The organism is Aquirufa rosea, from assembly GCF_004118285.1.
In the GTDB taxonomy this organism is placed as follows: Bacteria; Bacteroidota; Bacteroidia; order Cytophagales; family Spirosomataceae; genus Aquirufa; species Aquirufa rosea.
Genome location: NZ_SDHY01000009.1, coordinates 1 through 57,671 on the forward strand (window position 1 = coordinate 1; position 57,671 = coordinate 57,671).

A 57,671-nucleotide genomic window follows, 5' to 3' on the forward strand; every position below is an offset into this window, starting at 1 on the left:
GCCATCACGGTCAGTCGCTTTTTCTGTGCTATCCAAAATACCATCGTTATCAGAATCTAAGTCTAAATAGTTTGGAATTCCGTCGCCGTCTGTGTCTATATTCTTTTCTATGCTATCTGGGATACCATCGTTATCTGAATCTGGATCCTGGAAGTTAGGAATACCATCAGAGTCATAGTCTTGGCAGCTTGGACCACCCCAAGCACATTCTACACTATTTAAGATACCATCACCATCACAGTCATTGGATCCAAAAATAGTATAAGCTGAAGTTCCTAAGCTAGGAGGGTTTCCACCAGCACCGCCCACGCAATAATTTAAAGGTTGCGAATCTGATCCATTATTTGTTCCATCGCCATCGCAGTCTGTATTTCTCCATGCTGTAGATGTATTAGCAAAAATCTGGCTCGCTGGCTTGTATGAACAACCATCATTTGGATTAGTACCATCCATGGCCTCTTGTTCATCTGAAACACCATCGCCATCTGAGTCGCTTATCACAATCGTATTTGATGCCGAACTAGTAGGACTCGTTCCTTGGGAATTAGTCGCCGTGACCGTAAAAGTATAATTCGTATTATAAAAAAAGTTCTTATTATCTGGTGGGCCTTGGATCGTGATCGGACTTGAAGTTCCCGTGCCTATTAAGCCCGCTGGAGATGAAGTTACCGTATAGCTCGTAATTGGAGATCCGCCATTGTTTGCAGGTGCTGAAAAAGCTACGTCAATCGAATTAGAATTTAAGGTCGCGATGACGCTGGTGGGGGCAGAGGGAGTAGTAGCTACAATAGTAAAAGATTGACTTTTTGTGCCATTATAATAACCCAATCCTGTGAGGGTAACAGATGCAGTTCCTACATTCGTATTATCGGCATAGGCTACAGAATAATCACTACCAAGCGTCAAAGTTGTTGGTCCGTCCTTGACTACAATCGAAGGCGTCAAAGCTGCTCCTGTGTAATATTGATTTTCAATTGCGTCAATTGTCAGCCTACTAACGGCAGAGCCAGAAGTCATTACTCTATTTCCAACTCCACTTCTAGATACAGCTACAAATATACCATTACCATAAGTAACGCTACTCCAATCATTATCTGTCACGGATGTCCGAGTAGACCAAGTAATCCCATTAGAGCTGGTCATCACTCGATTTCCTGTTCCTGTTGAGGAAACGGCAACAAATAAACCATTACCATAGGTAACACCATACCAAGCATTATCTGCAGGAGAAATGCGAGCAGTCCAAGTAATTCCATCGGGGCTGGTCATTACTCGATTTCCTGTTCCTGTTGAGGAAACGGCAACAAATAACCCATTTTCATAAATTACACTTCTCCATTCATTATCTATTGGTGTTGTTCTAGATGTCCAAGTAACCCCATCGGGGCTAGTCATTACTCGATTTCCAGTACCTGTAATAGCAACCGCAACAAATAAACCATTTCCATACGTAACGCCATACCAAGCATTATCTGCAGGAGAAATGCGAGCAGTCCAAGTAATTCCATCGGGGCTGGTCATTACTCGATTTCCTGTTCCTGTTGAGGAAACGGCAACAAATAACCCATTTCCATACGCTACACTTTGCCAAACATTATTTGAAGCCGGAGTTTGAGAGGTCCAGGTAATTCCATCTGGGCTCGTACTAACTTTGTTTTGTCCAACAGATACGAATACTCCATTTCCATATGTAACACATCTCCCAACATCTAAAGTTCTAGTGGTCCAAGTTATACCATCTGGACTAGTCATAGCTCGATTTGATCCTCCATCAGTAGAAACAGCAACAAATAACGCATTTCCATAAGTTACACTATTCCAATTATTATCTGCTGCTGATGTTTGAGAAGTCCAGTTTATTTGTGCATGACTTTGAAAATAAATTAGAAAAAATAAAAGTAAAAATAGTGTTTTACCTAAAAAAGAAATTAAACGCACTTTCAAGTAAAGGAAGTGTAATAACTGCATGTAAAATATTTTCAGAACTGAATAGTTACCTAAAAATAAAGCCATCAATCTAAATTTCCTAATTAAGAAATAGACCGTAATGCCATAACCATTTCAAAAACATCATGTTACATTGAACTAATAAAAATAGATGCGAAGTATGAGCTAGCTCCAAAAAATTGAATAACTAATTGGGTATTTTTTATGTCAATAAAATCAAATACACATATGAACATAAGATTTACTGTGTGAAAACATTTATAGATGAATATCAAATGACCTAACGCCCTGAATGCAATTGTAGTTAAACTACTTATCTAATTCTTTTGAAAGTTGAACTTATTTTCAAATACGATTCTTAAACAATTTAATGAAATTTCAAATTCATTTTTATTGGAGCAACAAATAAGATAACACAACCTACTGATTTCATCCACATTTAATAGAATCAATATTATGAAATTACTCGTTTTAATTAAACTGGTTAAGTTTTGATTCGATTAAGGCACTTTTAAGTCGGCTCCGTGTTTTCTTTGGGACCTCAATCTTCAAAACCTATTTGTAAGTCAAGAGCTGTTTTCCATCTAGAATATTACTCTTTATGGTTATTTAAAATATAGCATGACTCACCAACTCAAGAAATCAATCAGGCAGTCCTATCATATCATCTAACTGTTGCTAAGATTCAACAATAAGATATATGTAGCTTCCGAAATGCCCTTTCAGAAAATGTCGAATAGCTTCATTAAAAACTCAAAAAATTAGCATAAATCAATTCTGCCCATTTACTGTAAGCCAAGGCCGAGGGATGCAGCCCATCTTGACACACCCAGGCAGGGTTATTTTTGGAAGCTCGACCTAATTCGGTGATATCTACATAAATACATTTACGTTGAAGTGCAATCCTCTTATTGATGGCATTGAACCCATCTATTTCTTGACTTATCTTTCCTGTGTCCAATTGTCGACCTACAGGCGTTAAACTATAATCCGGTATAGAAAGAACCCAAACTCTTCGTTGATCACCACCAGCCAATTCAATAGACCGATTCAAAATCTTGGTGAAATTTTCCCGATAGGTAGCGGTATCCACTCCTTGATATTGATCATTTACCCCGATCAGCAGCGAAATAAAATTATGTCCTTCTAAATTTTGTTCCCCCATCGACCGAATCAAATCGGCACTTGTCCAACCCGTTTTCGCCAAATAAGTCAATCGCCTGGATTGAACAAGTTTGCCTTTTAATAATTCGAGTGCCTGAAAGGGAAATCGATCCTGAGCATTAACTCCTTGTCCGATCGTATACGAGTCTCCCAAGGCCAACCAGGAAATAGCGACTGAATCTTTAGGGGCATCCAAAGGCTTTGACAAACCCATTTCTGCCTCCATGGATTTCCGACATGAGAAGCCTATTCCAAATAAGAAAAGAATAATCCAAAACCTCATGGAGTCAAAACCAATGCCGAGATGAATTGTTTGCAAGCCGGGTTTGATGGGCATTAATCCATTGACAGCGAGCAAGGTGGCTCCGGAGTTATGGAAAATTGAGAGCTAATAATAACTTGGACATAAATAATTTTGTCTACATTTAGTTATCACAAATAAACCTCCATTTCGGAGGACCCATTCGAATTTAACATTTACTACCCTACATCTATCCTATTATGATCAAGTCACTTTCATTTATCCTCTCATGTTGGGCTCTATTTTCTTGTTCCCAATCCTCTGAAAACCTAAGCCATTACTTTACTTATCCCGATAGCCTGGAAGCTGCCGGCGTGAAAATGATACCCATTTCTACTCCAAAAGGCAATTTTAAGGTATGGACAAAACGATTTGGCAATAACCCCAAGATTAAAATTCTCCTCTTGCATGGCGGTCCTGCCATGACACACGAGTATATGGAATGCTTTCAAACATTTTTTCAAAGAGAGGGATTTGAGTTTTACGAGTATGACCAACTAGGCTCCTATTACAGCGATCAACCTAGTGATTCGACACTTTGGAAAACGGAACGTTTTGTGGAGGAGGTAGAGCAAGTACGCAAGGCCATCGGCGCAGATCAATCGAACTTCTATATACTTGGGAATTCCTGGGGTGGCATTCTAGGTATGGAATATGCCTTGAAATACCAAAAAAATCTCAAGGGTCTGTTGATCTCCAATATGGTGGCCAGTGCCCCTGAATATGGAAAATATGCAGAAACTGTTTTAGCCAAACAAATGGATCCGAAGGTGTTGGCTGAAATTAGAGCGCTAGAGGCGAAGAAGGATTTCAATAATCCACGTTACATGGAACTGCTGATACCCAACTTCTATCATGAGCATATTTGTCGCTTAAAAGAATGGCCTGATGCCTTAAATCGCTCATTGAAGCACGCGAATAATTCCATCTATGTCCAAATGCAAGGACCCAGTGAATTTGGAATAAGTGGACTGTTGGCTACTTGGGATATCAAAAATCGTTTAAAAGAGATTTATGTACCGACCTTGATGATTGGTGCGAAATATGATACCATGGATCCTAAAGCTATGGAAGAACAAAGTAAAATGGTTCAAAATGGTTCCTATTTGTATTGTCCTAAGGGTAGCCACCTGGCGATGTGGGACGACCAAAAAATCTATATGAATGGCGTTATTTCATTCATCAAGAAGGTTAACCGAGAATAATGGTTAGGATGTTATTGTGAACCACCTGAAATGGTGGTTCACAATTTTATTACTATGGCTTAATTCAAAGATTGGAACAACTTCACTTCCCTGAATGAATCATGTGAAACCAGATATGAATTTGAGTATGCCTACCTATTGAGTATTATGAATTAGATTCTACAATTTATCTAACCAAATTAAATCGCTGGTTTTATAGCCAATCTTTTCTGCTATTTGCAGGTAATCTTTTTTCACATCCTCTGGAATCGTTTTTTTCCTGGACAAAATCCATAAATACGATAGTTTCTCACCTGCTACCAAAGCATATTGATAATTGGAGTCGAGTGCCACAATATTATACCCACCATAAAATGGGCCAAAAAAAGACACCTTTAACATTCCGACGTTTTCCTTGCCCACAAACTTAGCTTTCCCTATAGACTCTTTCCATATTTTTTTATTGGGCTCATATCCTCTATTCACCACCTTGATCGTCCCATTTTCATTCAGCGAGTAGTTGGCCGTTGTGTTGATAAGATTTCTCTCAAAATAGAAATCCAGCCTTGCCACTTCATACCAGTTGCCTAGGTATTTGGACTTATCAAAATTCTGTATGGCCTTGGCTCCTTCAGGAATGGTAGAAGCAGAACATGCTCCTAAAAACAAGGAAAAGGTCAAGTATATTAGATGGTATCGCTTCATTGTGAATTATATGAATTAAGATTGTACCCGTTAAGTAAACCGGTAAATGCTAATAAAGTTAAAGATGGATTCACAAACTAAATTTCAAGTATGGATATTGACCTCCTTTTCACACTGAACTAAGTTTTATGAGCCTAGTAAATTCACCAATTAAGAATCAAAAAACTTTCTTCCATAGAGGGTAATTTTAATATAATTAGACTTTAATAGCTTAAGTAACTAGGCACTTAATTCAATTGTAGGCATCTATTATATGGCTCCAATTTGGCGATGTTAATTCAATTTTCAATCTAATTTCTCTTATCCTTTATCCTCTGCAATAATTCCGACAATTCTTTCACCACTTCAAGATGCTGATTAGCCACATTATTTTTTTCACTAATGTCCGTTTTAAGGTTGTACAACTGAGGCAATGAACTGTTGCCCAATTCGATATTCACCAGTTTGTTGACGGCTGGTCCAGCATGGGGTTCAATGTATTTCCATTCTCCCTTCACAATCGCCAATGAATTCATCCCTTGTTTTACCAATACTTTTCTACCTTCCGTACTTTTGCCCAATAATGGATTCCACATATCCTCACTGTCTGGAGCCTCATTGCTTGGTAATTTTTTATTAAAAAATTGAGCAAAAGTAGCGAGGAAATCAATCTGAGAAACCATGGCATCAGACACCTGTGCTTTGATTTTTCCTGGCCAACTAATCAGCATGGGTACTCTAGTTCCAGCTTCAAATGTACTATACTTTCCTCCCCGCAATTCCCACCAAGGTCTATGTCCATTCAACTGTGAAACAGCTCCATCCTGATACCCATCATCCAATACTGGACCATTGTCGCTCGAAAATATAATCATCGTATTATCAGCAATCCCCAAATTTTGTAATTGACTCACTATTTCACCCACAGTCCAATCCAACTGCAAAATAGCATCACCCCTTAAACCCAATCCGCTCTTTCCCCTAAACATAGTGGAAGGCATACGTGGCACATGTGGCTCGGTTAAGGCATAAAATAAAAAGAAAGGATGGGCTTTATTACTTTCGATAAACTCCTTGGCCTTAGCTAAAAAAGTAAGTGGCATTTCTTCATCTGTCCAGCGTGCCAATTTCCCTCCACTCATGTAGCCAATTCTGCCAATTCCATTCACAATGGTATTGTTATGTCCATGATTGGGGGATGATTGTAATTTGAGTAATTCAGGATTCTCCAATCCGGTAGGTTCCGTACCAATTTTTGATTGGTAGTTTACCTCAATCGGATCGGTAGAGTCGCGTGCCACCACGTAATTATTTTCCACAAATACTGTTGGTACCCTATCTGCTGTCGCTGGAAATATAAAGGAATAATTAAAACCCACTTCATTGGGCCCCGGTGTGATTTTTTGGTTCCAGTTCTTTTGCACCGCATTGCCCAATCCTAGATGCCATTTGCCGACCAATCCCGTCCGGTATCCTTTTTGTTGAAATAATGCTGGTAGAGTTATCTTATCTGTTGGGATGATTAAAGCTGCATCACCAGGCAAAATACCCGTTCCCGATTTACGCCATGGATACTGCCCCGTCATTAAGGCATACCTTGAGGGTGTACAAGTTGCGGATGTGGCATGAGCATTGGTAAACCGTATTCCACTATTGGCTAGCTTATCCAGATGAGGTGTTTTGATTTTGGTGGCGCCATAGCAACTCAAATCTCCATAGCCTAAATCATCCACATAAATAAAAATGACATTGGGGCGGTCAGCTGTTTTTTGGGCGAGACACGGAATGGCCCACAGCAGGGCAATTAAAAAACAAAAGCTATTTCTAAACCTCATATAAAAACGAGTATAATGTTTGTGATTTAGTGAAACCCTAAAATGAAAAAACATGGAAAAAGTCTTAACAATTTTAGAAAATATATTGAAAAGAAAAATAATCATATTAATGGTGTAATAAAACATCAAAAGAATAATAATCTAAACATGTAATTAATTCAGATAAATAAATCTACTTTGATTTAAAGTATTTTAGGTAAGTAAATGAGTTAATCATTTCATCTAACATTCGCATCTTAAGTCAATCTCTCAAGTAAATTTCATGTCGTATGCTGTTAAACCATGTTTTATGTCAAAATCTGAAATTGAATTAATGTATCAAAAAAATACCAAAATCATTTCAAGCGGAATCGAATGACCCTAAAATAAATTTTCACATGAAAATTACTGAAAAAAGTATAAATTATTCCCAGTTTTTTACTATAATTAGAAATATCTTACAAGATTTATAAACCTCTATCCTCATGAAAAATAAACTCCGATTTGACTCAAGAAGGCGCTTTCTTCTCAAAGCTGCTACTGCAGCTATGGCTGCTCCTGTTTTACTTGGACAACCTTTAAGAGCTGCTTCTCCCAATGGTCGCTTACAACATGCTTGCATAGGCGTGGGTGGAATGGGTTGGGGAGATTTACAGCAATTTAAAAAACACAATTTAGTGGACATCGTTGCGATATGTGATGTGGATGAAAAGAACTTAAAAAAGGCTGCAGATCTATTACCCAACGCAAGAACCTACACAGACTGGAGGGAAATGTTCAAACAAGAAGCTGATAAAATAGATTCTGTCAATGTTTCTGTTCCTGATCATAATCATTTTGTTATAGCCGTAGAAGCCATACGTAGACGAAAACATGTTTATTGTCAAAAGCCTATGTGCCATGATGTAGCCGAGGTAAGAATTTTAACCTTGGAAGCTACCAAAGCAGGTGTGGTCACCCAATTAGGCACACAAGTAGCCTCCACTTCAGGTGACAGAACAGGTGTAGAAATTTTAAAGTCAGGAATCATTGGCAAAGTAAAACACGCTTATTTATGTTCAAATAGACCTGGAGCAGTTGCAAAATACCGACATGTGGGTCCAAGGCCAACGGAAGGAATAGAAAACCCACCAAGTCACCTTCATTGGGACAACTGGATCGGAACGGCACCCATGCGCCCATATGTACCCAATATATATCATCAAGCTATTTGGAGAACGTGGCAGGACTTTGGTACGGGCTGGTCAGGTGATATTGGTTGTCACATCTTTGATGCCGTTTGGAAAGGATTGGACATGAAAAATCCGATTTCTGTGGTGGCAGAAGTACAAAAATCATGGCAGGAATCTCCTGAAAGAAGAGCTGATACCTGGCCGCAAGGAAATCACATCACCTGGACTTTTCCTGGAAATGAAAAAACAGCAACAGATCAACTGACAGTTGAATGGTTTGATGGGGAATTTTACCCTCCCAAAGAAATTAGAGCATTATTCTCTGAGACAGATTATCCAGCAGAGTCGGCTATGATCATAGGAACCGAAGGAGCCCTACTCATACCACATCAAAAAATGCCCGTTTTATTGCCGGAATCCAAATTCAAAAATTATACTCCACCAATCAAACCCGATAGAAATCATTACCATCATTTTGTTGATGCTTGTCTAGGTGGAGAAAAAACAGAGTCCCATTTCGCTCAATCTGGACCTATGACTGAAGCAGTATTATTGGGAACGGTGGCTATTCGCGTACCTGATCAATTGTTGATATGGGATGCGAAAAAAATGAAATTCCCTAATTACCCATTAGCCAACCAATACATCCAAAGAAAATATAGAAAAGGTTGGTAAAACACAGGAACAAAATCTCTTGAACGCAATTGCATAAACGTAATTGATTTTTTGATATTAAATTATCCATTCTACCTTAGATCAACAGAATTAGTTAAGCAAAGTGTAAAAAATGTTAATATAGATAAAAAAGAATTCACCCTAGTAATTAAAAAGGTTAACATTCATAAAGAGGTGGTAAATGTCTTTTCTCCAGATGTTATGCACCTAAGGAAAGAGCTTATTAGTGAATGCTCAAGTACTAATTACCTTCTTTTTTCAAAAGGATATTTACCTATAAAAAATTAACGAATACAAGAGCTAATTCTGTTCTATGGCACTACTATGTTCAAAAAAATGAATATGCCCTATCATTTTTACTTATTAAAACGTAAGTATTTGGATACTCTAGATGAGTTTCAAAATTCAATTGCAATGAACAACAAAAACATTGCCTATTTAAATGCTAGTTATACAACAATATCTATAACTGAATAACATGATTTAGTTGGAAACTAGGAAAGACAGATAGAAGCTTTAAAATACTTTTTACTCGAAATGACAATAAATAACACAAATCTGAAATTAATTCTGATAAATAGGTCAGATATCCCATTTTAAATCTTCCACAAATCCTTAATCGTCTACAAAAAAAGCCTATTGCTAGATTCTATTTGTTTTTGTCTTTTTTAAAAAAAACATTCGTACGTTAGATACAATTTATATACCATGAAAAAACCACTAATTAATCTAGTCTTACTATTCATTTTTATTCTTTCCTGTAGCAAATCCGAAGACCCAATCAGTACATCGGGAAGTACTTCCAACAGTTCAAGCACTACCACCACAACTCAAGTAGCTGATTGTGGCGGCAAATTAGGTGTTGATAAGTTGATTTGTTTATGTGATAATTTTAAAGCAAGATTAAGCTCCTCGCAACTTGCTTCGTTGCAGATGGCCTACACTTTTTCCAATATAAAAACATGGAGTAACCTTCCTGCTTCCATGTCTCCACGGATTGGAATTCCATTTAGTGCCTTAAACGCAAGCCAACTTGCCGCAGCCAAAGAAATTGTACAACAAATGAGCGGAACTGTCATAAACGAGGGATATAGCGAAGTTCAACAACTTTGGTTAGCAGATGATTACTTAAGTGCCAACGGTGGTGGTAGTGCTTATGGGGTCGGAAATTACTATTTAGCTTTTTTCGGCACACCTGATTCCAAAGGTCAATTCGAAATCATGATGACAGGCCACCACAAAACAGTAGCCAATACCTATAAAGACGGAGTATTAATTGCGGCCACACCCCATTTTGCAGCCACAGAGCCTTTGAGTTGGATTTCAGGTGCTAATACTTATGGACCACTAAATCAAGAACAAGCAGCTTTTGTCGATATTCTTAGCAATTTAACATCTGACCAATTTACCCAGGCCCATGTTAGCACTACATATAGCGACTTACTTTTAGGACCAAACAACAATTGGCAATTTCCTAGTACGTCTTCGGGATTAAAATGTAATTCATTAAATGCCACGCAAAAGCAATTGGTGATAAATGCATTGAAAACCTACGTAAATGATATTGACGACGACAACGCTGCAAAAATTCTAAGCAAATATGTCTCTCAAATAGACAACACCTACCTACTCCATAGCGGCACAAATGCCATGAATACTCGAAACGATTACTTTAGAATTGATGGACCCAATGTGTGGATCGAATTTTCCGTTCAAAACGGAATTGTTTTCAGAAACAACGTTCATTTTCATTCGGTTTGGCGAGATCGTATTGACGACTATGGTACGACCAAAAACTAGTTCCATTTTAGCCATATTCTGTTTTTGGGGGCTGATGATTTCACATTCATCTACTGCGCACCCAATGCCTAATTCGGTGGTTAATCTTTACGTTTACGATCAATCGATTGCAGGAGTTGCCAAAATGCCACTCGATGACTTTGCGACTGCTTTTGGCGTACCTAAAGAAAGTATCAACTTAAATAGCCCAGAATTACGACGCTATTTTTTGAACCATATTCAAATTATTACTGAAGCAAAGCCTTGGCAAACACATATAGAATCGGTTCGTGTCATTAATAGCAATGACCCCATAGTGCGTGAATATCAAGAATTATTGCTGAATTTTATTTGCACACCGGTAAAAAGAACGTCAACTAGAGATTTTACTTTCAAATACGATGCCATTATTCACCAAGTAATTACCCATAAAATTATGGTTAATGTGGTGCAAGACTGGCAGGGTGGTATTTTGGGTTCCCAAGTACAGGTGGGTGAAATTGCCTTGAATATTCCTAAGGGACAATATTTCCCTTTAGTAGTAAAATTACAAAACGGTAGCTGGTGGAAAGGTTTTGGTTCAATGGTTAGCCTAGGTATGTACCACATTGCCGAAGGTGCCGACCATTTGCTTTTTTTATTAGTGCTTTTGCTACCATGTATGTTGGTGCCCAATGGACAAAATTGGGGGGCATTTGCGAGTGCTTCTTTTGGTATAAAGCATATGGTAAAACTTGTCACTGCATTTACCTTGGGTCATTCGATTACTTTGTTTGTAGGTGCTTTCCAGTGGATACGATTGCCACAACAGTGGGTAGAAGTGTGGATTGCCCTTTCCATCATGATATCTTCTATACATGCCTATAGGCCACTTTTTGCTAAAAAAGAAGGCTGGATCGCACTTGGTTTTGGCTTTGTACATGGTATGGCATTTGCCAGTATCCTTATGGACATCCGCCTATCGGCAGGTGCATTGGCATGGAGTATCTTGGGCTTTAATTTGGGAATTGAATGTATGCAAATATTGCTTTTGACAGTCGTATTGCCATTGATTCTTTGGTTATCTAAAAGATCGGAGTATATTCTTTTTAGAAAAGTGGTTTCTGCTATATCGTTTCTTATTGCTTGTTTTTGGATGCTAGAACGTATTTTTTTCTTTAAACAGTTATAAATAACTCTGTTAAAAGGATTTAATGACATAGTGCCATCATTTCAATAGCAGTCTTTTAATTTTTAAAATGGCAACGATTCAAAGATAAAATTGAAATAGCCTTGAATATCCTCAGAAAATTATAGCTGGTTTTAAATTCAAAATTCTAATTAGGAATTTTATTTTTAGGTTTTCAGGATGAAAAATAAAAAGGAGGATGAAACATCCTCCTTTTTTACGTTCACTCAAATCTAACTAGATTAATTTGGATAACCTGGATTTTGAGGTTTCAAATTTGGATTATTGAGCATTTCCTGCTTTCCTAATGGAAGCAGTAAGTGTTTTTCTTGTAATGGCTGGTTTGAGCTTAAATTAACGTGACCAACGAAATTATCAAATTTGCCTGTTTTTTCATTATACACTTTTCTCAAACGAACCATGTCAAACCAAGTAATCTGTTCATAACATAATTCATGCCAACGCTCAACCCAAACTGCTTCTCTGAAACTGGCCGCCGTGTAGCTTCCTAATCCTGGAGTTTGTAAAGTAGCGCGATCACGAATTCGTTTAAAGGCATCATAAGCTGCTTGATTTGGCCCTCCTACTTCATTTTGAGCTTCAGCATAATTCAACAATACTTCAGCGTAACGAATTTGCGGAACATTTAGGTTATCTAATCGAGTACCAGCAACACCTTGGGAACCATTGGCTTTCTGATTGAAATGTTTAAAAACATAAGGAGCACCTAAATCAAATGGAGCACCATTACCATTGGTAAAATAAGTAGTGTAAAAATAACCATCCTGATCCTTAGCTCTTAAATCCCCCTTTTCATAGGAATTATAAAATGCAATAGTAGGAACAGAACTACCTGTTCCTCCAGGTCCTGCATAGGTCACAGGCTTAAAGTTAGGAAAGAAGTTACCCATAAAATTACCTGCTACCAGAGTATTACACTGTATCATAAACAAGTGTTCCAATCTATTTTTCAAACCTTCTGTATGTACATCCTTATAGGTTGGAAACAAATTAATCACTGTTGGATTGGCATTGGCATAGGTAATTACCTCCAAAGATTTATCTGCTGACAATTTATAATATGCCGCACCTTTGTTCAAAGGGAAGCCAGCCATAGTTAAGTAAACTTTACCTAACTGGGCTTTAACTGCCGCCAAACAAACACGTCCACTTACATCCATCCATGGTAAACCTGCTTTCTCTGCCTCCAATAAATCATCTACGATTAACTTATATACACTCTCAGTAGAAGCCCGAGAAGGTAAGAAATCTTCAGATCCTGCAGTTTGAGGTTTCGTAATTAAAGGAATATCTCCCCATAATCTTACAGCCTGAAAATATGCCCATGACCTTAAAAAACGTGCTTCACCTAAGATTTTCTTCTTTTGGTTTTCGTCCATTGGGGTAATTGGTGGCACCTTCTCTAATACTTGATTAGCCTGGGCAATCACTTTATACAGACCATTCCAATAATTCACGACGTGAATAGTATTTGGATCATGAACCAAACCGTACAAATTATTTAAATCAGAGTTCTGCGCGGTTTCAGTAGTAGAAGTTCCTGTTAATGCTTCTAACAATTGCCAGTTAGAGGAGAAAATACCTGCTCCCCCACCCATAAAGCGAGTATCAGCATACACGGATGCTAATGCCGCCTCCGCGTGGTCCGGAATTTGATAGAAAGCATCTGGCGTTAGATTAGATGGTGCTTTTTCCACCAAGAAATCAGAACAACCAAACTGCCCCAATAAAAGTGCTCCTCCTAGAGCTACTTTCTTTATTTTGGAATTTATTATGATTTTCATATTACGTTTCTTATTAAATATATCCTTCATTAAAATGCTACTTGCAATCCTAACATGTAAATAGTAGGCTTAGGGTAGTTGTGCCAAATCATACCTTGTGAGAATGCTGAGTTTCCACCACCTTGGTTAGTTGGAGTTACCTCAGGATCTCCTACAATAGGATCTTTCACTAAAAGGAAGAAGTTTTGTGCAGTTGCATATACTCTTAAACGACTCAAATTCAATTTACTAGCCACGTTATTGGGAACGTTATAACCTAGCATCAAGTTTCTACCACGTAAAAATGAACCATCTTTAATCCACCATGAATCTACGTTTGTTACATAACCTGCACGTGTATCACGGATTTCTGCAATCATAGTATTTTGATTGGTAGGTGTCCAAGCATTTAATACGGAAGTATAACTATTCGCTAAAGCTTGACGGTCCTCACTTGGGTGAAGGTTCATCAACATTACCTCATTTCCGTAGTTAAATTGCATTTCTAAGGTTAAATCAAAGCTCTTATATTTGAAAGAGTTGGATATAGCTCCCCAGAAATCCGGATTTCCATTTCCGATAATTGAACGGTCAGCATCGGTAATAGCACGGTCACCATTGAAGTCCTTGTACTTAATATCTCCTGGTAAGATTTTTAAACCATTACGATATGAAGTCCATTTTGCCGCTTCTTCAGCCTCAGCAGTTCCCCAAATTCCTAAACGAGTTAAACCCCAGAATGATCCCACAGACTCTCCGATACGAATAATATTGGTAGGGTTAGTAAAGTTAGGACCACCTACATTAAAGATATCAGATGGAGTAGCTAATGTTAATACCTTATTTTTGTTAAAGGAAATATTGAATTGTGTATTCCATTGGAAATCTTTCGATTTAATGTTGGTTGAATTGATAGAAAATTCAAAACCACGGTTTTCCATAGATCCCACATTTCTACGAATCGTGGCATATCCTGAGGTTTGTGGTACCGGTGCATCTAATAACATGTCCGTAGTCAAACGATAGTAATAGTCTGCCTCAATGTTCACACGACCACCCCATAATCCTAATTCGATACCGAAGTCAGTCTGTGCCGTTTTCTCCCATTTCAAGTCTGGGTTAGCTAACCTAGATATACCCGTTCCGGATACACGACCATCATTATAAACTGCCGAATAATTGGAACTTAATAATGACAGAGAAGAATAAGCTGGAATTTCTGAGTTACCCGTTAAACCGTAACTAGTTCTAACTTTCAAATTAGAGATAGTAGGATTCCCTTTCAAGAAATCTTCTTCCGAAACTCTCCAAGCTAAGGCTCCTGATGGGAAAATCGCAAACTTGTAGTTCTCGCCAAACTTAGATGAACCATCCGCACGAGCAGTAACGGTTGCTAAGTATTTATTTTTGAAAGTGTAATTAGCACGTCCAAAATAAGAATTAAAGGCAAATCTCGAAGCACCAGAAGCAACTGTTGGGTTAACAGCACCAGCACCTAAGTTATTGAAACCAAAATAATCGGTAGCAAAACCATTCACACTAGCGCCAATATTGAAGAAATCTGTTTGCTGCCAAGAAATACCCAATAAGGCATTCAATGAATGATTTTCATTAAAATCCTTGGTATAGGTTAAGAAGTTCTCCAAAGACCAAAACGTTTCGGTCTGATTAGTGGCAGATGCATTACCTTGGCCACCAATATTCAATGTACGGGTCTGAGACTGATTATTTTCTTGAGTCATAATATTGGCCCCTAAAATCGTCTTCATCTCTAAACCTTTCATTAAAGTAATATTTGAATAAATACTTCCCGTGGTAGTTTGGGTATTTAAAATATACTTACGACCCATTAAACGGTGAACTGAACTCATGGTTCCTTCCGCAAATGGAAAATCACGGTTGTTAGCATAAGTGCCATCCTCGTATTTCACTGGCAAGAAAGGAAAATCCTCCACAATCTGACGAGAAACGGCGTCGTTAACATCTGACAGGTTTTCTGTTTGGTTGTTATATGCTAGGGTACCTCCTACTTTCAACCACTTTTTGATTTGATCATCAATCGTAAATCGACCTGAATAACGCTTTAAATAAGTAGTTTTAATTAAACCCTGATCATCACGATATCCTAAGGAGAAGGAATATTGAGTACGATCATTGCCACCACTAAAACCTAATTGATGATTTTGAGATAGTTTATTTTGGGTAGCTTCCTCAAACCAATCCGTATCAAACTTTGGATTACCATTGGCATCAAAAACGCGAGGATCGGTTCTTCTTAATTTTGGATTTAAATAAGCCCAACGTCCCGCAGCCCAGCCTGCTGGATCATATTTGGCCATATTTGCCCAAGCCAAATCCTCCACTGCCATGTATTGTTTGGCATTTAAAACCTGTGGCTTATTAGGTCCTGCTACGTTAACACTGAAATCAGCATTGTAAGTAACGCTTCCTTCTCCTGATTTACCTTTTTTAGTAGTAACCAAGATAACACCATTAGCTCCTCTAGCACCATAAATCGCTGTGGATGAAGCATCTTTTAATACTTCAACCGACACGATATCATTGGGATTTAGATAATCTATTGCCGAACTAAATTGATTCATGGTTCCTTGAGGCAACATCACACCATCCACTACATACAATGGATTATTCGAAGAGTTGATGGAGCTAAATCCACGAACACGGACAGTGGTACGCCCTCCAGGACGACCTGAGTTCGTGCTTACCTGAACACCCGCCATTCTGCCCGAAAGTGCTTGGTTCAAAGATGTAGCTGGTCTTTCCATCAATTGATCCGTCTTAATGGAACTTACTGAACCTGTTAAATCTGACTTCTTTTGCGTACCATAACCAATCACTACAATCTCATCCAAATATTTATTATCTGGCTTCAAATTAATATTGATTGTCGATTGATTTCCCACCGCAATTTCTTGCTGACTATAACCAATTGCAGAAAAGACCAAAACCGATTTGGAATCAGCCACCACAATCTTAAAATTACCATTGGCGTCTGTCATGACTCCCTTGGTCGTTCCTTTGACCATGACGTTTACTCCAGGCAATCCTGAATTAGTCTCATCAGTTACTTTACCGGTAACAGTAATATCTGCTACCCTAACATTTTTTGTTTCGATTAGCCGACCCGCTCTTTCTGCTGAAGCCCCTTGCGCAGGCAACATACTAAAGCAAGTAAGTGCCATTCCCAAAATGGGGAATGCAGCTTTCTGGCTCATTTGTCGATACGACATGAGTATTTTTTTTTGCATAGTTTGACCATTTGACTGGTTGTTTAGAGATTAAGTAAAGTTCAATTATATAAACTAAATACAATTTTTCCTAAAAATAATTATCAAATGGCCTTACTATTAAATATCGAATTTAAAAATCATTAGTAGAAGAGAAATCTTATTGTTACTCCAACATTCTTAATGATTTATTTAACGGTAATTAGCAGGAAAACGACTTTTTCAATATTGATTAAAAAATGTTCCCTCACTTCCAATTAACAATTGATTTTTCCAAACTATCCATTGAATGGACGGCCAAAAAGTACTACTAGAAGAAAAAATTGACTGACTTATTTAACCGAATTCCATCAATTTATTACCTAAATAACAAACTTGATTGTTGAAATATTGGTCCACTTTACATAAAAAACAAAACCACCCTCTCAGAGGTGGTTTTGCTGATTGTAATAAACAATCTATTTTTCTCCAAAAAATCTGAAATAGCCTATTTAAAGATCATTTGAGCAAATTCCGACAAATAAATACGCCAGTTGGTCCAGGTATGTCCACCCGGACTCTCACGATATACATACCTAAAGGCATGCTTATCCAATGTGCTACGCATAGTCACTACACTCTCTATCAGGAAGTCATCTTTACCACAGGCAATCCAGTACAATTTAGGGTTTGCCTTTTTTAAATCTTCGATTTGTTGGTCTCTTTTCGATACATCCAATTTCACTCCAAATCTACTCATATCCGCAAATCCCATGCTCATTACGCCAATGTAACTGAACAAATTAGGGTTTTCAAAAGTGGTATTAATGGTCTGCAATCCACCCATACTTAGTCCAGTGAGGGCCCGACTTTCCTTATTTTTCTTCACTCGAAAATGATTTTCAATATAAGGAATCACATCGGCTACTAAACTCTTTTCAAATAGCATACTACCCATCCCTCCTACTGGCAAATCCGAGGCTGGAATCACTGGGGTCACCACATTGGCCGCTGCTTGATTAGGATTTCCATTGGTCATTACCACAATCATGGGTTTTGCCTTACCTGAATTTATCAAATTGTCTAAAATATTAGGAGCCACCCCTAAGGTTGGCCAAGCCTCCTCATCTCCTCCTCCGCCATGCAATAGATATAAAACTGGATAAGAATCTTTGGAATCATCATATCCTGGAGGTGTATAGACTTGCATACGTCGGGTCAAATTCAATGACTTAGAATCATACCATATTTGTCGAACCGTACCCTTCGGACCTGTTTTAGCCCAATATAATTCAGAGGCTTTTCCTGGAACATACAATAAACTCTCAGTTCGGAAGGTACCATCTCTCGCAACTTTTAAATTAGAGGGATCCAAAGTAGTTACACCATCCACAATGAATGTATACCCATACAATTCTGGTTCCAAGGCGGATACCTTGACAGTCCAAACACCTTTGTCGCCTTTGACCATGTCCACTAATTGCCTTGAGGCACCTTGCCCGTTAGCATTGGGAACCATCGGCATCCAGTTACCTGATAATTTAACCGAACTCGCTGCGGGTGCTTTTAATCGGAAGGTAACATCATTCGTTGAGGAAACCTCAGGGGAAACTAGTCGTTCCACTTGCCCCACTTCTTGAGCAAAGCATTGAATGGAAATTATTACCATAAAAGCGGTAATCATTGATAATAGGGATGTTTTCATGGAAGGTTGATTTAATTAGTTTTGATTCATGTTGAAATATAAAGGATGCGTATGGGAATAAATATAAATTGAGCTGAAAATCCCAAATTCTATGACAAAAAAGCTCAAAATGATGATTAAACGGAATTTATTCGAATTTGAGCTTCATTCCTAACTTCTTTTTAGCCATGAAAGCATTGGGGTTTAAGCAATATTTTTAACCCTCTCAAATTGTGCTATGAAAAATCACATGATTAAAGATGTATGCTTTATTTCTTTCAAATAAAAGCTAGGATTTACTCCTACATGTTTTTTGAATGCCGCGTAAAATGTTGACCGATTAGTAAACCCACTCTTATATATATACGTTTCCAACGTATATTGATCAAAATGATCAAAATGAGCCAAGAAATAATGAATTTTTAAACGATTCAGAAACTCCACAAAGCTAATCCCGTAACACATTTTAACCCACTTAGAAAATTTTTGTGGAGTTAAATCCACCAATTTTGCCATGTAAGCCAAATCACAAGAGGCATCTAAATAACAATATGAATTTTTAATTTTTTGATCTAACTGAATGGCCATTGAATCTTCCCGAAATTCAGAAACTAAGTTCGGAATTATCAAATCCAAACTTGGGAAAATCTTTGTAGGATTTTGCTCAATCGGAATAATACATCCATCCATATTCTCTTGAATATTGGGGCTATTCATAAAAAAGCTGAACAAAGAAATGGCTATAATACATTTAATTATTTGGGAAGGAGGATCAAAAGAAAAGCCAAACAATAAGGTGGCATATTGATAAAATTGAAGTAAAAAATAACAAGTAAGCACCCCAGAAACCAACTTAAGCCATATCAAATATTGTTTATTCACAAATGAAAAAGTAGGTCCTAGTCGTTTCTGAGTCGCATTAATTTGAATCCAAGAAATACAACCATACAATATCCCCATCAATATTGAAACAGGTTGAACTATTCCTGGTGGAATCCATCCTGCTGGTTTAATCAATAAATAATTATTCTTCTGATAATATCCATCTAAAATTGCCCGCTTTTCATCAGACGATAAAAACAAATCGGGTGATACGCCAATTAAAATGACCATGGGAAAGACAAAGTGCAACCATTGCCATCCTTTTATAGGTTTCCCTGGGCTTAACATTTGATTTACATAGAAATACAAACATACTGGAATAAATGCCCGAACAATATTGGGTACTCTCAACAAAAAAAGCATCCTGTAAATATGCTTGGATGTTAGTGCATAAATGTAAAACTCCAAAAAAACTAATGAAAAAATAATCGCAATCAACCAATATACCTTGGGGTAAGCTCCGAAGCGTATTAATAGATAGGCAATAAATAACAATCCAATCCCACTAGTTAAGAAGGAAAAATAGGGCACAAAGTCGAACATGAAAGCTTGGCTTCTATTATCAAACAAATTGAAACATAAATATGGACAAAAAAGAGAAAAAACAAGACAAAATGAATGAGCATTTTTCTATTCGACTAGAATAATGCTTTTAATTTTCGCGCTCAAACCAAAAAATTTTACAAACATGAAAAATGTCCTTTTACTCATCCTTGTCTCAGGAATGGTTATTGCTTGCGGCACCCAAGAAAAAGCTAGTATTTCTGAAGCTAAAAAAGATGCCAACCAAAACGGTTATACGGTAGCTAAATCTTCCAATATCGACCTGGTTAAAAAATTCAATGAATTGGCTATTCAGTATGATACAGCAGCCATTAGTGCGATGTACTCTTCTCGCCAAGATACCATTCATGATAATTTAACGAATATGACTGTATCGGAAAACCTTCAATCAATTTCCAAATTAAAAGCTGCCAATATTAAAATTAGTATTAAGAATTATGGCGCCCTTTGGGAGACTATTAATGATGAGGCAAGTCCCAAAGGTGTGAAGAACTATGTAATTGCTTACATATTAATGAATTTGAACAATGGAAAACAAAACCGTGATATCATCATGAATCAAGTATGTGCCATCAAAGACGGAAAGATCGTAGAAGAATGGGATATATATGATACTAAAGCCATTGAGGAATTTTTAAAATAATTTAAAATAACACGAAATCATGAAAAAACTAGTCTTACTCCTTGTCCTAATATTTATTAGTGAGTTCATTTGGGCACAAGCCAAAACATCTAATTTTATATACTATAAAATAAAACCGGGTCAAAGGTCGGCCTTTAATGAAGCTTTAAAAAGCCACGTAGCTAAATTTAGGAAGTCGAATACACCTTATGCTTGGTCAGTTTTTAACCTAGTGGGAGGAAGTCATCACAATGAGGTAATGGCACTTTCCAATATTGGACTTTCATGGGCTGAAAGAGATGAATTGGGGAATATCCCTACAAATACGGAAGCTGCCAATGATTTTTATTTACGTGTTTCTCCTTTCATTGCTGAGGTAACAGGTGGAGAAATAATAACTTATCACGCTGAATATAGTAACGCCAATTTTGGAGATCGTACCAATAAAGTCCGTTCCAATATTTTAACATTACGTTATGTACCAGCGCAGGAATTTTGGGATGTTATCAAAAAATTACCCAAAGCTTGGGATAAAGCAGGAATCAAGGTAGCCACCTACCAAACTTCTGGATTGAATCGACTAATTTTTTCACGAAGATTCCCTAATGGATGGAAAGAACTTGACGAAGCACCGAAGTTAAAAAATGCCTACGATGAGGTATATGGCAAGGGTGCCTATGAAAAAGACATTGCGATCATGCGAAATTATGTTGTAGAAAATGAAACAGTTTACATGACTTTACAGCCTGATCTTTCATCAAAATAGTGGATTATTTGAAATAGTTGTAAGTACAATAAACCTCATCTTTTAGGTGAGGTTTATTCTTTTCTGTCATCAATAACTGATGAAATTCTCATTTATGGAATTTTTCAAAAACTATATCGAATACGGCCCATTGCCAACGTGTTAATAGATCGAAATGATACCGTTATTACCACACCATAATTTGATTCCCAAATATCAATATTTCATCCGCCCTCTTCATGATTTCCATGGCCGACTGAGCCCATATGGTAAAAGAAGACCCCGTAAATATGAGCCCTAGTAGGAAAGAAAAGTATCTGATCTTAATCTTTGGCATAATATACTAAAGTTGGAATGGGGATAAATTCGATTGCGGCACGAGTTTTACTGGGTGTGACTAACTGACTAAGTATATTTCTTTTGTGGGTCGTCATACAAATCAAAGAGGCTTTTTGCTCTTTAATCAGTTTCAATAATCCCGTTTGGAAAGATTTAGCATCCGCTTGAACATAGACCAACTCTTCTTTTTTCATTGCACTTTTGATTTCCTTAAGAAACTGATCATTGGGAACCAAATCTGTTTCAAAGTCCTCATTCAAATGTGCCAGTACCATGGACTTCTTCCCATGCTTTGCCCATTGATTAGCGGCTTGAATGAAGGAAATTTCATCAAATTCCAATTGGGAAGCATATAAGGTTTGTTGGAATATATCTTCCGTAAAATTCGCAGGAATAACCAACATAGGTACTTCCAGTTCATGCAAGAGACTTTTGGTGGTACTTCCCAATAAAGTCTCCAAAAAACTTGGTGAGGATGTCTTACCTATTATGACCAAATCAATTAGAATTTCACTCAATACTTCTTGTAGACATGGCTTCACTTCTCCTACTTTGACAATGACCTTGGAGTTTAGCCCTTGAACTTCATCTTCTTTCACCCATTTTTCCAGCGATTGATGAATACTTTTCATGCTTTCTTGAAAATCTTCCACAGGCATGGAAATACTCATCCCATTGGGATCTATGAATTGATTAGGAAGCATGGGAAAATGTGCGTGAAAATAAATCAAAGTAGATCCATATGCTCGGGCAATTATTTGAGCATGTTGCATAGCATTTTCTGAGCCCTCAGAAAAATCAGTAGATACTAATATCGTTTTCATGGCAATTAGATATTATTGGCCAAGTTAGAAAATTAGTCGATGTAAAAAGGCAATACTGACAAATATCAAGTTTAGTCTGTCGGCAGGACAGCCTCTTGAATCATTGCTGTAGAATTAAACAAGCTATGGTGGGCATTTCGAAAATACACCTAAATCACATTCTCAGAAGGCTGAATACTTTGCAGGTATTCGCTGGGCGACTGCCCCGTTACTCGCTTAAATGATCTATTAAAGGCTGTCTTGGAATTAAAACCAGCTTCATATGCCACCGCCAAAAAAGTATAGTTTTGGAATTTGGGATCATCAAGTTTCTCCTTAAACTCCTTGGTTCGATAGGTATTAATGAAATCAAAGAAATTTTTTTGAAAGGAATCGTTTAAGGTTTTGGACATCACATGTGGCGAAACGTTCAATTGATGCGCTAAATCATTTAATGTCAACTTGGGATTTAAATAGGGTTTGTCCTTCTCCATCATCTCCATGATTTTTTCCGCCAATTCATCCTTCACATGTTCCTTGGTTTCCAAGCCATAGTTAGCACCACTTTGTACAGGCATATTTAAGTCGATCTCCATCTCAGAATCCAAAATATTATGCTTTTGAGATATTTTGAAAATCTCAGGCTGATGGATAGCATAATAGCCCAAAAAGAAAGGCGAGGAGGCAAATACAATCCAAATAAAATCAACGATCTGACTGCTCAACAGGGTGAGATCTTCATCCAAGACATAACCCATGGTATAAATCAGCAAGGCCATGATTCCCAAAACGATGCAGGCCAAATAGATGATTTGGGTAATACTTAAGTAACTTAAATTTTCTTCAAAGGAGGAGCTTATTTTACTTTTCTCCAAGTAGATATCTAATATTTTTCTGAACTTATTCCATTGAATAAAATTCCAAATGATACCTGAAATACCAACAACCAGAAATAAGATTTGAAAGGATAGCTCATTGTTTAATTGGGAATAACGAAAGGTGTCATAATCCAAATTAAAATAAGGTAAGTAAACCATTACCTGTAAGAGGATTGGCAAATAAATCCAGCGCCATTTTACCTTGAAATCAGTCGATTTAAATAATAATTTCTCGATATACAAATGATACAATGGAGCAAAAGCAAAAACGATAAAATCAGGTAATAATAATAGCTTGGGAAAGGTCTGCGCAATACCACGATCACTGGCTATTACCTTTAAGAGTAGCATAACAGATATAATACCAATCAGAAGAATCAACCAGCGATTAGCTGCCCAGTTAGAATTTTGAATGGTCGGAATGGCAATCATTAATAAGATTCCATTAAAACTAGCGAACAAAAGAAAGAGGCTATAGAGGTCAAAGAAATTGAAAATACCGGTCAAATCTTCCCAATTTTCCACATCGATATTGATTTTATGCTCAATATCTCGGGGATTCCACTGCACTTTTTCGGTTCGGTCTATTTTTCTATTAGGCCTAGCCTTCCCATTTCCATAGCATTCTACTGAGGCCCAATTCCCACGGGTTATTTTAAATTGAATTTCGGTCAATTCAGATAAAATAGTGGTCCGATAAGAGCCATCAGTATGTTGGATAAGCTGATAATTTTCATCCTTAGGATTCCAATTATTAAAATTCCCTGTGACATACAGTTTAGCATCAAATGGAGTGGCGGCAGGTATTTTATTGACGATAATCCGATAAGTGGCTTTTTTCTCCCAGCCTAACAACTGAATGATGTAGTTTTTAGAGGCCCCCAGATTTTTATCATCGTATCGGCGGTTGGCACTGACATTTCCATCCATCGTCCCTTCCACCAAATGCCAAGTACCTTGAGTTATTTTAAATTCAAAGACATGAACACTATCTGGAATTGTCAATTCATAGTTACCATCTGCTTTTTTTTTAAACTGCAACCTGGGATCACCAGGATCCCAATTATTGAAATCTGCCGCTAAATAAAAATCTCCTTTAGGCAGTAATTTTTGGGTGGGCGCTATCAACTCCAACTTGCGCTGTCCAAGGGCAACAATACTAGCCAACCATAAAATAAACAAAAACGTAAGCCTCTTCATGTATTTTAAAAAATGGGAGCCAAAAGCAACATCATTTGCTCTAGTACCTGATTTTTTGTTGTTCCACTTTATAAAATGAATCGTATAATTTATTGTAATATATTCATTTTCAATTAATTGTACTAATTCACTATTTTTTATTGGGAATTAAAGTGGGGCGAATCTAATATTTCGGCACTTTAATTTTGAGCTTTTTAAAAAATAAAATTAACAATTTTTAACGATGCTTATGAAAGCTAAATTTACTAGCTGGATCGAAGGACTGAAACAAGCGAAAGAAAAGAATCTAATCTTGTCTTTTGCTTTGATTTTTTTGGCAGTTTTTTCGGTCAATGCCCAGCAGACCATCAGTGGTTCTGTTAGTTCCAAAGAAGGCCCTATTCCAGGTGCCTCTATTGCCATTAAAGGTACAAGTAAAGGAGTTGCTGCTGATTCAAAAGGTCAGTTTTCCATTTCCAATGTCACGTCCAACAATGTCTTGGTTATTTCATCCATTGGTTATGCCAGCAAAGAAATTACCGTGGGCAACCAAACTGTATTCAATATCACCTTAGATACTGATGCACAGTCCTTGAATGAGGTTGTGGTGATTGGATACGGATCCCAGAAAAAGAAAGACTTGACGGGTGCCGTAGTATCCATCTCCTCGGTAGATTTCCAAAAAGGAAATATCGTTACACCGGACCAATTAGTGGCAGGTAAAGTGGCTGGGGTTCAAATCACTTCCAATGGAGGTGCACCAGGCGCGGGTTCTACCATCCGTATCCGGAGTGGTTCTTCCTTGAATGCCAACAATGACCCGCTGATTGTGATTGATGGCGTACCTCTTGATAACAATGGAATCACGGGGGCAGCTAATGCCTTATCTTTTATCAACCCAAATGATATTGAGTCGTTTAACGTACTAAAAGATGCCTCTGCTACCGCCATTTATGGTTCCAGAGCTTCCAATGGGGTTATTTTAATCACTACCAAAAAAGGAAAAAAAGGTGATGACATCAAAGTTTCTGTGAGTTCGGTGGCCTCCTCAGCGCAAGCAAGAGCCTATGTGGATGTTTTATCCGCTGCGGACTTTACTTCCATCATAAACTCGAAAGGAACTGCTGCTCAAAAAGCTTTATTAGGAAAATCATCTACTGATTGGCAAAGAGAAATCTATCGCAATGCGATCTCCATCGACAATAACGTAAGCATCACCGGTTCCATTAAAAACATGCCTGTTCGTGCTTCCGTAGGTTATTTAAATCAAAATGGTATTTTGAAAACATCCAATATGGATCGTATTTCTACTTCCATTGGTGTTAGTCCAAGCTTCTTGAATAATTCCTTAAAAGTAGATTTAAATTTAAAATCATCCATCATCAACAACCATTTTGCCAACCAAGGAGCCATCGGCACAGCCGTGGGATTTGATCCTACACAAGCCGTTACAGGTTCTGAGTTTGGTGGCTATTTTGAGTGGCTAGACCCCGCTACCAAAAAGCCGAATTCATTGGGCCCGAAAAACCCAGTGGCCCTATTGAACCTACAAAATGATCATTCTACCGTTAAAAGAACGATTGCCAATGCGGTATTTGATTACAAAATGCCTTTTTTACCTGAATTGAGAGCCAATGCGAACATTGCCATCGACAAATCTTCTTCCGAAGGCTCTATTTACATTCCTGCTGGCATAGCTAACTCCTATGATCGTGGAGGAAAAGATGGTTCCTATTCTCAGTCTAAGGATAACAAGACTTTTGAATTTTACTTGAATTATGTGAAGAACATAGGTATGCACAAAGTGGATATCATGGGAGGTTACTCCTACCAAGATTTCTTGCGAGAAAACACGGATTTAGATAAAAACGTGGCGGGTACAGTGTTCAACAACACTTTCTATAAAACTCAAAACACCTTAGTATCTTTCTATGGTAGAGCCAACTATACCTTGAACGATAAGTACTTGTTAACCTTTACTTTACGTAATGACGGTTCTTCCCGTTTCTCTCCAGAAAACCGTTGGGGGGTATTCCCAAGTGCGGCAGCTGCTTGGAAGATTTCCGAAGAATTCAAAAATTCAGAAGTAATTTCCGACTTAAAATTACGTTTGGGATGGGGTGTAACTGGTCAGCAAGACGTATTTAGCGACTATCCCTATTTAGCCAGATATACTACTTCCGAACCGAATGCTCAATATCAATTGGGAAGTACATTCTCTAATACTTTGAGACCAGAAGGTTATGATGCCAACATCAAATGGGAACAAACAACGACTAAAAACATCGGTTTGGACTTTGGCTTCAAGAAAATTGGTATTACGGGATCCATTGATGTTTACCAAAAAGAAACCAAGGATTTGCTTTCTGTCATTCCAGTACCAGCTGGTTCTAATTTAACCAACCAGATTTTAACGAATGTGGGTAATTTAGAAAACAAAGGGGTGGAAATTTCCTTGAACTTCAACCCGATTCATACCGCGCGAGTTAATTGGGACTTTGGAGTAAATGCGACTTACAATGAGAGCAACATCACTAATTTAACTAAAGTGAAAGACCCAACCTACCAAGGAATCTTAGTAGGAGGAATTTCAGGCGGTGTGGGTAATACCATTCAAATCCACTCATTGGGATATGCGCCTTATACTTTCTTTGTATATCAACAAGTATATGACAAAAGCGGAAAACCCATTGAAGGTTTATATGTAGACAGAAATGGAGATGGTAAAATTTCATCAGATGACAGATACCGCTACCAGTCTCCGAATTCCAAATATTTCCTTGGTGCTTCTTCAAATTTAAGCATCGATGATTTCTCTTTTGGATTTGTCTTGAGAGCTAACCTAGGTAACTATATGTACAATAACATCAACTCCAACAATGGAGTATATCGTGCTGCCACCAATGGTAACAATTTCTTGTCGAACCTGGTACCAAATGTATATGACTCTGGATTTAATAATACCCAGTATTTCTCGGATTATTACATCCAAAACGCTTCTTTTTTACGTGTAGACAATATCAACTTCGGATACAATTTAAACAGATTATTGAAGGCTAAAAAGTACAATGCACAATTGTCCTTGAATGTTCAAAATGCCTTTATCCTGACTAAATACCAAGGTTTAGATCCGGAAGTAGGTGGTGGAATTGACAATAACATGTATCCTAGACCACGTACTATTTCATTGGGCTTACAAGTGAATTTTTAATCGTTAAATCGTACAAAAATGAAATCAAGATATTTAACAATTGCAAAGGGATTAAGCTTAAGTATCCTCTTAAGTATTATATATTCCTGTACGGGAGATTTGAACAGAGTCCCATTCATCGAGGTTACTTCGGCTACGGTTTTTAAAGACCCAGCCAACTACAAGCCATTATTGGCCAAATTATATGCAGGTTTAGCTGTTTCTGGCCAACAAGGGCCAGCGGGAAAACCGGATATTTCAGGGATTGACGAGGGTTTTTCTACCTATTTACGTCAATATTTCAAAGCACAAGAATTACCTACCGACGAAGCAGTGATTGGCTGGAACGATGGTAGCTTACCAAGTTACCATACCATGACATGGACTTCTGGTAATGAATTCATCACTGCGATGTACAACCGTATTTATTACCAAATTGGAATTTGTAATGAATACATTCGTGAAACTAGCGATGAGAAATTAGCTTCAAGAGGCATTAATGCTCCCGAGATTAAAATGTACCGTGCAGAGGCTAGATTTTTGAGAGCCTTGAGTTATTACCATGCCTTGGATATGTTTGGATCGGTTCCTTTCGTGACAGAAAAAGATGCTGTAGGTTCTTTCTTACCTAAGCAAATTTCCAAAACTGATTTATTCAATTACATCGAATCAGAATTGAAGGCGATTGAGCCAGATTTAGCCGAGCCTAGAAAAAATGAATATGCTAGAGCTGACAAAGCAGCTGCTTGGACCTTGTTAACCAAGCTTTATCTGAATGCAGAAGTTTATATCAACGCTGGTAAATATACAGAAGCCATCACGACCGCTAAAAAGGTCATAGGGGCAGGTTATGCCTTAGAGTCTAAATATCAAAACCTATTTTTAGCAGACAACCATAAGTCGGCCGAAATCATTTTCCCGATTGCCTTTGATGGTACAAGAACTAAAACCTGGGGGGGTATGACCTTTATAGTGCATGCACCTGTTGGAGGTAAAATGAATCCAGCCGAATTCGGTATTGGTGGTGGCTGGGGAGGTTTAAGAACCACACAGCAATTTGTGGATCACTTCGATGATAAGAGTGGCAAAACAGACACAAGAGCAATGTTCTTTACGGATGGACAAAACAAAAACGTTGAGGACATTTCTTCCTTTACCGATGGATATGCCATTACAAAATACAAAAACGTAACATCTACCGGAGTAAAAGGCTCTGATCCAGAAGGTAATTTCCCTGATACAGACTTCCCGATGTTCCGCTTGGCAGACGTGTATTTGATGTATGCAGAAGCAGTATTAAGAGGAGGAGCAGGTGGAGATTTAACAACTGCCTTGCAGTATGTGAATGCTTTGCGCAACCGTGCTTACAATGGTACTCAGGGTAATGTAAGTACCTTAAATTTAGATTTAATCATCAAGGAAAGAGGAAGAGAGCTATATTGGGAGTGTCACAGAAGAACAGATTTGATTCGCTTCAAAATGTTTACTGGTTCCAATTATGTATGGGCTTGGAAAGGCGGCTCAAAAGCAGGCGCTGGCGTTTCAGAAAATTTGAAATTATTCCCAATCCCTTCCTCTGATATCGTAGCCAATCCGAATTTAGTTCAAAATGCAGGGTATTAATCAGGATAATACTAGAAAACATCATAAGATTATGAAAAAATCAATGTTAAAAATATTTTCACTTATCATATTCAGCCTTGGCTTAATATCCTGTGAAAAAGAATTCATTCAGCCTGTATTAACGGCGTCAACAGGCCCTAGCATCACTTTATCTAAGGCTACGGCAGTTTTAGTAAAGGAAGAAGTGGCCAATGAAGCTCTTACTGTCAGCTGGCCCAAGCCAGACTACGGTTTTACTGCAGCAGCTAGCTACACCATTTTGATTGATAAAAAAGGAGGTGATTTTTCGAAGGCTGTGGCTGTATCTGTGGGTGGAGATTTAAAGAAAACCTTCAAAGTAGGTGAATTAAATCCTATTTTATTGCAATTGGGTCTAAAAGCAGGAGTTGCCTCAGGAGTGGATTTTAAATTACAGTCGGTTATTGGACCTACCACCTCTTTTCTATCCCCTGCGGCTAGTTTTACCGTAACGCCGTTCTTGGATAAGCTTGACTTAAGCACTAACTGGGGAGTAGTAGGAAGTGCTACACCTGGCGGATGGAATGGTCCAGATTTACCTTTCTACAAAACAGACGTGGCGAATGTTTTGGTCGCTTATGTAGATTTAGCGGTGGGTGAAATTAAATTCAGAACTGACAATAAATGGGATTACAATGTGGGAGACGGTGGATCAGGATCCATCAAGGTGAATGGAGATAATATCAAAGTCAACACCGCTGGCTCTTACAAAATAACCCTCGACTTGACGAAAAACACTTACACCATTATTCCATATTCATGGGGAGTGGTAGGTTCTAGCGCACCTAACGGTTGGGGTGGTCCAGATGTACCATTCTGGTACGATCCTGCTACTGATCAGTGGAGAGCCATCGTAAAATTGGTAAAAGGGGAGATTAAAATCCGTTTCAACAATGATTGGTCGCTAAACTACGGAGATGATGGTGCCAATGGAACTTTAGAGGCAGGTGGTGCAAACATCGCCATTGGAGCCGACGGCTTCTATCTCATTACCTTTAACCAAAAGGAGTTGAAAGTGAAGATTGAAACTTTCAAAGTTTGGGGTATTGTAGGAAGTGCTACAGCTGGTGGCTGGGGTGGTCCAGATACTAAATTCAGGCCGGATTTTGGAAATGAAGGTATTTGGTACCTAAATAACATCTCTTTAAGTGTTGGTGAAATCAAGTTCAGACTAAACGATGACTGGGGAGTAAACTATGGAGATGATGGCGCTAATGGTTCCTTGGAATCAGGAGGTGCAAACATCGCTATTGGTTCTGCTGGGGTGTACAACGTGAAGCTGGACTTTAGAAATCCTGCTGCGCCAACTTATACTTTGATTAAAAACTAATCAATCTAGCCTTGTTAACTCCAATACATCGCTTGGGTTGATTCATTCATTAGGTAGGTCTGTGCTAAAGTTCAGATCTGCCTAATACAATGAATTTCTGCCGCTGGAATTATTTTTTTAGTATCATTCAATTATTCGTTAAATAATTGAACTCTCTTTTATTGACTCTAAAAAAGACTCATATCTACTTACCTCCTATTTACAAATGAATCAATTCATGAAAAATTTACTATTCTTCCTATTTCTACTAACAAGTTTAAATGGAATTTCCCAAGATAAATCGATTAAAGTAGAACCCATGAACTGGTGGGTGGGCATGAAAAACCCCAATCTTCAATTGGTAATACAAGGAGATCAAATTAAAACCGCCCAAGTAAAGTCGCCCAAGGCTGGCTTAAGCATCATTCAGGTTCACCAAGCAGATAGTCCCAATTATTTATTTGTGGATGTACGAATAGAAAAATCTGCTAAAGTGGGTATTTATCCAATTCAATTATTCCAACATGGCAAATTAATAGCTAGTATCTCCTATGCTTTACAAGCTCGTGAGCCGGGAAGCTCTAGCAGAGAAAGCTATAGCGCCAAAGATGTGATTTATTTAATTACACCCGATAGATTTGCCAATGGTGACCCTAGCAACGATGTGCACCCAAGCATGATGGAAAAAGAGATCAATCGCTCTAATATCTATTCCCGGCATGGGGGTGACATTCAAGGCATCATTGACCGCTTGGATTACCTTAAAAAAATGGGCTACACTGCCATTTGGAATATGCCATTATTAGAAAATGATCAAAAAGTTCAAAGCTACCATGGCTATTCCATCACTAATCATTACCAAATAGATCCCCGATTTGGTAGTAATGAGAAATTCAAAGAATTATGTGAAGAAGCAAAAAAAAGAGGGATAAAAGTCATCTCGGATATTGTGTTAAACCATATTGGAAGCGGTCATCATTGGATGAAAGACTTACCATTTAAAAATTGGATCAATCACGGTACCCAATTCGTATCTACTAACCATCGCAGAGAATCACAACAAGACCCACATTCGTCTAAGGCAGATTTGAAAAGTCAAGTAGATGGCTGGTTTGTGCCTTCGATGCCAGATCTAAATCAAAACAATCCCTTTTTGGCCAAATACATCATCCAAAATACGATTTGGTGGATTGAATATGCTGGTTTAGGCGGTTTGCGTATTGACACTTATCCCTATTCGGAAAAAAAATTCTCCAATGCCTGGACGATGGCCGTGGCACAGGAGTATCCCAACATGAATATGGTGGGCGAAGAATGGTCATTAAACCCCATCATCCCCTCCTATTGGCAAAAGGGTAAAATTAATCCAGACGGGTACCGCTCCGGCCTGCCCAGTTTAATGGACTTCCCCCTCCAAAATGCCATTCAGGAAGCTTTAAACGAGCCAGAATCTTGGAATCAAGGACTCATGAAGATTTATTCGGTGATCTCTAGTGATATCGTTTATGCTGACCCATATAATCTAGTTATCTTCCTAGACAACCATGACATGAGTCGTTTTTACACCCAAGTAAAAGAGGACAATGATCTATTTAAAATGGGGCTCTCTTTGATTTGTACTTTAAGAGGTATTCCACAAATTTATTACGGAACGGAGCTGAATTTCGCTAATCCCAAAAGCAATGAACATGGGGAAATTAGAAAGGATTTCTTAGGAGGTTGGCCAGGAGATGCGCAAGATGCCGTGTCTGGGAAACAATTGAAGGCACAAGAAAAAAATACACAAGAATATTTGGCCAAATTACTGAATTGGAGAAAAGGAAATGAGGCGGTTACTCAGGGTAAAATGATGCATTTCGCGCCAAAAAATGGTATTTATACCTATTTCAGATATACTGAAAAATCCAAGGTCATGGTTATTGTGAACAAAAATGCCCATGAAAGTCTGATTGACCCTACCTGGTATCGTGAAATTTTACCGGCTCAAGCTAAATTGAAAGATGTAATGAGTGGACAAATTTCTAACTTAGGTAATTCCATCAAGGTGGCTCCTAAATCTGCATTAATTGTAGAAGTTCTATGAAATTGAATTTCAACAAGTTAATTATCTTTTTAAGTTTATTATTCCTAAATGTTAAAGCTCTTGGTCAGGTTACGACCCAAGAGCTTTTTCCAAATGGGGAAAATGAAATCACCATTATCGTTGACCTAAAAAAGGCCAAGGACTCACGCGCTGTTGGTTTGTTGGGTAAATCCTCCGACATCTATTTATGGTCAGGTGCAGGTTCTAGCCTCGGCGGAAATGCTTTCCAATACCAACCTAGCGGTCAAAGCAATTTTTCTCTTCCCTTTGAAAAAGGAAAAATGAATGCCTTAGGAAACGATGTTTGGTCCATTAAACTCACCCCTAGATCTTTTTATTCCGTTCCAAGTGGAACGCCAATTGCGAAAATTGGCCTTTTAGTAAAAAATGGGGATGGAAAAAGCCAAACTGAGGATTTTGTATTAAACCTCTATTCGGGTCCTCTGGCAGTCAAATGGCTCAGTCCTAGCGAAAAATTCACACTTACTGAAGTCAATAGTCCCCAGATATTTCGGGCCAAATTCTCTAGCAAAGCTAAAGCCGAACTGCGACAAGGCTCTACGATTATTTGGTCACAGGCAAATACAGATTCTCTGCTCTTAAATTATACGATTGGGTCGGAAGCAGGAAAATCCTATCCATTTATCCTAAAATTGGAATCAGGCAATGTTAGCATAGAAGATACCATCCAGTTATTTACCAAACCACAAGTTAGCATCAAGGAACGACCAGCTGGTATCCAAGACGGCATCACCTATGTAGGTGACCAGGTGTATTTATCCCTATATGCCCCCTTGAAAACCTTCGTCTATGTGGTAGGTGAATTTTCCAATTGGAAGATAGACCCCAAATATCTGATGTACCGTAGCACGGATGAAAATCGGTTTTGGATAGATCTAGGGGCTTTTCCGCCCGGAGTAGAAATCGCTTATCAATACTATATCGATGGTACTTTAACGCTGGCCGATCCGCTATCAGATAAAATTCTAGATCCCAACAATGACCCTTTTATTAACACAAAGACTTATCCTAATTTAAAAAAATACCCTAGCGGTGCTTCAGGAATCGTTTCTGTATTTGAAAGTGGTCAAAAGGAGTACCCATGGACCATCAAGAATTTTCTTAGGCCCAAACAAAATAATTTACATATTTACGAATTATTAATCCGCGATTTTGTGGCGGATAAGCGCTACGCCACCGTGGCAGATTCTTTGCCTTATTTAAAAAGATTAGGCATCAATGCACTGGAATTAATGCCCGTGATCGAATTTAGTGGCAACGATTCTTGGGGCTACAATCCCATCTTCTATTATGCGCCAGACAAGGCCTATGGAACTAAAAACGATTTAAAATATTTGATAGATAAATGCCATGAAAATGGCATAGCGGTGATTTTGGACATGGTGTTGAATCAGGCCGACTATGAAAATCCCTATGTCAGGATGTATTGGGATGGTAGTAAACCGAGTGCCAACAGTCCCTTTTTCAACGTTACTGCCACCCACCCTTTCAGCGTTTTTTACGATTTCAATCACGAGAGTTTACATACCCAATGGTTGGTGGATAGAGTCTGTCAATACTGGCTGACTGAATTCAAAGTGGATGGCTTTCGATTCGACTTGTCTAAGGGATTCACACAGGTTAATTCAGGTAGCAATACGGATCTATGGGGGAAATACGATGCCAGTAGAATCAAAATCTGGAAGCGAATATTCAATAAAATTCGTAGCTATGACCCAACTGCTTATGTGATATTGGAACATTTTGCTGAAAATCTGGAGGAGAAAGAATTAGCTGAAAATGGTATGATGCTTTGGGCCAATGCCAAATTTGATATGACCAAAATATTGCAGGCATATACCAATACCTATGATTGGATATCATACAAATCAAGAGGATTTCCGAAAGCACATTTGGTCAATTACATAGAAAGCCATGACGAAGAGCGTTTGATGGTGGAGCTGTCAGGTTCAGGTGCCAGAAAGGTATTCAGCGCCACTGAGAAATTGGATCGAATGAAATTGGGGGCCGCCTTGTTTTACCTGATTCCTGGCCCCAAAATGATCTGGCAATTTGGAGAATGGGGTTATGATGTTTCCATCAATACCAACGGACGAACGGGTGCTAAACCCCTTCTTTGGAATTATTTACAAGATGCTAATCGAGTGAAGTTATTGGGTGTCTACCAACATTTAGCCAACCTGAAATTAAGTAAATCCATCTTCCAAACAGAGGATTTCAGGTTGGACGTGGCCAATGAGGTCAAGCAAATTAATTTGAGTGAAGGCAATACGCAAGTGATTCTCATCGCCAATACAGGGCCAGAAAGTAAATCCATCCTATTTACATTTCCAATGGCTGGAAAGTGGTACGATTATTTTACAGGAAAGTCATTTGATGTCACCAACAAAACTTTACCTATCAATCTAGTGAGTGGAGAGTTTCATCTTTTTGTCAATGAGGCGTGGAATAATAAAAATCTAAATCTGGTACCTTGGGATAGTCCTTCCTTCCAAATCTTAAGCACCACTATGGAAATGGAAAACTCTTTTCAAGTTTATCCCAATCCAGCCAAAGACATCATCCTTCTTTCTTGGAAAGCCGGAAATCAATCAGAGCAAGAGCTTAGTGTCATAGATCTGTTGGGACGATTGGTTTACAGTGCCGTCATCCCACAAATCCCCAATGCTCAAAATGAGTTGAACCTAAGTCAAATGATTTCACTGACGCCTGGTCTATACATAATTCAAATGGGAAATGCCATCCGAAAATTAAGGGTGGAATAAATCCATTGTTAATCAATTAAACAAGGGTTTATGGATTTCAAACATCTGGTACTGTCCGTAAGGCAGCGTATTTTTATAGATTTCCACTTGACACTCCCATGCTTTTGTATTAATCCATCCAGGCAAGGAAGGAACGGAAGTTTTGGCGGGGAATAAAAACATGTTTTGTCCCGACTTCAATAAAATCATAGGCACATCCCACATATTACTGGACTTCAAGGTCTGTTGATAAACTACTAAAGGGCTCAAAGAATCAACCACCACCTGTTTCGAAATTAGTTTCATTTGAGTACTATCCAAATTCTTCAAAAGAACTTCTTTCCTATCAAACTGGGACGACCTCATTTGTTCATTTGATATCTGGTTGAACAGTAACAAATGCTTGAAAACGCGGCCATTGAGTCGATGAGGAATATCAACCAGCTCATTAGCTGCCAAATCACGGTAATAAGGTTTCACCTGTCGGGCATCCACATCATCGGTACTAAAGAAATAATTCACCTGATGATTCAGCATATTAAACTTCAAAGCAGACATAGCCACCAACGTGTTTTTTGCCTTTATTAGGGAAGGGAACATGCTTAGCGCATAGAAGGATAAGGATAAAATTAACATGCCTTTGGCTATATTTTTGTGGTATTTCATTTCCAAAAAATACAGGTATAGGCATGCCGTTTTAATGGCTGGGTAAAGTAAGTAGCGCGACTCTAGCTTAGACCGAACAATGAAGGTTAAAAATAAAAGGAGAGTAGACCAAATTAGCAAGGCCCCAAGGATAATTTTGGTGTGACTTAAATCCTTTTTCCAATAATCGATGATGAGGCGATAAAATGTGAACAGTAATAGGCTGAATTCAAAAACAAAATAGATGATTGAAAAACGAGTTCCCAAAGTACCAAAGGGAGGCGCATAGTTTTGAATGATATTTAATATTTTCTCCTTGGTAAAAGAGGATAATATGGAGCTTATTTCCGGACGAATTCCTGTATCCTCAAATTGAGAAAAATAAAAAAACAGAACCAAGCCCCATAAAAGTAAGATTTTAAGATCCAATTTTCTGGTATAGTAACATAAGATCAAACACCAGATAGGTAGAAAAAGTAAGGTTTGTGCCGAGGAAATTAAAGCCCAAAATATAAAAAAGAAGCTCCAGCCTACTCTATTTTTATTCAGAAAAATGATGGATAGTAAAATCAATAATAAGGAGGCAAAATTCTGAATACTGGTCATGGCCCACAAATAACCTTCGTCATAAATCAGTGAGCACAACAAAAAAATGGCAATGAAATTCTGGTATATGTGCTGGGTACTGTGCTTGATAAATAGGAGCACAAAGGCCAGATAAATAAGAATGCCTTGAAGTGCCAAATAAGACAAATTGATGTAGCCAAAAAGTTTTGAATTTAAGAGAAATAGTAACTTGGTCGTGGCAATGATGTGTTCATTATAATTGACAAATAATTGCCTGAGGGTATCTAGGGTAATTCCTTGAATATCCATATTCCTGCAAAAAGCAAGCACCATGACGTCATCGTACCATGGGACATCCAAACTAAACAAAAACCAGAAGATAATTAGGGAAATGATAGATAAGGCGAAAAGCCATTTTAAGCCCAATTCTTTAACAGAAAGCATACTATTGATTATCAGTTAGTTAGACAAATAATAAGTAATACAGCGATCTATTTTGCGCTAAAGTTGGCAAATTTAAAAAAAATCAAGTTTCAAAATCAATGAATAATGCAATTTTTATACTGGAAAACTTGAATTTAAACGGATGGAATCCTTGACCTAATTCCATTTACTCAACAAACAATTTAAGGCCTGAGACTTAGGAGAAATTAAGTCTAATTAAGTTGATTAGAAGTTTATCTAAATCGCTACAAAAATAGCCTCGCTAATTAATCTCCACTTGTTTGCCTGTATTCTTATCTGTAGGCATGGGTGCCTTGTATTTGATCAAATAAGACTTTAAGGATTGGCTGAGTTCAGCGCTTTTATCGGGCAAAGAGTTCACCAGATTATGCTCTTCCCCCAAATCATGTTCCAAATCATACAACTCCTTCTGCCCTGTACGCAAATCATACACAAGCTTATATTTTCCTTTTCGAATAGCCGATTTATAATTTATCCCAGGTCCATCCTGATCAATCCATTTATTAGGATAATGCCAAATCAATTCCCTGCTTTCATTTTTCTTACTGGTATCTTTCATATATGGCAACAGACTTTGTCCATCCACTTGCTGAATTTTTTTGGGTAGGGAAATTTGGGCCATTTGCAATACAGTTGGAAACACATCTTCTGCCATCACGTATTGTTCTGTCACTTGATTGGGTTCAACCACCTTTGGCCATTTCACCACCAAAGGAATTCGGATACCTCCTTCATAGACAGAACCCTTACCTGCTCTTAAGGGCAAATTTTGCACATGTGGCTTTTTCCCTCTAGCGGGAGCTAAACTTAGCCCCCCATTATCACTTAAAAACAAGATGATGGTATTTTCTGCTACCTTTTTCTCTCGTAAAAATGTCATCAAATCCCCTAAGCTTTTATCAACTCCTTCTACCAAACTCGCATACCTAGCCTCTGTAGAATCCAAGCCCGCATTCAGGTAGGCTTGAAAAAAGCGATCATCTGCCAAAACGGGAGTATGTACTGCATAATGCGATAAATTTAAATAAAAGGGCTGCTGTTTCTTAATAGGCACTTCCAATGCCTTGAAAGCCTCAAGTGTTAATGCCTCTGTTAAAAAAATGGAGGAACCATGGTATTCCTGCAAATCCGGAACCGCTTGTACTGACCACTTTTGAGGTATATTTCCAAAATTATCTTTTCCATAATAACTCTGCGGATGGCCAGCCGCATGACCAGCAATATTTACTAAAAATCCCATATTATATGGACTAGCTTGTGGTGTACCTGCCGCCCCCCAATGCGCTTTTCCAACATGAATAGTCCAGTATCCCGCTTCTTTTAATAATTGAGGGTAAGGAGTATAATCCTTGGGATCTAATCCATTAATTTTCCAAGCACTCGCACTAAACTGCTGGTCGGGCGCATCACTATTCTTATCCTTCACAGGAGAGGTCCAGTTTGTTACACCATGATGAGCAGCATTCATCCCCGACAAAATACTAGTCCTCGTTGGGGTACAGACAGGAGTGGCATAGGCCTGAGTAAATCTAACCCCTTGCTTGGCCAATAAAGCCATATTAGGTGTACGGTAATTCGGATTCGTAAAATCAGTCCAACCCATATCATCCACTAAAAAAGTGATAATATTAGGTCGCAGCTTAGATTGAGCAAAACTTGAAGTATATATACAAATTAGGCTTAGAAGGGTTAAAACTTTCTTCATCCATCGAGTTATTGGGAAACGGAAATAAGTTAGGAAATTATTCTGAATAGATACTCATCCCTAGTAGGACTGTCCTGTTAGTATCAACCGGCTCATTTATAAAAGCTACTATTTCGTATACCTCATTCAACAAAACCATTTGGAAGGCTAGGCAGTTAGATGAAAAAATATCACATTGAATAAACCTGGAATTAATATTGTCTGGTTCAAACGCGATTTAAGATTCACAGATCACGAGCCCTTGTTTCGCTCTTTGGAACAAGAAATTCCTACTTTATTGCTGTATTTTTTTGAGCCATCCCTCTGGCAATTTCCTGATATGGATGTCCGTCACGGGCGTTTTATCTATGAATCGCTTTGCGAAATGCAAGGTAGATTGGAGGACAGAAATGGGCAATTGTATATTTTCCATCGAGAGGTCATACCAGTTTTTGAGGCACTCCAAACCAAATATTCCATCAAACATCTTTTTTCTCATGAGGAAACAGGAAATGCCCTTAGTTTTCAACGGGATAAAGATGTGAGCATTTTTTGTCAATCCAATGGCATTCATTGGCATGAAACTCCCAATAATGGTGTCGTCCGACGTTTAGCTTCCAGAAAAAACTGGCCAAAACGCTGGGAAAAAACCATGAGCCAAAAGCCCTTTTTAGTGCGAGAAGACCATTGGAATTTACTCAAATTAGCTCCTGAATTTTTTGATAGTATTCGGGGAGAAGAAATTCCTGCTGAATTCAAAATACGTCATCCACAATTTCAAGAAGGAGGAGAATCTTGGGGCTGGAAATACCTAGAAAGCTTTTTAAAAACACGCCATCAAGGGTATGGCCAGTCCATCAGCAAACCCGAGGCGAGTCGACGGTCCTGTAGTCGCATCTCCCCCTATCTCAGTTTCGGGAATTTGAGTATGCGCATGGTCTATACATTTACCAAACAACACTACCGAGCGAATGGGGCGAATAAACGCGCACTAAACAATTTTATATCTCGCTTGCATTGGCATTGCCATTTCATTCAGAAATTTGAAGATGAATGCAGCATGGAATTCAAGGCCGTCAATCGGGCATTTGAATCCTTGAAAAAAGAACCTAATCCCAAATGGATAAAAGCTTGGCAGGAAGGTAAAACAGGTGTGCCATTGGTAGATGCCTGCATGCGTTGTGTGGTGGCAACAGGTTATATCAATTTCCGAATGCGTGCCATGATAGTCTCCTTTTTTGTATTTAACCTTTGGCAAGACTGGCGCGATTTAGCCCATTTTTTGGCTAGGCAATTTCTAGACTACGAACCTGGCATACATTATCCTCAAATACAAATGCAGGCAGGTTTGACGGGAGTGAATACTATTCGCATTTACAATCCTATCAAAAACTCTTACGCACATGATCCAGAGGGGGAATTCATCAAAAAATGGATTCCCGAATTAGCACAGGTACCCTCCACCTTAATTCATGAGCCATGGAAACTCAGTGAACTAGAGCAGGAAATGTATCATGTGACTTTGGGCACGGACTACCCCTTCCCCATCGTAGACGTAGAAGCTAGCCGAAAAACCGCCTCCGAAAAAATTTATGCCATCAAAAAAAGTAAGGAAGCTAAACAAGAGGGAAAAAGAATTTTGCAAAAGCATGTCAACAATCCTCAAAAAGATTCATAGATTAAATTATTCTATTAAATTCCCAGCAGAATCAACCTTTAAATTGATTTAAACTCTGACCCAGATTAGGAAAAATCTATCTATGAAAACTTTTTTAACCTTTGCATTTCTGAGTTTTAGCCCTTGGGCTTGGGCTCAGCAGCAGATTAATCCAACTCAAAACCTAAAAAACTTAGTTTCTTATCCACTAGGCGTAGCGGTAAATCCCAGATTATTACACGAGAACGAATCTTACCGAAAAATTGTGGCAAGCGAATTTACAGGTTTAACCGCTGAAAACCACATGAAAATGGCATTGATTCATCCAGAAGCAAATCGGTTTGACTTTAGCCAGGCGGATGATATCGTTAGCTTTGCCCAAGCACACCAACAACGTATGCATGGTCATACCTTAGTTTGGCATAATCAAACTGCTACCTGGATGAAGGAATTTCAAGGTGATCAAAAGGCATGGGAAGACATGCTAAAAAACCACATCCAAACAGTAGTCAAACATTTCAAAGGAAAGGTAAAAGGCTGGGATGTGGTCAATGAGGCATTTTTAGACGATGGTAGCCTTAGGCCTAACATTTGGTCAGATCATATTCCTGATTATCTAGCCAAAAGTTTTATTTGGGCACATGAAGCCGATCCTGATGCACTTCTTTTTTACAATGATTATGGACAAGATGGTAAGCCAAAAAAAATGCAAGCCATTTTACATGTGGTGGAAGATTTCAAAAGACGTCAAATCCCTATTCATGGATTAGGTCTGCAAATGCACATTTCCATTTTATCCAAGAATGAACAATTAAAAGAGGTGATTCAGCAGGCAACTGCCACAGGACTTCAGATACATTTTTCTGAGTTGGATGTAGCAGTTAATCCGCAAAATATATCGGATTATCAGTATGATGAACCATCAAAAAAAGAACAAATACAAAAATACGAGCTGCTCTTTCAAGCTTTTGAAAAAGTACCCATGGCCCAACGTTACGGTATTACTTTTTGGAATGTAGGAGACCAAGATTCTTGGCTTCGGGGATATTTTAAAAGGCCCAAAGAATACCCCTTATTATTCGATGAAAACTATCTAAGAAAACCTGCATATCAAGCACTTTTTCAAACTCTGGATAAAGTCCAATAATCCTGCCAAATACTCTGTTGGAATTAAAATTTGCAGCTTTTGCATCTTCTTTAAAACCCAATAGTCTGTTCACTTGTTAAATTAAAACATTCTATTGGCAACAAAATGAAGGCTTTTCTCATATTCCCACATCAACTATTTGAAGAAATAAATTCATTACCTCGTGACTATACCTACTTCATCATTGAATCAGACCTCTATTTCAAACAATACTCATTTCACCAACAAAAACTGCTTTTTCACAGGGCTAGTATGCGCTATTTCGAAGATTGGCTTAAAAAACAGCAATTTCATACGGTCTATATTGAAGCACAAAGTTCCGAATCAGACATCATCACATTCTTAAATGCCCGACAAGCCGAAGGTCTTCAAGAACTGCATTATTATGATACACATGATTATTTGTTGGAAAGAAGAATTCAAAGGGTCTGCCAAGTCCCCAGACAAATTTTAAACAGTCCCAATTTTCTCCAACATGACCCGGATATATTGGGCCATAAAAAACCTTATTTCCAAACAGCTTTTTATATTAAACAAAGAAAACAAAGGCAAATTTTGTTAGATTCGAGTCAAGAGCCTTTGGGTGGACAATGGTCATTTGACACGGAAAATCGTAAAAGAATCCCCAAAAACACCTTGATACCGAATGCCTTTCAGGAGGAAGAAGCCAATTCCTATATCCTGGAAGCCAGGGATTATGTAAAAGAAAATTATCCAGATAATCCGGGAGATTGTGATCCTCCCTTCCAGACCTATTACCCCTGTACACATAAGGCAGCTAAACAGGCCTTGCAGCGATTTATTCAGGAAAGATTAGCTCATTTTGGGGATTATGAAGATGCCATCGTAGCGGAGGAGTCCACCCTTTTCCACAGCGTGCTTAGTCCCTTAATTAATGTGGGACTTCTACAACCCAGCTACATTTTATCCCAAATTCAGCATCTTGCTTTGCCCTTAAATAGTTTGGAGGGGTTTATCCGACAAATTATTGGCTGGAGAGAATTTGTTCAACTTTTATATAAGAAAATTGGCACTCAACAACGAACCACCAATTACTGGAAATTTACTCATGAAATGCCTGCGGCATTTTATACTGGAAGCACAGGGATAGAGCCGGTCGACAATACCATTCATAAATTAATAAAAACGGGCTATTCACATCATATTGAGCGACTTATGATTTTAGGAAATTTTATGCTCTTATGTGAAATTAAACCAGATGCGGTATACCAGTGGTTTATGGAAATGTACATTGATTCCTACGACTGGGTGATGGTTCCCAACGTATATGGAATGTCGCAATTCAGCGATGGAGGTCTCATGACAACCAAACCCTATATCTGCGGGTCTAATTATATTTTGAAGATGAGCAATTATAAAAAAGGGCCATGGCAGGAGATTTGGGACGGTTTATTTTGGCGCTTTTTAGATAAACAAAGAGCGACCTTCTCCAAAAATCCACGTTGGGCCATGTTGATAAGTACTTGGGATAAAATGCCATTAGAAAAAAAAGAAAAGCATTTGCAACATGCCAATACTTACTTGGCTAAACTTTTTCCAAATACTTCTTCAAGCGATTCCAATACGCAAAAAAGCTAGGATATTGACCATTCAATTCCGGAACTAAGAAGGGATAAGATTCCCTTTTCCCCTGGAAATGGGCATTGATTGGATGATCCCTGAAAATCCCTGAAATACCTAGGTTGGCATATTCCCCATAAAAAATTTGTATTTCTGGAATTTGAAAAGCTAAATCGAGGATAAACTGCATGACCTTGGGGGAAACAGGAAAACGCCGAAAATGAGAAGGTTCCAAGACCAATATTCGGTTACCCAATTCTCCCCGATGAAAATGGGGATCTATCGTATAATGCGTATAAATAAACGTAGGCAAGTCCTCTTGAATGTGTAGCGCATTAAATGCCATTGGACATTCCTCTGATACAAAATCCCCTCTTTCTTTCAACAGCTTAGGAGTTGCCATCTGTGGAATTTCTTCGTAGCTAAAATCCAAAAATGTACCTCTTTGTTCAGTTCCTGTATAATGATTGATATTTTCTTGGTTAACAAAATAGCGCTTTTGACTAAAGGTACCCGCGCACCATTGCCAACTTAAAGCATTGCTTGCCAAGTCCCCATCTAACAAATGATAATACATCCAAGCGGCCGGTTTCGACCAATGGTAATGGGCCACATTACACATGATCGAAGCTAGGTACATGCGAACATGATTATGCAAGTAGCCATGTTGGGGAAATTGGGCTAATTGCTCATCGATGACGTGAATACCCGTTCTAGCCTCTAATACGGCCAATGGAATACCCTGACTTTGAACTCCTTCCTGCGGATGCCGTATATCATCAAAAATTCCATCTCCCAATTGGAACCAGGTTCTGGTATAATATTCTCGCCAAGCCAACTCTTGAACAAACTTTTCCATCTCAGGAAAACTAAAACCGCGTTGCAACAATCGCTGATAAACCTCAGGCACAGTTATAAATCCTCTAGATAGATAGGGAGAAAGATAGGAAACTCCACCGTGCAAAAAATTTCTAGTAAGAGCATAAAGTATGGGATCAAAAAAATCTATCCGCTCATGTACCGCCTCTATGCTAGCTGGAAAGTCCATTAACGCTTACTGATTTTATTTAAACTGATGCTCCTTTGCAAATTGCACTTAAATCGTGGATCTACGGCTACTCTTTTCTGAACATGTTTGGTAATTCTGCCAGTCATTCTTTTCCGCCACATTTGAAAACTGGAGGGCTTACTGTACTTTCGCATGAACAGAATTACTTCTTTTTCTTTCAGTCCAAACTGAAACTCAATAGCCTCAAAGGGGGTCCTATCTTCCCAAGCCATTTGAATAATTCGATCAATCTCCTCCACGGAAAATTTACTTATTTCTTCTACATCTTTCACTACAATACACTATTAAATCCCAGTCACGTTCCCATTTCTTTCTCCATATAAAGGGACGCGAACAAACTGGGCAGATTTTGCTTGGTAAATGCTGTTTTTTAACCCCTTTCATACGAACAACTGAAACAATTGATAAACAAGGGGGTGGTGAAAAGGTTTTAGCATTAAAAGTTTTAAAAGATAAAAAGCATATCCATTTGACTCATGGAGCTTTTTTCAAAGGGGTTGAGTGCAGCATGCGTATTTTCCATCGATCAGCCTGTCTTACTAATACCGCAGATTCAAGCCATCGAATGACACGATTTTTACCTCCCACGGTGATGTCAGCTTGATTCCAGTAGGTGAGCCAAGCTGTATCACCCCTTTCTTCTGAATGGATAAATTTAAAGGTATTTTTACGTTCAAAATTCATCGACTTTGCACCCTTTATTTTAGTCGCCAGGGTATCATTGTTCCATAACATTCCATCTTCTAGCAGTACAAAATCTTCCGTGGTATTTTCCCGAATCAATTTCTCGCTCAACTGAGAAAATCCCTCAAAAAACTGAATAATAGGTTTTTGAAGACTTTCGGGGGAGCTTTGCCCTAATGAATTGAAATGAGTCAATAGGCAAAAAATGAAGCTAAAAAGTATGTATTTAATTTTCATAACTAAAAGATTAAGTCATTGATTTAAAGCAAAATAACTAATTTACATTCCGGTAAATCAATAAAATATGATCGAAAATCTCATATTTGCCACATAGTCCCGCCACAATAATCTCCAATTTATCATTACTTTGAGAAAAAATACCTTTTACATGAAAAAACTCAGATACTTACTCCTTCTCCCATTGCTAATATTTACCCTAGTGGGTTTAGCTAAACCTGGTGGCTCTTACAAAATAGTCGTAGAAGGATTCGACTGGGGCGCGGCAGTTAATAAGGTTATTCTTTCTTTACCTGACACTACCTCCTCGGCACTTAGCCATGAATTCACCGTTTTTGCCTCCAGAAAATCCAATCATGGTCCCATTACTGAGGAAAATGCTCATGGTAAAAGAGAGGTAATGAGTGCCTATGTGTCCGATGAAAATGGAAAACGCCAAAAAACAGGCAAATACATCACTCTGAATTTAGCTATTGGACCACATTTACCCATTAGTTCCCCAATTCAATATTTTCGAGGCAAAGGAAATGTTTGGATAGATTATCAAATCTTGGTCGTGAACCACAAATCTCAACAGGTTTGGGATAATTCTACAGGTAAAATCATGCCATTGATTGACCAGTTTGACCTTACCGGAAAGTATCGTTACAATGATCAATTAACTATGTCTTATGCCACTTTCAGCCCTAAAATAAAGAAAGATAAAGCCCCATTAATAATTTGGTTACATGGAGGAGGCGAAGGTGGCTTTGATCCTACTATCCCATTATTAGGAAATAAAGCGGCCAATTACGCCTCAGAAGGCATTCAATCCATCTTCGAAGGAGCCTATGTTTTGTCACCGCAATGTCCTGGTGCTTGGATGCATAATGCTCAAAAAGTAAGCACTCAAGGAAAAGAAAATGATGTATACAATGAGGGCTTAATGGCCCTCGTCAAAGATTACGTAAAATCAAACCCATCCATTGACCCTAATCGAATTTACGTGGGAGGTTGTTCTAATGGCGGGTACATGGCTTTGAAATTAATTTTATTATATCCTGATTACTTTGCGGCAGGCTACATTAGTGCCTTGGCCTATCGTTCTACCTACATCAGCGATGCGGAAATACAAAAAATCAAGCGAGTGCCTATTTGGTTTGTCCATTCTAAAGATGATCCCACCACAGTACCCGATCAAACAGTAGTACCTGTGTACAATCGATTAAAAGCGGCTGGAGCTAAAAATGTATATTTCACATTTTATGATCACGTATATGACATAAGCAATCAATATGGAGGTCAAGGTTACCAATACAATGGCCACTGGTCTTGGGTCTATTTGCATGAAAACCTACCAAGAACTGATCTGAATGGTTCATTGGTCAAAGTAAATGGAAAGCCAGCAAGCATCATGGAATGGATGGCAGCCCAGAAAAAAGGAAAATAAATGATAACAATTTACAACCTTCATTAAATCACCAATTGAAGGATATCATTTTCTTGTAAAAAACAATCCTGCTAAAATTTTACACCTACAAATAGCCTAAATACAGGCAATGGATCCACTTAGATATTTAGTAATAAATCTAAATCAAATTCAACCAAAATTAGTTTAAGAATTGTACTTTTCGAATCAATCTGACCCAAAAATCAACAGTTTTAGTTCATTTGAAATAAAATAATGGTAAATAATTAAGATTAATTGAATTTGTTTTATAAATTAACGGCCGTAAAATGCATTAACTGTGTTCGAATTTTAGATAATAAGGTGTTCTAATTTTTAAAAACTACTTAAAATCATTTAAAATCGAATAATGAAATCAAAATTAACCATTGCGCTTTTGGCGGTATTAATTTACTCTTGCCAAATGCAATCCGAAGAGTTATTGCTGTCGCCTAATCCTAATAATGGCAATGCATCCAGCTTGAGTAATTTTTCCAATACTACTCAAGGGAATTCTGACGAAATTCTGATCAAATTTAAAAGCGGAGTATCTGAGTCAGGTAAACTGACTGCTATTAAAGCAATCTCAGGAATCATCAAGGAGCAAATTCTCACACAAGAAATGAAAGATTCAGGAGATGAGGGGTTCTATGTAGTCAAAACCAACCTGAAAGCCTTAGAGGCGATCAATCGGGCAGCGGGTAATTCACTTATTGAAGTAGTCGAGCTGAATGAAACCTATACTCATCAGCAAACCAGCACCACACCTGATGACTACTTTTATGGAACAGGTCAGCTTTGGGGATTAAATGGAAGCTTTGGCACAAATGCAAATGTAGCCTGGTCAAAAAATAACACCGGGAAATCAACGGTTTATGTAGGGGTAATTGACGAAGGAATCATGTATAATCATCCTGATTTAGTCAATAATATTTGGTCAAATCCCAATGAAATAGTTGATGGAATTGATAATGACAATAACGGATATGTAGATGATATTCGTGGTTGGGACTTTGCTAACAACGATAATTCTGTATACGATGGAACTTCAACCAACAATATTGATGCACACGGAACCCATGTTTCAGGTACGATTGGAGCTATGGGAAACAATTCAATAGGTGTAGTTGGCATGAATTGGAATGTTGAAATTATTCCAGCAAAATTTTTAGGTACAACTGGTGGTTCCACTTCTAATGCTATCAAAGCACTGGATTACTTGACTAATTTAAAAAAGAGTAAAGGAATTAATATTGTAGCCTCCAATAATTCATGGGGAGGAGGTAGCTATTCTAAATTATTACTGAGCGCAATTCAGCGGGCAGATAAGGCGGGCATTTTATTTGTGGTTGCTGCAGGAAATTCCGGTATCAATATAGATGTAACCAAATCATATCCTGCCAGTTATGTGGTAGCGAATGTCATTGCTGTATCAGCGATTGACGTGAATGGATCACTTACTTCTTGGTCAAATTACGGATCCAAAACAGTAGCATTAGGTGCCCCAGGTGCCAATATTATCTCAACAGTTCCCGGTCCTAATGGCGTTGGTTATGCTGCTTACAGTGGTACTTCTATGGCTACTCCACATGTAACTGGCGCGGTGGCTTTGTATGCGGCTAAAAACTATCCGAATAGTACCACACAAACTATATCTCAAATTATCAAAAAAGCAATCATTAATAATACTGTCTCCACTTCTTCCCTATCTGGAAAAACGATCACGGGAGGTCGATTAAATGTAGGGGCTCCAGGCTTTTATTAATACTTGCTGTAAAGATATTTCCGTGTTTTGCGAAGTCTTCCCCACTTGGGGAAGGCTTTTTGTTTTTATAAATTTTCGTTTATAATGTTTCATTTTTCCGAATAAATATGATAATCGGTTTGGGAAGTTCCCAAACCAAATTGTAAATTACTGTCTAACTTCCATGTAGGAATTGATCGTTTCCGACGATTTTTCCTTGTAAACAAACTTTAAATACATGAAAAAAATCTCACTAAATGTATTCCTAGCCGTTGCATTATTGATTCAAACTCCCTCAGCAATTGCCCAAGGCAATAAGAAAGTTGACCCACCTAAAACTCCTGTAGCCTCTACACCTAGTGCAGATGCATCTAAACCAGATTCTAAAAAAGGTCCTAAGCCTTATAACAAAGTAGTTGACAGTACCGCGATCACTCAAAAAGGCTTGTTTGATGTTCACAAAATGGACCAAAAATACCTTTTTGAAATCCCTGCGTCCCTCATTGATCAGGAAATAATGACCATCACTCGTTTTTCAAAGACGCCTGCTGGAGGAGGTATTTTTGGAGGTGAAGAGGTAAATCGACAAGTGATTCAATTCGAAAAAGGGAATAATAATAACCTATTACTTCGTTCTATTACCTATGTTATCATGTCGCCAGATGAAGGGAAACCTTTGGCTCAAGCCGTAAAAAATTCTTCAGCTAACCCCATTATTGGCATTTATGATATTTTAGCAATCAAAAAGGACTCAACAGGTAAAAAGGAGTTATCTTATGTAATAGATGTGACCAGCACTTTTGATTCTGATTTACAGACATTTTCTTTAGATCCCGTAAAAAAACAAACCCTGAGTATCCAAGCATTTCAGAAGGACAAATCATTCATTCAAAAGATCAGTAGTTTCCCTATTAATACAGAAATTAGAACGGTAAAGACTTATTCTACTGTCCCTACCCTTCTTTCGCTGACTCCCGTTCCACGAATTGGTACAAATTTACCAGCTGGAGTAGATGCGGGTCTATTAACATTAGAATTAAACACATCCATGATTGCACTTCCGAAAAAACCGATGCGCAAAAGGAGCTTTGATGCCCGAGTAGGTTATTTCGCTAATCAATATGGAGTATTTGAAGAAGAATCTCAAAAAGCTGATACTGAGGTATTTGCGGTTCGATGGAGGCTTGAACCTAAGTCTAAGGAGGATGCCGAAAAACAGAAAAAGGGGCAATTGATTGAACCTGCGAAACCTATCGTATATTACATTGATCCTGCTACACCTGATAAATGGAAAAAATTCATCAAAGCAGGTATAGATGATTGGCAAGTGGCATTTGAACATGCAGGTTGGAAAAATGCCATTCGTGGAGAATATTGGCCTGAAAATGACCCAAGTATGAGTCTGGAGGATGCTAGATTCTCCGTAGTTCGCTATTTTGCAGCAGATATTCAGAATGCCTATGGCCCCAATGTTCATGATCCTAGAACAGGAGAAATCTTAGAAAGTCATATCGGCTGGTACCACAACATCATGTCACTTTTGAGAAACTGGTACATGGTTCAAACAGGTGCCGTGGACCCTAATGCTCGTAAAAAACAATTTGATGATGCCTTAATGGGAGAATTGATTCGTTTTGTTTCCTCACATGAAGTGGGTCACACCCTAGGTTTACGTCATAATATGGGAGCCAGCTCAGCTACGCCTGTTGAAAAATTAAGAGATAAGGACTTTCAAGAAAAAAATGGGCACACTTCTTCCATTATGGATTATGCGCGTTTCAATTACGTCGCTCAACCAGAAGATGGAGTCACTCATTTATTTCCTAAAATTGGAGATTATGACAAATGGGCCATTAAATGGGGCTATTCTTACTTTGATGATGCCAAGAATGAAAAAGAAGAAAAAGCAATTCTAAACGAATTAACTAAAGAGGCCTACAAGAACCGTAGACTCTGGTTTGGAACCGAGGTTAGCCCGTATGACCCTCGTTACCAAACAGAGGATATTGGTGATAATGCCATGATAGCTTCAACTTACGGTATTAAAAACTTACAGAGAATACTTCCCAATCTGATTGAATGGACAAAAGAAAATGGAGAAAGTTATTCGGAATTGGATGAATTATATACCAATGTAACTAGTCAATTCAGAAGGTATTTAGGCCATGTGACAAAAAATGTAGGAGGAATCTATGACAACCCAAAAACCTATGACATGGCAGGTAATCAATTTGAAGTTGTTCCAAAAAATCTACAAAAAGATGCCATTTCCTTCTTGAATAAGCAATTATTCAATACACCCACTTGGTTATTAGATCAAAATATTCTAGCCAAAATCAATCCTGAAAATGGGGTAGAATCTATTAAATCCATGCAAGATGCTACCTTGAGTAATCTCTTGGCAGGCGACCGCATGGTAAGATTAATGGAAGGTTCCTCAATTAACAAAAATAATTATTCAGTAGATGAATTATTGACTGATTTACGATTAGGGATTTTTACTGAATTAAAGAGCCAGGTTTCCATGGATATATTCAGAAGAAATCTTCAAAAACTGTACATTGATAAAGTAGCTGCCTTATTAAATCCAGGTAATGCGCAAGTTAGATCCATTCCAGTGGGTGTCACCTATGGATTTAAAACCCGTGTGGTTAATTTGAATCAAACAGATTTACCTTCCATTGCCAGAGGTCAATTATTGAGTTTGAAAGACAGCCTCAAGCAAGCCTCTGCCAGAACAGCTGACAGATTAAGCAAATTACATATATTAGATTTAATAGCCCGAATTGACAAAGCATTAGATCCCAAAAAATAATTGAATTGATATTAAATAAAACAGGCCTCCCGATAATTGGGAGGCCTGTTTATATATACAATTGGTCTATTTAGGTAATTTATTTAATAAACTGGATGATGAGTTAATCATGGCATCAGAACCGAGTGCAGCATTTCGCTTATCCTCCAAAGCCATCAATCGTCGAATTCGAATATTCTGTTGGTAATCCAACACTTTTTCATAATCATTTTCATGATGGGAACTTTTAATAATTAATACCAAGGATTCGATCAACAAGAAAAACAAAAACCAAATGAGGTAAAAGATCAAAGCTGTAGGATAGGGATCAAAATCCAACAAATAATTGATCAAAGCATTTAATTCATCCAAAAAACCAGGTTGACGATTTAATATTTCTTGAGCCTTATTCTTGACTTCCAAGGCATAAGCCTCTCCTTTTTGTATTTTCTCCTTTTCTAACAGACTAATTTTTGATTGAATGGCAGATTGAAATGCTCTCAAATTGGCAATTTCAGGATTAGGAATCCGACTGCTTTGTTGTTCACTAATTAAATTTCCTGAGGCATCGTATTTTTTCCCTCCCCCACCACCAGCCAAGGTGGCAGGAAGTCTTAATATTTGAGTTTGTAGTTTTTGGTAATTAATCTTCTCTAGGGTGATCGTACTATCCAACTGCCCTATAGCGCTTTGATAGGCATTTTTAGCAATATTACTTTCCTTTAAGGCCTTGGATTCAACACTTGCTTGGGCAATTTTTTGAATATCATTGGCAAATAAATATTGATCTATGATACTAGCCCCAATGATGGCCACAATGATGCCCAATAATACCCGAAAAAATTTTGCCCAATGATTCAGTTTGGCAGACAAAATAATTTGTCGCTCAATTTGAACAATTAATACCGCCATAAATATGGAACCAAAAATAGAAAACCAAGGCCCAAAATTGAGGTATTTGTTCGAAAAAATATACCCAATAATGGACCAAATTATGGTGATAATAACCATGGCCGAAGTGATCTTTTTCTGATCTCTTTTACTGGCCTCTGAACATTCTGATAAAATTTGATAATTATGGCCAGAAAGGAAACAACCAAAACGTAGCCACCAATCCGAAGCTAAGAAGAAATTTTTCATTATTTAAACATTTCTTTGAATGATATTTGCCACCGACAAAGCAGCCAAACCTTTATTAAATCCACGTTTATAAGCCAAAATAATGCGAGTAGAAGTACCTGAATCTTGTTGTATATCAGACCTAATTTCATCCATCACTCGTAAACGTTCCAAACATATTTCCCTCCGGGTAAGTAGCTCATCCACTATATCGTGTAGTTCAGCCTTTCTACGAGAATTGACATGAAACTCAATCTCCTTCAAATACTCTTGAATGGCAATGGTAGCCTCATGAATATCCGCCAATAAATCCAATTTGATAATGGCTATATTGTCATCCCGATATTTATTATCGGCTGTTGTCAAAGCATCTTGATAGCCTTCTTGCTCATAATCATGCCTGATGCGGTCGAAAACCCTTTGCCAAGTTGACTCAGACCTAGTTCCAGACTGTGGAGCTCTAACTCCCGAATGAGCATGTAAACGTTGATCCAATTGTTCCGCCTGTTCCTGAAGTGCCGCGGCTTCGATTGGCTCTGACTTTTCCTTTCCAAATAAATAATTCCAGACTCCCATATTAACAGATTTTGAACATTCCAAAAAGTAAAATTCGTCGTAAGGCTTCAACATTGATACAAGGAATGAAGCCTTAGTTATTCAAACGAATCCCAGAAGAGACAAGTTGTCTAATTATCTGTGAAATATTTAGAAATTGGTATAAACGGCAATGCAACAGGCTAATGACCTATTTTTACAGGATAATTTTTGTAAAGAAATGTATGAAATAGACTTCTCATAAGAATCTCTATTCCCATGCTATTTGTTCGACTTTCTAAGAAAGACCAACGAAAAAACCTTTACTTCGGAGCGGCGAAACCGCTGTTGGCCAATTGATCAAATAAGTCCTTCACTCGAGCAATACCTTGGTCATCGTTGATATCAAAATAGCGATACAATTCGAAATCTGTTTTATGAATGCCATTTTCTTGGATGGCACCTTGCGATTTATAAGCCGCAATCACCCAGTCAGCCACTATTTTATAACTTACCTTATCATTTTCCTTAAATCTAAATGCCCGATTAAGGAAGAAGGAAAGAGAACCGGGCTTAATTTTGGTTTCAGGGAAACCTTCCAACATTTGAAAATCGACAGGCTTTGAATTAGCCACCATAGGACTCCCTGCAATGATGATGGGCTTGTTTGGCCCCTTAAAACGCTGAACTGCTCTAAGGGCCATCAACACCGCTGTTTTATGATGTCCATGCTGTCCTGCATGAGGTAACATCGTGATGATAAAATCATATTTTCTTTCTGATAAAATCAAGTCCAAACGCTTTTCAATAAAGGGGATATCCCAATTTTTACCTGAAATATAAGGTTGGGGATCTAAGGTATACCAATCATCTGGCTGCTCCATAAAATAGATATTTCTTAGTCCCATGATCTTGGCGGCGTCCAAAATCTCTTGTTTTCTAATCATGGGTAAATGCGTTCGAGCCACCAAAGAATCCGTCAAATTCAGCCCATAATACATAGCTCCTAATTGTGAATCAGCAAAGCCTCCGCCCCCATCTGTCATCACAGCCATATCCACGATACCTTTCAATTCATGAGTAATCTTAAATAAACTAACGGAGAAACCCGTCTCATCATCCGGATGAGCCGTCACCACCAAGACCTTGGGACCTTGGGCATGTGCCAGCAAAGCAGAACCAAGCCATATCAGCATCAATAAAGCTGCTATTTTTTTCAAGAAAATGTTTAGACGTGTCATACGGCGAAAAGGGTAGGAAAGTTAAATTTTATGTATTGAGAAATCAAATCATTTGGGAGATAAGCCAATATGCTATTCATGGCAATTTCAATTTTTTTTAATCACCAGCTTTTAAAAATCTTTTTAAGTTCATCAGCAATTAACACATATCCTTTGTCAGAAGGGTGAAGGCCGTCGTAAGTCAATTTAGAAGCTTTGACAGGATAAGGATATTCATCAATAGCGGGATTAAAGGGAACATCCACAAAATCGGGATAACTGAATTTCTTGTATTTTCCAGAATTGGGATCCTTTAAATACTTGAAACGAACCAATTGGGCATGATCCATCCCTTTTTTATGGTATAAATCAACACAAGGGATATTTTCAAATTGTGCTATTGCCTTAATGGCATCCGCAAACTGCTCCAGCTTTTGTCCATTTTTCTCCTTATATGAGCCATAAGCGTTGTTTTTAAAATTATTGATGTAAACAAAATCCACCCGTTGCATGGGCGTAATCAAAACTAATTTAGCCTGCGGATTGAGTTTTTTTAAATGATCAAGAATCACTCGAAAGGCACCATTCACCGTTCCTGGGCCAGTATTTCCCTGATAATCTGAAAAAGTCCCTAAAGATTTAGAACCCCACCAATCATTGGTCCCTAAAAAAACTGTATAGATATCCGCCACAGGAATATTCAATTTATCCCAATCGGTGGCAATCTTCACAGCTGTCCAACCATTAAATCCTTTGTTGATATAACGAAATTGTGGCAAATCCTCTACCACTCGGGTCATATAGCCCTTGCTTATCCGATTACCTGTTTCATCAGGATGTTCATTCAAATAGGTAATAGAATCACCAATGGCTACCCAAGTTTTTTCTTTAGATACAAATGAACTGTGTAATAAAACAAAGGCAAACAGAAATAAAAACTTTTTCATGGGTCTAAGTTCAATAGGTTTATCAGAAATGAATAAAAGGTAATTATTTCTGATTGTTGGAATTTGGCAAAAATTAGGAATAAAAACAAAAAGCCTAATCAAGCAATTTCAATTTGTTTGATTTTTATAACTTTCTATTTGATTGACATGCTCTATATGTTCAAATTTCGAAGGAAATTTGTAATTCAAAATAATATCATGTTTGATATAAATCATATGTCCACGAATTATTTCTCCTTCAAATTTCTAAACTTTGCATGGCTTGTTCTACTAGTAGGAGGCTTTACCCATTCGATTAAAGCCGAAACTAGCACTAGTGATTCAAGCAAAAGCATTTACCATATTGTAGGAAGTGCATTAGTAACGAATTCTGGTATTTCCGTTATTCCAACTTTTACACTGGGAAAACCCGCTACCATATTTGACTTGTCCGTTGGGAATGAAAAATTTGCTTTTGAACCACAATTACGTTTTTCCCTAGAAGGAAAACCATGGTCATTCCTATTTTGGTTTCGATACAAAGCAATTAATACATCAAAATTCAGATTTACCATGGGCATGCATCCATCAGTGGCATTTAGAAACTATGTTTCATATGATCGGCTAGGTAATTCTAAGGAATTATTAACTCCACATCAATACTTGGCCAGTGAATTTGCCCCAACATGGTTATTGTCGAAAAAACTAAGTGTAGGAGCTTATTATTTATATTCACATGGCATGACGGAAGGGGCAACCAACAATACTCATTTTATGACAGTCAATGCTAGTTTTTCACCTATTCCAATGGTAAAAAACACGTACTTGCGCATAAATCCACAACTATTTTACTTAATCATGGATGAAAATAAAGGTACTTATGCCACCTTAACTTTGACCTTAGCTAGAAAGAATTTGCCCTTATCAATAAGTTCCATAATAAATCAAAAAATCAATTCCACTATTCCCGGCAATGACTTCGTTTGGAACATTGCTTTAGTATATCAATTTCAAAAGAAATTTAAATCATATTAGGAATTCAAACGATGGAAAAAACTAACAACTTAGCGGAGTTTTATCAAGATAAATTCAATTGGGTACCCGAAAACCTTATGAAAGAATGGAGACATTTTAATGTCTTCGAACTTGATCCATTCATCGGTTCCCGAGCAAAACCTACTCCATATAGAAGAAGGGACTTTTATAAAATCACATTGGTCAAAGGTCAAGGTCGCATACATTATGCGAATAAAATGGTAGAGGTGAATAAACAAGCTGTCATCTTTTCTAATCCCATGATTCCATATAAATGGGAAAGCCTTGAAAATTTGAGCAGCGGCTATTTCTGTATTTTCAATCAAGGTTTTTTCGAACAATTTGGACAAATCAACAAGTATTCCATTTACCAACCCAATGGGAATGCCGTTTTTGAACTTAGGGATGAATCTTATGCTCATTTTACTTCCTTATTTAAAAGAATGCTGGAAGAAATAGGATCTGATTACATACACAAATATGATGTCTTAAGAAATTTAACATTTGAAATGATTCACTCGGCTCTAAAATTAGAGCCTGCCAATGCTAGTAAACATAGTCCCAACACCGCAAATCAACGTATTTCTACTTTGTTTTTGGAACTATTGGAACGGCAATTTCCGATTGAGGAAAACCACCCGACTATCCAAATAAAAAACGCTTCTGAATTTGCTAATCAACTATCCGTTCACGTGAATCACCTCAATAGAGCCGTCAAAGAAACTACACAAAAAACAACCACACAGATCATTGCAGACCGATTGATGCAAGAGGCCAAAGTGATGCTCAAATTTAGCGAATGGAATATCTCGGAAATTGCCTTTGCGCTGGGGTTCAATGAAGTGAGTTACTTCAATCATTTTTTCAAAAAGAATACGGGACTTAGTCCTTTAAAATACAGGAATTCCGTCTAAACATATTATGTATTGGGTAAGTATGGAAATTTAGCCAAAACAACTCAATATATTTTATGAATTATCTCAAGGTAATACCGCGTAAATCCAAAATGGCTCCTCCATCCTTGAACCAAGTCTTGGATTTAAAGACTATTTTTTGAACTCCCGCTTGTAATTTGATTTTACCTGGTTTAATGACGCGGTAGGTCTCCCAACTCCCACTAGAGGGCACTTTCCCTACCAATTGAGTACCATTAGCCAACAATATAAATTCTTTTCCTGCCTCCGTATTATCCACCGAATAATCTATTTCCACTTGGTAGTTACCTGTTTTTTGAATCTCTACCTCCCATTCCACTCGGTCTTTGGAAGTAAACCAACCAAAGGCTTGGTACTCAGGCATATATTTAATGTTTGGCCCGATGGCCTTTCCTGCTGAGGCGGCCAAGACATAGGTAGCAGAAGCATTTTTTTTAATCAAAGCAGGTCGATTGGGTTTGAATTGTTTAGATGTGTTTTGTTTAGCCTCGGGCATTAACAGAGGACTTTCAACTCCGCCCAATAGCAAGGTAGCTAGACAAATTGCGTGTAACATAGAGAAAAGTATAAGGTTTAGAAATTCAATGAAGTTAGCAATAATTTAAATTTTACGGATGAC

40 protein-coding genes are annotated in these 57,671 nt (G+C 38.0%); 19 read left to right on the top strand and 21 right to left on the bottom strand.

Annotated features, from left to right (window positions below):
* A partial coding sequence (locus tag ESB04_RS11915; RefSeq protein ID WP_164969656.1) for a fibronectin type III domain-containing protein occupies positions 1 to 1,968 on the bottom strand: 1,968 nt, incomplete at its 3' end.
* A gap of 724 nt (positions 1,969 to 2,692) precedes the next feature.
* On the bottom strand, positions 2,693 to 3,394 hold the full coding sequence (locus ESB04_RS11920; protein WP_164969657.1) for an SGNH/GDSL hydrolase family protein: 702 nt from the start codon (positions 3,392 to 3,394) through the stop codon (positions 2,693 to 2,695).
* A gap of 221 nt (positions 3,395 to 3,615) precedes the next feature.
* Between ESB04_RS11920 and ESB04_RS11925 the strand changes: the two genes are divergently transcribed.
* Complete coding sequence (locus ESB04_RS11925; protein WP_394343745.1) at positions 3,616 to 4,617, top strand: proline iminopeptidase-family hydrolase; 1,002 nt, start codon at positions 3,616 to 3,618, stop codon at positions 4,615 to 4,617.
* Between the two features lie 159 nt (positions 4,618 to 4,776).
* Here ESB04_RS11925 and ESB04_RS11930 read toward each other — a convergent pair whose 3' ends face one another.
* The gene (locus tag ESB04_RS11930; RefSeq protein WP_129027982.1) at positions 4,777 to 5,301 is read right to left on the bottom strand and encodes a lipocalin family protein; all 525 of its coding nucleotides are present in this window, start codon (positions 5,299 to 5,301) and stop codon (positions 4,777 to 4,779) included.
* 290 nt (positions 5,302 to 5,591) lie between these two features.
* Positions 5,592 to 7,115, bottom strand: coding sequence for a sulfatase family protein (locus ESB04_RS11935; RefSeq protein ID WP_129027983.1), 1,524 nt, complete (start codon positions 7,113 to 7,115; stop codon positions 5,592 to 5,594).
* A gap of 464 nt (positions 7,116 to 7,579) precedes the next feature.
* On the opposite strand from ESB04_RS11935, the gene ESB04_RS11940 reads away from it, so the two are divergent.
* The 3 genes from ESB04_RS11940 (at position 7,580) to ESB04_RS11950 (ending at position 11,891) form a co-directional block, all read left to right on the top strand.
* On the top strand, positions 7,580 to 8,941 hold the full coding sequence (locus ESB04_RS11940) for a Gfo/Idh/MocA family protein (protein WP_129027984.1): 1,362 nt from the start codon (positions 7,580 to 7,582) through the stop codon (positions 8,939 to 8,941).
* 708 nt (positions 8,942 to 9,649) lie between these two features.
* Entirely contained in the window at positions 9,650 to 10,741 is a 1,092-nt protein-coding gene (locus tag ESB04_RS11945; RefSeq protein WP_129027985.1) for a DUF3500 domain-containing protein, read from the top strand.
* Positions 10,722 to 11,891 carry a HupE/UreJ family protein gene (locus tag ESB04_RS11950; protein WP_164969658.1) on the top strand — a complete coding sequence of 390 codons (1,170 nt, stop codon included), beginning with the start codon at positions 10,722 to 10,724 and terminating at the stop codon, positions 11,889 to 11,891. The genes ESB04_RS11945 and ESB04_RS11950 overlap by 20 nt, the downstream gene beginning before the upstream one ends.
* 239 nt (positions 11,892 to 12,130) lie before the next feature.
* Here the strand turns inward: ESB04_RS11950 and ESB04_RS11955 are convergent, their stop codons facing one another.
* The 4 genes from ESB04_RS11955 to ESB04_RS11970 all read right to left on the bottom strand — a co-directional run bounded on the left by ESB04_RS11955 (position 12,131) and on the right by ESB04_RS11970 (position 20,008).
* Complete coding sequence (locus ESB04_RS11955) at positions 12,131 to 13,693, bottom strand: RagB/SusD family nutrient uptake outer membrane protein (RefSeq protein WP_129027987.1); 1,563 nt, start codon at positions 13,691 to 13,693, stop codon at positions 12,131 to 12,133.
* Between the two features lie 29 nt (positions 13,694 to 13,722).
* Positions 13,723 to 16,908 (bottom strand): SusC/RagA family TonB-linked outer membrane protein, encoded by a 3,186-nt coding sequence (locus ESB04_RS11960; RefSeq protein ID WP_129028040.1) that lies wholly within the window; start codon positions 16,906 to 16,908, stop codon positions 13,723 to 13,725.
* Positions 16,909 to 17,407: 499 nt separating this feature from the next.
* A complete protein-coding gene (locus ESB04_RS11965) occupies positions 17,408 to 18,604 on the bottom strand; it encodes an esterase (protein WP_129027988.1) in 1,197 nt (398 codons plus the stop codon).
* 225 nt (positions 18,605 to 18,829) lie between these two features.
* Positions 18,830 to 20,008, bottom strand: a complete 1,179-nt coding sequence (locus ESB04_RS11970) for a helix-turn-helix domain-containing protein (RefSeq protein ID WP_129027989.1) — start codon at positions 20,006 to 20,008, stop codon at positions 18,830 to 18,832.
* A 145-nt stretch (positions 20,009 to 20,153) separates the two neighbouring features.
* Between ESB04_RS11970 and ESB04_RS11975 the strand changes: the two genes are divergently transcribed.
* Together ESB04_RS11975 and ESB04_RS11980 are read left to right on the top strand one after the other, a co-directional pair.
* On the top strand, positions 20,154 to 20,672 hold the full coding sequence (locus ESB04_RS11975) for a hypothetical protein (protein ID WP_129027990.1): 519 nt from the start codon (positions 20,154 to 20,156) through the stop codon (positions 20,670 to 20,672).
* 19 nt (positions 20,673 to 20,691) lie between these two features.
* Positions 20,692 to 21,417 carry a hypothetical protein gene (locus ESB04_RS11980; protein ID WP_129027991.1) on the top strand — a complete coding sequence of 242 codons (726 nt, stop codon included), beginning with the start codon at positions 20,692 to 20,694 and terminating at the stop codon, positions 21,415 to 21,417.
* Between the two features lie 302 nt (positions 21,418 to 21,719).
* On the opposite strand, the gene ESB04_RS11985 is transcribed toward ESB04_RS11980, so the two are convergent.
* Positions 21,720 to 22,559 (bottom strand): universal stress protein, encoded by an 840-nt coding sequence (locus ESB04_RS11985; protein ID WP_129027992.1) that lies wholly within the window; start codon positions 22,557 to 22,559, stop codon positions 21,720 to 21,722.
* A gap of 149 nt (positions 22,560 to 22,708) precedes the next feature.
* A complete protein-coding gene (locus ESB04_RS11990; protein WP_129027993.1) occupies positions 22,709 to 24,616 on the bottom strand; it encodes a helix-turn-helix domain-containing protein in 1,908 nt (635 codons plus the stop codon).
* A 229-nt stretch (positions 24,617 to 24,845) separates the two neighbouring features.
* Between ESB04_RS11990 and ESB04_RS11995 the strand changes: the two genes are divergently transcribed.
* From ESB04_RS11995 to ESB04_RS12015, 5 genes are all read left to right on the top strand, one after another.
* Positions 24,846 to 27,806 (top strand): SusC/RagA family TonB-linked outer membrane protein, encoded by a 2,961-nt coding sequence (locus ESB04_RS11995; protein WP_205749511.1) that lies wholly within the window; start codon positions 24,846 to 24,848, stop codon positions 27,804 to 27,806.
* An 18-nt stretch (positions 27,807 to 27,824) separates the two neighbouring features.
* Positions 27,825 to 29,408, top strand: a complete 1,584-nt coding sequence (locus ESB04_RS12000) for a RagB/SusD family nutrient uptake outer membrane protein (protein WP_129027995.1) — start codon at positions 27,825 to 27,827, stop codon at positions 29,406 to 29,408.
* A 31-nt stretch (positions 29,409 to 29,439) separates the two neighbouring features.
* A complete protein-coding gene (locus ESB04_RS12005) occupies positions 29,440 to 30,756 on the top strand; it encodes a SusE domain-containing protein (protein ID WP_164969660.1) in 1,317 nt (438 codons plus the stop codon).
* Positions 30,757 to 30,973: 217 nt separating this feature from the next.
* The gene (locus ESB04_RS12010; protein WP_164969661.1) at positions 30,974 to 32,818 is read left to right on the top strand and encodes a glycoside hydrolase family 13 protein; all 1,845 of its coding nucleotides are present in this window, start codon (positions 30,974 to 30,976) and stop codon (positions 32,816 to 32,818) included.
* Complete coding sequence (locus ESB04_RS12015; RefSeq protein WP_129027998.1) at positions 32,815 to 35,604, top strand: alpha-amylase family glycosyl hydrolase; 2,790 nt, start codon at positions 32,815 to 32,817, stop codon at positions 35,602 to 35,604. The genes ESB04_RS12010 and ESB04_RS12015 overlap by 4 nt, the downstream gene beginning before the upstream one ends.
* A 12-nt stretch (positions 35,605 to 35,616) precedes the next feature.
* Here the strand turns inward: ESB04_RS12015 and ESB04_RS12020 are convergent, their stop codons facing one another.
* Positions 35,617 to 37,239 (bottom strand): hypothetical protein, encoded by a 1,623-nt coding sequence (locus tag ESB04_RS12020; protein WP_129027999.1) that lies wholly within the window; start codon positions 37,237 to 37,239, stop codon positions 35,617 to 35,619.
* A gap of 262 nt (positions 37,240 to 37,501) precedes the next feature.
* Positions 37,502 to 38,965 carry a sulfatase gene (locus ESB04_RS12025; protein ID WP_129028000.1) on the bottom strand — a complete coding sequence of 488 codons (1,464 nt, stop codon included), beginning with the start codon at positions 38,963 to 38,965 and terminating at the stop codon, positions 37,502 to 37,504.
* 175 nt (positions 38,966 to 39,140) lie between these two features.
* Here ESB04_RS12025 and ESB04_RS12030 point away from each other — a divergent pair, with 175 nt between their 5' ends.
* The 3 genes from ESB04_RS12030 to ESB04_RS12040 all read left to right on the top strand — a co-directional run bounded on the left by ESB04_RS12030 (position 39,141) and on the right by ESB04_RS12040 (position 43,347).
* Positions 39,141 to 40,622, top strand: coding sequence for a cryptochrome/deoxyribodipyrimidine photo-lyase family protein (locus tag ESB04_RS12030; RefSeq protein ID WP_129028001.1), 1,482 nt, complete (start codon positions 39,141 to 39,143; stop codon positions 40,620 to 40,622).
* Between the two features lie 82 nt (positions 40,623 to 40,704).
* Complete coding sequence (locus ESB04_RS12035) at positions 40,705 to 41,748, top strand: endo-1,4-beta-xylanase (RefSeq protein ID WP_129028002.1); 1,044 nt, start codon at positions 40,705 to 40,707, stop codon at positions 41,746 to 41,748.
* A 105-nt stretch (positions 41,749 to 41,853) separates the two neighbouring features.
* Positions 41,854 to 43,347, top strand: a complete 1,494-nt coding sequence (locus ESB04_RS12040; protein WP_129028003.1) for a cryptochrome/photolyase family protein — start codon at positions 41,854 to 41,856, stop codon at positions 43,345 to 43,347.
* Here ESB04_RS12040 and ESB04_RS12045 read toward each other — a convergent pair.
* From ESB04_RS12045 to ESB04_RS12060, 4 genes are all read right to left on the bottom strand, one after another.
* Positions 43,295 to 44,377, bottom strand: coding sequence for an FAD-binding domain-containing protein (locus ESB04_RS12045; protein ID WP_129028004.1), 1,083 nt, complete (start codon positions 44,375 to 44,377; stop codon positions 43,295 to 43,297). The genes ESB04_RS12040 and ESB04_RS12045 overlap by 53 nt on opposite strands.
* Positions 44,377 to 44,670 (bottom strand): TIGR03643 family protein, encoded by a 294-nt coding sequence (locus ESB04_RS12050; RefSeq protein WP_129028005.1) that lies wholly within the window; start codon positions 44,668 to 44,670, stop codon positions 44,377 to 44,379. Before ESB04_RS12050 ends, ESB04_RS12045 begins: the two co-directional genes overlap by 1 nt.
* Positions 44,645 to 44,782, bottom strand: a complete 138-nt coding sequence (locus ESB04_RS12055) for a DUF2256 domain-containing protein (protein WP_129028006.1) — start codon at positions 44,780 to 44,782, stop codon at positions 44,645 to 44,647. Before ESB04_RS12055 ends, ESB04_RS12050 begins: the two co-directional genes overlap by 26 nt.
* 90 nt (positions 44,783 to 44,872) lie before the next feature.
* Entirely contained in the window at positions 44,873 to 45,319 is a 447-nt protein-coding gene (locus tag ESB04_RS12060; RefSeq protein WP_129028007.1) for a nuclear transport factor 2 family protein, read from the bottom strand.
* Between the two features lie 151 nt (positions 45,320 to 45,470).
* Here ESB04_RS12060 and ESB04_RS12065 point away from each other — a divergent pair, with 151 nt between their 5' ends.
* The 3 genes from ESB04_RS12065 to ESB04_RS12075 all read left to right on the top strand — a co-directional run bounded on the left by ESB04_RS12065 (position 45,471) and on the right by ESB04_RS12075 (position 51,304).
* Positions 45,471 to 46,748 (top strand): prolyl oligopeptidase family serine peptidase, encoded by a 1,278-nt coding sequence (locus ESB04_RS12065; RefSeq protein WP_129028008.1) that lies wholly within the window; start codon positions 45,471 to 45,473, stop codon positions 46,746 to 46,748.
* A 367-nt stretch (positions 46,749 to 47,115) separates the two neighbouring features.
* A complete protein-coding gene (locus ESB04_RS12070) occupies positions 47,116 to 48,510 on the top strand; it encodes a S8 family peptidase (protein WP_129028009.1) in 1,395 nt (464 codons plus the stop codon).
* Positions 48,511 to 48,727: 217 nt separating this feature from the next.
* Positions 48,728 to 51,304, top strand: a complete 2,577-nt coding sequence (locus ESB04_RS12075) for a zinc-dependent metalloprotease (protein ID WP_129028010.1) — start codon at positions 48,728 to 48,730, stop codon at positions 51,302 to 51,304.
* 66 nt (positions 51,305 to 51,370) lie between these two features.
* On the opposite strand, the gene ESB04_RS12080 is transcribed toward ESB04_RS12075, so the two are convergent.
* The 4 genes from ESB04_RS12080 to ESB04_RS12095 form a co-directional block, all read right to left on the bottom strand.
* Positions 51,371 to 52,423 (bottom strand): DUF4407 domain-containing protein, encoded by a 1,053-nt coding sequence (locus tag ESB04_RS12080; protein WP_129028011.1) that lies wholly within the window; start codon positions 52,421 to 52,423, stop codon positions 51,371 to 51,373.
* Between the two features lie 3 nt (positions 52,424 to 52,426).
* Complete coding sequence (locus tag ESB04_RS12085) at positions 52,427 to 52,978, bottom strand: hypothetical protein (RefSeq protein WP_129028012.1); 552 nt, start codon at positions 52,976 to 52,978, stop codon at positions 52,427 to 52,429.
* A gap of 281 nt (positions 52,979 to 53,259) precedes the next feature.
* Entirely contained in the window at positions 53,260 to 54,177 is a 918-nt protein-coding gene (locus tag ESB04_RS12090; protein WP_129028013.1) for a PIG-L family deacetylase, read from the bottom strand.
* 101 nt (positions 54,178 to 54,278) lie between these two features.
* A complete protein-coding gene (locus tag ESB04_RS12095; RefSeq protein WP_129028014.1) occupies positions 54,279 to 55,103 on the bottom strand; it encodes an SGNH/GDSL hydrolase family protein in 825 nt (274 codons plus the stop codon).
* Between the two features lie 216 nt (positions 55,104 to 55,319).
* Here ESB04_RS12095 and ESB04_RS12100 point away from each other — a divergent pair, with 216 nt between their 5' ends.
* Entirely contained in the window at positions 55,320 to 56,117 is a 798-nt protein-coding gene (locus ESB04_RS12100) for a hypothetical protein (protein WP_129028015.1), read from the top strand.
* An 11-nt stretch (positions 56,118 to 56,128) separates the two neighbouring features.
* Positions 56,129 to 57,031, top strand: a complete 903-nt coding sequence (locus ESB04_RS12105; RefSeq protein WP_129028016.1) for a helix-turn-helix domain-containing protein — start codon at positions 56,129 to 56,131, stop codon at positions 57,029 to 57,031.
* A 61-nt stretch (positions 57,032 to 57,092) separates the two neighbouring features.
* On the opposite strand, the gene ESB04_RS12110 is transcribed toward ESB04_RS12105, so the two are convergent.
* Positions 57,093 to 57,608 (bottom strand): carbohydrate-binding protein, encoded by a 516-nt coding sequence (locus ESB04_RS12110; RefSeq protein WP_129028017.1) that lies wholly within the window; start codon positions 57,606 to 57,608, stop codon positions 57,093 to 57,095.
* Positions 57,609 to 57,671 lie beyond the last annotated feature (63 nt).

Excerpts from the sequence above, each read along its gene's own strand:
- ESB04_RS11920 (WP_164969657.1), bottom strand. The coding sequence starts at position 3,394 with ATGAGGTTTTGGATTATTCTTTTCTTATTTGGAATAGGCTTCTCATGT.
- ESB04_RS11930 (WP_129027982.1), bottom strand. The coding sequence starts at position 5,301 with ATGAAGCGATACCATCTAATATACTTGACCTTTTCCTTGTTTTTAGGA.
- ESB04_RS11935 (WP_129027983.1), bottom strand. The coding sequence starts at position 7,115 with ATGAGGTTTAGAAATAGCTTTTGTTTTTTAATTGCCCTGCTGTGGGCC.
- ESB04_RS11940 (WP_129027984.1), top strand. The coding sequence starts at position 7,580 with ATGAAAAATAAACTCCGATTTGACTCAAGAAGGCGCTTTCTTCTCAAA.
- ESB04_RS11945 (WP_129027985.1), top strand. The coding sequence starts at position 9,650 with ATGAAAAAACCACTAATTAATCTAGTCTTACTATTCATTTTTATTCTT.
- ESB04_RS11950 (WP_164969658.1), top strand. The coding sequence starts at position 10,722 with ATGGTACGACCAAAAACTAGTTCCATTTTAGCCATATTCTGTTTTTGG.
- ESB04_RS11955 (WP_129027987.1), bottom strand. The coding sequence starts at position 13,693 with ATGAAAATCATAATAAATTCCAAAATAAAGAAAGTAGCTCTAGGAGGA.
- ESB04_RS11960 (WP_129028040.1), bottom strand. The coding sequence starts at position 16,908 with ATGAGCCAGAAAGCTGCATTCCCCATTTTGGGAATGGCACTTACTTGC.
- ESB04_RS11965 (WP_129027988.1), bottom strand. The coding sequence starts at position 18,604 with ATGAAAACATCCCTATTATCAATGATTACCGCTTTTATGGTAATAATT.
- ESB04_RS11970 (WP_129027989.1), bottom strand. The coding sequence starts at position 20,008 with ATGTTCGACTTTGTGCCCTATTTTTCCTTCTTAACTAGTGGGATTGGA.
- ESB04_RS11975 (WP_129027990.1), top strand. The coding sequence starts at position 20,154 with ATGAAAAATGTCCTTTTACTCATCCTTGTCTCAGGAATGGTTATTGCT.
- ESB04_RS11980 (WP_129027991.1), top strand. The coding sequence starts at position 20,692 with ATGAAAAAACTAGTCTTACTCCTTGTCCTAATATTTATTAGTGAGTTC.
- ESB04_RS11985 (WP_129027992.1), bottom strand. The coding sequence starts at position 22,559 with ATGAAAACGATATTAGTATCTACTGATTTTTCTGAGGGCTCAGAAAAT.
- ESB04_RS11990 (WP_129027993.1), bottom strand. The coding sequence starts at position 24,616 with ATGAAGAGGCTTACGTTTTTGTTTATTTTATGGTTGGCTAGTATTGTT.
- ESB04_RS11995 (WP_205749511.1), top strand. The coding sequence starts at position 24,846 with ATGAAAGCTAAATTTACTAGCTGGATCGAAGGACTGAAACAAGCGAAA.
- ESB04_RS12000 (WP_129027995.1), top strand. The coding sequence starts at position 27,825 with ATGAAATCAAGATATTTAACAATTGCAAAGGGATTAAGCTTAAGTATC.
- ESB04_RS12005 (WP_164969660.1), top strand. The coding sequence starts at position 29,440 with ATGAAAAAATCAATGTTAAAAATATTTTCACTTATCATATTCAGCCTT.
- ESB04_RS12010 (WP_164969661.1), top strand. The coding sequence starts at position 30,974 with ATGAAAAATTTACTATTCTTCCTATTTCTACTAACAAGTTTAAATGGA.
- ESB04_RS12015 (WP_129027998.1), top strand. The coding sequence starts at position 32,815 with ATGAAATTGAATTTCAACAAGTTAATTATCTTTTTAAGTTTATTATTC.
- ESB04_RS12020 (WP_129027999.1), bottom strand. The coding sequence starts at position 37,239 with ATGCTTTCTGTTAAAGAATTGGGCTTAAAATGGCTTTTCGCCTTATCT.
- ESB04_RS12025 (WP_129028000.1), bottom strand. The coding sequence starts at position 38,965 with ATGAAGAAAGTTTTAACCCTTCTAAGCCTAATTTGTATATATACTTCA.
- ESB04_RS12035 (WP_129028002.1), top strand. The coding sequence starts at position 40,705 with ATGAAAACTTTTTTAACCTTTGCATTTCTGAGTTTTAGCCCTTGGGCT.
- ESB04_RS12040 (WP_129028003.1), top strand. The coding sequence starts at position 41,854 with ATGAAGGCTTTTCTCATATTCCCACATCAACTATTTGAAGAAATAAAT.
- ESB04_RS12045 (WP_129028004.1), bottom strand. The coding sequence starts at position 44,377 with ATGGACTTTCCAGCTAGCATAGAGGCGGTACATGAGCGGATAGATTTT.
- ESB04_RS12055 (WP_129028006.1), bottom strand. The coding sequence starts at position 44,782 with ATGAAAGGGGTTAAAAAACAGCATTTACCAAGCAAAATCTGCCCAGTT.
- ESB04_RS12060 (WP_129028007.1), bottom strand. The coding sequence starts at position 45,319 with ATGAAAATTAAATACATACTTTTTAGCTTCATTTTTTGCCTATTGACT.
- ESB04_RS12065 (WP_129028008.1), top strand. The coding sequence starts at position 45,471 with ATGAAAAAACTCAGATACTTACTCCTTCTCCCATTGCTAATATTTACC.
- ESB04_RS12070 (WP_129028009.1), top strand. The coding sequence starts at position 47,116 with ATGAAATCAAAATTAACCATTGCGCTTTTGGCGGTATTAATTTACTCT.
- ESB04_RS12075 (WP_129028010.1), top strand. The coding sequence starts at position 48,728 with ATGAAAAAAATCTCACTAAATGTATTCCTAGCCGTTGCATTATTGATT.
- ESB04_RS12080 (WP_129028011.1), bottom strand. The coding sequence starts at position 52,423 with ATGAAAAATTTCTTCTTAGCTTCGGATTGGTGGCTACGTTTTGGTTGT.
- ESB04_RS12085 (WP_129028012.1), bottom strand. The coding sequence starts at position 52,978 with ATGGGAGTCTGGAATTATTTATTTGGAAAGGAAAAGTCAGAGCCAATC.
- ESB04_RS12090 (WP_129028013.1), bottom strand. The coding sequence starts at position 54,177 with ATGACACGTCTAAACATTTTCTTGAAAAAAATAGCAGCTTTATTGATG.
- ESB04_RS12095 (WP_129028014.1), bottom strand. The coding sequence starts at position 55,103 with ATGAAAAAGTTTTTATTTCTGTTTGCCTTTGTTTTATTACACAGTTCA.
- ESB04_RS12100 (WP_129028015.1), top strand. The coding sequence starts at position 55,320 with ATGTCCACGAATTATTTCTCCTTCAAATTTCTAAACTTTGCATGGCTT.
- ESB04_RS12105 (WP_129028016.1), top strand. The coding sequence starts at position 56,129 with ATGGAAAAAACTAACAACTTAGCGGAGTTTTATCAAGATAAATTCAAT.
- ESB04_RS12110 (WP_129028017.1), bottom strand. The coding sequence starts at position 57,608 with ATGTTACACGCAATTTGTCTAGCTACCTTGCTATTGGGCGGAGTTGAA.